At 63.2% G+C, this 42,455-nt stretch carries 41 protein-coding genes and 1 tRNA gene; 11 read left to right on the forward strand and 31 right to left on the reverse strand.

Annotated features, from left to right (window positions below):
• Positions 1 to 94: 94 nt before the first annotated feature.
• The 7 genes from G3N94_RS20035 to G3N94_RS20065 all read right to left on the reverse strand — a co-directional run bounded on the left by G3N94_RS20035 (position 95) and on the right by G3N94_RS20065 (position 7,420).
• Entirely contained in the window at positions 95 to 1,321 is a 1,227-nt protein-coding gene (locus G3N94_RS20035) for an AAA family ATPase (RefSeq protein WP_205794322.1), read from the reverse strand.
• Between the two features lie 67 nt (positions 1,322 to 1,388).
• Positions 1,389 to 1,781, reverse strand: a complete 393-nt coding sequence (locus G3N94_RS20040) for a CpaD family pilus assembly lipoprotein (protein WP_205794323.1) — start codon at positions 1,779 to 1,781, stop codon at positions 1,389 to 1,391.
• 16 nt (positions 1,782 to 1,797) lie between these two features.
• Complete coding sequence (locus G3N94_RS20045) at positions 1,798 to 3,129, reverse strand: type II and III secretion system protein family protein (RefSeq protein ID WP_241021964.1); 1,332 nt, start codon at positions 3,127 to 3,129, stop codon at positions 1,798 to 1,800.
• A 101-nt stretch (positions 3,130 to 3,230) separates the two neighbouring features.
• Positions 3,231 to 4,238: a Flp pilus assembly protein CpaB gene (gene cpaB, locus G3N94_RS20050; RefSeq protein ID WP_205794325.1), complete on the reverse strand. Its 1,008-nt coding sequence runs from the start codon at positions 4,236 to 4,238 to the stop codon at positions 3,231 to 3,233.
• 18 nt (positions 4,239 to 4,256) lie between these two features.
• Positions 4,257 to 4,763 carry an A24 family peptidase gene (locus G3N94_RS20055; protein WP_205794358.1) on the reverse strand — a complete coding sequence of 169 codons (507 nt, stop codon included), beginning with the start codon at positions 4,761 to 4,763 and terminating at the stop codon, positions 4,257 to 4,259.
• A gap of 89 nt (positions 4,764 to 4,852) precedes the next feature.
• On the reverse strand, positions 4,853 to 5,035 hold the full coding sequence (locus G3N94_RS20060; protein ID WP_205794326.1) for a Flp family type IVb pilin: 183 nt from the start codon (positions 5,033 to 5,035) through the stop codon (positions 4,853 to 4,855).
• 723 nt (positions 5,036 to 5,758) lie between these two features.
• Positions 5,759 to 7,420: an ABC transporter substrate-binding protein gene (locus G3N94_RS20065; RefSeq protein WP_205794327.1), complete on the reverse strand. Its 1,662-nt coding sequence runs from the start codon at positions 7,418 to 7,420 to the stop codon at positions 5,759 to 5,761.
• Between the two features lie 275 nt (positions 7,421 to 7,695).
• Between G3N94_RS20065 and G3N94_RS20070 the strand changes: the two genes are divergently transcribed.
• Positions 7,696 to 8,103 (forward strand): DUF427 domain-containing protein, encoded by a 408-nt coding sequence (locus tag G3N94_RS20070; protein WP_205794328.1) that lies wholly within the window; start codon positions 7,696 to 7,698, stop codon positions 8,101 to 8,103.
• Positions 8,104 to 8,370: 267 nt separating this feature from the next.
• On the forward strand, positions 8,371 to 9,369 hold the full coding sequence (locus G3N94_RS20075) for a sulfonate ABC transporter substrate-binding protein (RefSeq protein WP_205794329.1): 999 nt from the start codon (positions 8,371 to 8,373) through the stop codon (positions 9,367 to 9,369).
• Positions 9,370 to 9,426: 57 nt separating this feature from the next.
• Here the strand turns inward: G3N94_RS20075 and G3N94_RS20080 are convergent, their stop codons facing one another.
• Positions 9,427 to 10,191, reverse strand: a complete 765-nt coding sequence (locus tag G3N94_RS20080; protein WP_241021961.1) for a cysteine hydrolase — start codon at positions 10,189 to 10,191, stop codon at positions 9,427 to 9,429.
• Between the two features lie 102 nt (positions 10,192 to 10,293).
• On the opposite strand from G3N94_RS20080, the gene G3N94_RS20085 reads away from it, so the two are divergent.
• Complete coding sequence (locus tag G3N94_RS20085) at positions 10,294 to 11,187, forward strand: LysR family transcriptional regulator (RefSeq protein WP_205794330.1); 894 nt, start codon at positions 10,294 to 10,296, stop codon at positions 11,185 to 11,187.
• A 7-nt stretch (positions 11,188 to 11,194) separates the two neighbouring features.
• On the opposite strand, the gene G3N94_RS20090 is transcribed toward G3N94_RS20085, so the two are convergent.
• Positions 11,195 to 12,352: an iron-containing alcohol dehydrogenase gene (locus tag G3N94_RS20090; protein ID WP_205794331.1), complete on the reverse strand. Its 1,158-nt coding sequence runs from the start codon at positions 12,350 to 12,352 to the stop codon at positions 11,195 to 11,197.
• Positions 12,353 to 12,630: 278 nt separating this feature from the next.
• Here G3N94_RS20090 and G3N94_RS20095 point away from each other — a divergent pair, with 278 nt between their 5' ends.
• Positions 12,631 to 14,019: a uracil-xanthine permease family protein gene (locus G3N94_RS20095; RefSeq protein WP_205794332.1), complete on the forward strand. Its 1,389-nt coding sequence runs from the start codon at positions 12,631 to 12,633 to the stop codon at positions 14,017 to 14,019.
• A 24-nt stretch (positions 14,020 to 14,043) separates the two neighbouring features.
• On the opposite strand, the gene G3N94_RS20100 is transcribed toward G3N94_RS20095, so the two are convergent.
• The 4 genes from G3N94_RS20100 to G3N94_RS20115 all read right to left on the reverse strand — a co-directional run bounded on the left by G3N94_RS20100 (position 14,044) and on the right by G3N94_RS20115 (position 17,868).
• On the reverse strand, positions 14,044 to 15,066 hold the full coding sequence (locus tag G3N94_RS20100; protein ID WP_205794333.1) for an SGNH/GDSL hydrolase family protein: 1,023 nt from the start codon (positions 15,064 to 15,066) through the stop codon (positions 14,044 to 14,046).
• A gap of 248 nt (positions 15,067 to 15,314) precedes the next feature.
• Positions 15,315 to 16,895: an MlaD family protein gene (locus G3N94_RS20105; protein ID WP_205794334.1), complete on the reverse strand. Its 1,581-nt coding sequence runs from the start codon at positions 16,893 to 16,895 to the stop codon at positions 15,315 to 15,317.
• Complete coding sequence (locus tag G3N94_RS20110) at positions 16,892 to 17,110, reverse strand: hypothetical protein (protein WP_205794335.1); 219 nt, start codon at positions 17,108 to 17,110, stop codon at positions 16,892 to 16,894. The genes G3N94_RS20105 and G3N94_RS20110 overlap by 4 nt, the downstream gene beginning before the upstream one ends.
• A 95-nt stretch (positions 17,111 to 17,205) precedes the next feature.
• Positions 17,206 to 17,868 (reverse strand): DUF3313 domain-containing protein, encoded by a 663-nt coding sequence (locus G3N94_RS20115; RefSeq protein WP_205794336.1) that lies wholly within the window; start codon positions 17,866 to 17,868, stop codon positions 17,206 to 17,208.
• Between the two features lie 235 nt (positions 17,869 to 18,103).
• On the opposite strand from G3N94_RS20115, the gene G3N94_RS20120 reads away from it, so the two are divergent.
• Positions 18,104 to 18,685, forward strand: a complete 582-nt coding sequence (locus G3N94_RS20120; RefSeq protein WP_205794337.1) for a TetR/AcrR family transcriptional regulator — start codon at positions 18,104 to 18,106, stop codon at positions 18,683 to 18,685.
• 267 nt (positions 18,686 to 18,952) lie between these two features.
• Positions 18,953 to 19,510 (forward strand): hypothetical protein, encoded by a 558-nt coding sequence (locus G3N94_RS20125; RefSeq protein ID WP_241021962.1) that lies wholly within the window; start codon positions 18,953 to 18,955, stop codon positions 19,508 to 19,510.
• A gap of 160 nt (positions 19,511 to 19,670) precedes the next feature.
• On the opposite strand, the gene G3N94_RS20130 is transcribed toward G3N94_RS20125, so the two are convergent.
• From G3N94_RS20130 to G3N94_RS20180, 11 genes are all read right to left on the reverse strand, one after another.
• Positions 19,671 to 20,591, reverse strand: coding sequence for a LysR family transcriptional regulator (locus G3N94_RS20130; protein WP_205794338.1), 921 nt, complete (start codon positions 20,589 to 20,591; stop codon positions 19,671 to 19,673).
• A 65-nt stretch (positions 20,592 to 20,656) separates the two neighbouring features.
• The gene (locus tag G3N94_RS20135; protein WP_205794339.1) at positions 20,657 to 21,589 is read right to left on the reverse strand and encodes an SMP-30/gluconolactonase/LRE family protein; all 933 of its coding nucleotides are present in this window, start codon (positions 21,587 to 21,589) and stop codon (positions 20,657 to 20,659) included.
• Between the two features lie 24 nt (positions 21,590 to 21,613).
• Positions 21,614 to 22,135, reverse strand: a complete 522-nt coding sequence (locus G3N94_RS20140) for a DUF4442 domain-containing protein (protein ID WP_205794340.1) — start codon at positions 22,133 to 22,135, stop codon at positions 21,614 to 21,616.
• A gap of 4 nt (positions 22,136 to 22,139) precedes the next feature.
• Positions 22,140 to 22,895: an SDR family oxidoreductase gene (locus G3N94_RS20145; RefSeq protein WP_241021963.1), complete on the reverse strand. Its 756-nt coding sequence runs from the start codon at positions 22,893 to 22,895 to the stop codon at positions 22,140 to 22,142.
• Between the two features lie 109 nt (positions 22,896 to 23,004).
• The gene (locus G3N94_RS20150) at positions 23,005 to 23,964 is read right to left on the reverse strand and encodes a phosphotransferase family protein (protein WP_205794341.1); all 960 of its coding nucleotides are present in this window, start codon (positions 23,962 to 23,964) and stop codon (positions 23,005 to 23,007) included.
• Positions 23,961 to 24,794, reverse strand: a complete 834-nt coding sequence (locus G3N94_RS20155) for an SDR family oxidoreductase (protein ID WP_205794342.1) — start codon at positions 24,792 to 24,794, stop codon at positions 23,961 to 23,963. Before G3N94_RS20155 ends, G3N94_RS20150 begins: the two co-directional genes overlap by 4 nt.
• Positions 24,791 to 26,023, reverse strand: coding sequence for an acyl-CoA dehydrogenase family protein (locus G3N94_RS20160; protein ID WP_205794343.1), 1,233 nt, complete (start codon positions 26,021 to 26,023; stop codon positions 24,791 to 24,793). The genes G3N94_RS20155 and G3N94_RS20160 overlap by 4 nt, the downstream gene beginning before the upstream one ends.
• Positions 26,024 to 26,037: 14 nt before the next feature.
• Positions 26,038 to 27,756, reverse strand: coding sequence for an AMP-binding protein (locus tag G3N94_RS20165; protein ID WP_205794344.1), 1,719 nt, complete (start codon positions 27,754 to 27,756; stop codon positions 26,038 to 26,040).
• Between the two features lie 247 nt (positions 27,757 to 28,003).
• A complete protein-coding gene (locus G3N94_RS20170) occupies positions 28,004 to 28,582 on the reverse strand; it encodes a LysR substrate-binding domain-containing protein (protein WP_205794362.1) in 579 nt (192 codons plus the stop codon).
• A complete protein-coding gene (locus tag G3N94_RS20175) occupies positions 28,561 to 28,995 on the reverse strand; it encodes a PaaI family thioesterase (RefSeq protein ID WP_205794345.1) in 435 nt (144 codons plus the stop codon). The genes G3N94_RS20170 and G3N94_RS20175 overlap by 22 nt, the downstream gene beginning before the upstream one ends.
• Positions 28,996 to 29,014: 19 nt before the next feature.
• Positions 29,015 to 29,632 carry a TetR/AcrR family transcriptional regulator gene (locus G3N94_RS20180; protein WP_205794346.1) on the reverse strand — a complete coding sequence of 206 codons (618 nt, stop codon included), beginning with the start codon at positions 29,630 to 29,632 and terminating at the stop codon, positions 29,015 to 29,017.
• Positions 29,633 to 29,995: 363 nt separating this feature from the next.
• Here G3N94_RS20180 and G3N94_RS20185 point away from each other — a divergent pair, with 363 nt between their 5' ends.
• The 4 genes from G3N94_RS20185 to G3N94_RS20200 all read left to right on the forward strand — a co-directional run bounded on the left by G3N94_RS20185 (position 29,996) and on the right by G3N94_RS20200 (position 33,265).
• Complete coding sequence (locus G3N94_RS20185) at positions 29,996 to 31,105, forward strand: alkene reductase (RefSeq protein WP_205794347.1); 1,110 nt, start codon at positions 29,996 to 29,998, stop codon at positions 31,103 to 31,105.
• Positions 31,106 to 31,189: 84 nt separating this feature from the next.
• Positions 31,190 to 31,840, forward strand: a complete 651-nt coding sequence (locus G3N94_RS20190) for an NAD(P)H-binding protein (protein WP_205794348.1) — start codon at positions 31,190 to 31,192, stop codon at positions 31,838 to 31,840.
• Positions 31,841 to 31,958: 118 nt separating this feature from the next.
• Positions 31,959 to 32,567: a DsbA family protein gene (locus G3N94_RS20195; protein WP_205794349.1), complete on the forward strand. Its 609-nt coding sequence runs from the start codon at positions 31,959 to 31,961 to the stop codon at positions 32,565 to 32,567.
• On the forward strand, positions 32,564 to 33,265 hold the full coding sequence (locus G3N94_RS20200; protein ID WP_205794350.1) for an SDR family NAD(P)-dependent oxidoreductase: 702 nt from the start codon (positions 32,564 to 32,566) through the stop codon (positions 33,263 to 33,265). Before G3N94_RS20195 ends, G3N94_RS20200 begins: the two co-directional genes overlap by 4 nt.
• Before the next feature lie 216 nt (positions 33,266 to 33,481).
• Here the strand turns inward: G3N94_RS20200 and G3N94_RS20205 are convergent, their stop codons facing one another.
• From G3N94_RS20205 to G3N94_RS20225, 5 genes are all read right to left on the reverse strand, one after another.
• The gene (locus G3N94_RS20205; protein ID WP_205794351.1) at positions 33,482 to 34,714 is read right to left on the reverse strand and encodes a CaiB/BaiF CoA-transferase family protein; all 1,233 of its coding nucleotides are present in this window, start codon (positions 34,712 to 34,714) and stop codon (positions 33,482 to 33,484) included.
• A gap of 2 nt (positions 34,715 to 34,716) precedes the next feature.
• Positions 34,717 to 35,475 (reverse strand): enoyl-CoA hydratase/isomerase family protein, encoded by a 759-nt coding sequence (locus G3N94_RS20210; RefSeq protein ID WP_205794352.1) that lies wholly within the window; start codon positions 35,473 to 35,475, stop codon positions 34,717 to 34,719.
• Between the two features lie 74 nt (positions 35,476 to 35,549).
• On the reverse strand, positions 35,550 to 36,569 hold the full coding sequence (locus G3N94_RS20215; protein ID WP_205794353.1) for a zinc-dependent alcohol dehydrogenase family protein: 1,020 nt from the start codon (positions 36,567 to 36,569) through the stop codon (positions 35,550 to 35,552).
• A gap of 209 nt (positions 36,570 to 36,778) precedes the next feature.
• Complete coding sequence (locus G3N94_RS20220) at positions 36,779 to 37,441, reverse strand: NAD(P)-dependent oxidoreductase (protein ID WP_205794354.1); 663 nt, start codon at positions 37,439 to 37,441, stop codon at positions 36,779 to 36,781.
• A gap of 199 nt (positions 37,442 to 37,640) precedes the next feature.
• The gene (locus G3N94_RS20225; protein WP_205794355.1) at positions 37,641 to 38,555 is read right to left on the reverse strand and encodes a 3-keto-5-aminohexanoate cleavage protein; all 915 of its coding nucleotides are present in this window, start codon (positions 38,553 to 38,555) and stop codon (positions 37,641 to 37,643) included.
• Between the two features lie 473 nt (positions 38,556 to 39,028).
• Between G3N94_RS20225 and G3N94_RS20230 the strand changes: the two genes are divergently transcribed.
• Positions 39,029 to 40,102, forward strand: coding sequence for an AraC family transcriptional regulator (locus G3N94_RS20230; RefSeq protein WP_205794356.1), 1,074 nt, complete (start codon positions 39,029 to 39,031; stop codon positions 40,100 to 40,102).
• Positions 40,103 to 40,292: 190 nt separating this feature from the next.
• Here the strand turns inward: G3N94_RS20230 and G3N94_RS20235 are convergent.
• A tRNA-Sec gene (locus G3N94_RS20235) sits at positions 40,293 to 40,388 on the reverse strand.
• 19 nt (positions 40,389 to 40,407) lie between these two features.
• Positions 40,408 to 42,333, reverse strand: coding sequence for a selenocysteine-specific translation elongation factor (gene selB, locus G3N94_RS20240; RefSeq protein WP_205794357.1), 1,926 nt, complete (start codon positions 42,331 to 42,333; stop codon positions 40,408 to 40,410).
• Positions 42,334 to 42,455 lie beyond the last annotated feature (122 nt).

The following is a 42,455-nucleotide window of genomic DNA, read 5'->3' on the forward strand; positions in this document are numbered from 1 at the left end:
GGTGCCGGCCCGCGCGGTGCCGCCGGCTGCACGGCCGACGCCGGATCCGCGGGCGACGCAGGATCCACGGACGGCCGATTGCGGGTGCCGAACTTCACGATCCCCTCCTCCACCTGGCGAGCCGCGCATACCACGGCTCGGCGACGACGGCCGCATCACCGGTGATGCCGCTCGCTAGCTGCCGGATTTCGTGCAGGAATCCATAGCGCTTCGTGTCGTCGATCGGCTCGCCGAGGTTCTCCGCGACCGCGAGCGCCTGCGGCTCGTGCGGCAGTTCGCGCAATTTGTCGTGGCCGAACGCTTCCGCGAAATCGGCCGGTTCGACACGGCCCGCTACCGGCGCGCACGGATTGTTCAGCACCAGCGACAGGATCCGGTCGCCGGGCAGTTCGCGCGTGAAGCGCGCGAGCCGCGCCGATTCATACGCGGCGTGCACCGAACGGTCGGCGACGACATAGACGAGATCGGACGCCTCGAGCGCGCCCTCGAACAGCGGGCCGGACCGGCAACTGACGTCGAACAGCAGATAGTGGAAGCGGTCCTTCAGCATGTCGACGAGATGCGCGATCGACGCGTCGCGCAGATACGCGTCGGTGCCGAATGCGAGTTCGGCCGACAGCACGTGCAGGCGGTCGCCGCGGGTCACGAACATGCGGTCGAACAGCACGTCGTCGGGGCGCTGGTCCATGTTCAGCAATTCGATCAGGCCGTTGTTGCTGCCGACGCCCAGCATCGAATTCGCGCCGCCGCCGTGCAGGTTCAGGTCGATGTACGCGACGCGCCGGCGCTTCTCGCCCGCGAGGCAGCGCGCGAGGCTCACCGCGATCGTCGTCGCGCCGACACCGCCGCGCGCGCCGACGAAACTCACCGTCTTGCCAGTCCGCACCTGCGCGACCGATTCCGTCGCGGTCAGCGCGCGCCGCATCAGCTCGACCGTCAGCGGCTTGACGATGTAGTCCTGCACGCCGATGCCGAGCAGGTTGCGGAACAGTCCGACGTCGTTCTGCGTGCCGATCGCGACGACGCGCACCGACGGATCGCATACTTCGGCGAGCCGCATCAGGTCCGACACGGGAAGCATCGAATCGGTCACGTCGACGACGAGCTGGCGTGGCGAGCGCTCGTTCTGCCGCAGCAGGCGAATCGCATCGTCGCAAGTGCCGATCTGCAGGTGCGCGCGCGCGATCGACAATTCCTGCGCGGCACGCTCGATCACGTCCTTGCTGCCGGGATCGGACACGACGGCGACGAGCTCCGCCGATCCGGCGGCAGCGGCGGCGCGCTTGGCGTTCTGGCGGTCGAGGACGTTCATGGGCGGCATGCTTTTCGGTAGTAAAAGTCGGTGATGAAAGTCGGCGTGTAAGGGTCCGTGATGAAGGGCGGCTCGGTCAGCGCGCGGGCGCCCCCGTCGTCGTCAGCGTCCTGGCCGGCTCCGATTGCTTCACGCGGTCCTCGAGGTAGCGCCGCACGGCACCGGCCGCGACTTCGGCGTCGGCGCCCGCATACGGCACCGGTGCGACGAGATCCTCGGGGCGCGCGAGCATTGCGGCAAGGTTCGTGTAGGTCGCGCAGCCGAACGGCACGCCTGCGCGCGCGAAGCCTGCATCGACGAGGTGCGACGGCTGCATCAGCTTCGCGCAGTCGGGCGGCACCGCGCGCACGCCGTCGAAGCCGACCACCGACGCATCGGGCAGGCTCAGCGGCGGCGGCGCGGACAGGCAGCCTGCAAGCAGCAGCGGCACCAGCGGCACCAGCACGGAGACGGTCGTTCGAACACGCATCGGCGGTCCTCCGGAATCAGTAGACGAAGCCCGCGGCGCCGACGAGGCGCGGCGTGTCGCCCGACATCAGGTCGAGCCCGAGGTTGCGCTGCACCGCGAACTCGAGATCGCTGCTCGGCCGCGCGACGTTGTCGATCGCCTGTTCGAGCTGGCCTGGCCCCGTCGGCTGGACGATATACGGCGTGACGATCACGACGACCTCGGTCTTGTTGTCCTGGAAGTTCTTCGACGAGAACAGCCGCCCGATCACGGGCAGCCGGCCAAGCCCCGGGAGCTGCGACACGACGTCGCTCGACTGGCTCTGCAACAGCCCGCCGATCGCGAAGCTCTGGCCGCTCGACAACTCGACCGTCGTCTCGACGCGCCGCACGGTGAGCGCCGGCACGCGAATGCCGCCCGTCGTCACGCTGTTGCTCGCATCGACTTCGCTGACTTCCGGCCGCACCCTGAGGCTGATCCGGTTGTCGGCGAGCACGGTCGGCGTGAAGTCGAGCGACACGCCGAACGGCTTGTATTCGATCGTGATCGCACCGGTGGTATTGCCGCTCTGCGCGACCGGGATCGGAATCTCGCCGCCCGCGAGGAAGCTGGCCGTCTCGCCGGACATCGCGACCAGGTTCGGTTCCGCGAGCATCGTGATCAGCCCTTCCTGGTCGAGCGCGTCGAGCACGACGTCGATCGACCAGCGCCCCGCGCGAAAACCGCCGAGCACCGAGAACGCGCCGGTCGACGACAGGTTGAACAGATTGGTGGTCGAATCGAACAGCGTGCGGCCGTTGAACAGCCCGCCAAAGAAATTGCCGGCCGAGCCGAGCGAACTCCAGTTGATGCCGAGTTGCTGCGTGACGTTGCGGCTCACCTCGGTCACCCTGACGCGCAGGTTCACCTGGATCGGGCGCGACAGCGTGAGCCGGTTGACGAGCTTTTCCTTGTCGTGCAGGTAAGGCGTGAGCGATTGCATCACCGCATCGGCATCGGCCGCGCTCGGCACGCGCCCCGACACCATCAGCGAGCCCGGTGCGCCCGACACCGTCAGCTTCAGTTGCGGAAACCGGCTGTCGAGCACGCGCTGCAGCGACTGCGTGTCGACCTGCACGATCACGGTCTTGCGCAGGATCGGCCGGTGGTTCGCGCCGAGCGCGATCAGCGTCGTCGTGCCGGCCTTCTTGCCGAATACGAACACGGTGCGCGGCGACGGCACCTGGATGTCGGCAACGGCCGGATCGGCGACGAACATCGCAATCGCGGGCTCCGGCAACGACAGCATTTCGCCCTTGCCGGTCGCGATCGACAGCGGCGCATCCGCGTCCTGCGTGCGCGCGCCTTGCGCGCACGCGATGCCCGGCATCACGACGCACGCGAAGCATCCCAGTGCGAACCAGCGAACCATGCGGACCATCCGTTTATTGTCCCGTCGAAGGCCGGCCCCCCGTGGCCGAGCCCGAACCGTCACTGCGGCGATCCCGCTTTCGGCAGTTGTGCCGCGGCGTCCGCGGTCACGTTTCCGCCCGGCAGTCCCGGCGGCAGCGGCGGCACACCCGCCGTGCCGATGCCGAAGCCACCCCCGCCGCCTCCGCCGTGCATGCCGTCGTCGATCGTCGAGCCGCGATAGATCACCACCGTATTGCCCTGCGCCGGCACGCGCGCGCCGCCGTCACGCGCGGCGGCCGCGCCGCGCGTCGCATCGCGGAACGCGCGCGACACGTCGCCCGCCCACACGGGCGGTGTGTCGGAGTCCGTATCGTCTCCCGTCGGCTGCATGCGATCGCGCGTCGCGAAGCTGCGCAGCGCAAGCGACAGCGCGCCGAGACGTGTCGCGACCAGCACGACCTGCGCGGTGCGCGGTGCGACTTCGAGCGTGACCGTGCGCGCGCGGACCGTCGCGTCGGTCGCGCTGGCCCCCGCCTTCGCGCGCTGAAAATCCGACCCGACCGCGAGCACTCGCGCGCGCCTCACCACCGTTTCCGCCTCGAACGCGCCAGGCGCGGCCGCCGAGCCGCCCACCTGCTGAGTAAGCAGCACGTCGACGTAATCGCCAGGCTGGATCAGGCCGGCATTGCCGGACACCTCGTCGACCGGCACCGAGATCGCGCGCATCCCGGGCTGGAGCGCGGCCGCGAGAAAATCCGGCGCGCCGGCCGGAATCACGCTCTCCGCGCGGATCGGCGTGCCCGCGGCGACGCGGTTGCGCAGCAGCGCGCCCTTCAGGTCCGCGCCCGGCTGCGACTCGACGAACGCACCGGGCGGAACCTGCGCGTGCGCGATCCGCTTCCACGCGAGATCGTTGTCGCGCAGCAGCAGCCCTTCCGGCAGATCGGCGGCCGCGACTCGCACGCGATCCTCCGCTGCTTCCGCAGGTGCCTTCGCCGTCGATGCGCTGACGTACAGTTCGCGCAGAATGAACGCCCCGATGCCCGCGGCGATGATGAGCGCGGCCATTCTCAGCGGTTTGGGCATGGCGATGTGCGTCCTCCGCTACATGATCGGTGCGGCCAGCAGGAACGGCGCCCACACGGCGACGGCGCCGCCCAGCGCGAGTGCGACGCCGTATGGCACGCTGGACATACTGGACATACTGGGCACGCCGCGCGTCGCAACGGCGCGTGCGGGCGCAACGCGCCGCTGCCGCGCGTGCACGGCGACCATCGCGATGCCCGTCGCAAGCCCTGCCGCGCCGACGATCGTCAGCACCGGAAACGCGAGCGCCGGGCCGGCCCACAGGAACACGGCCGCCGCGAGCTTGACGTCTCCGCCGCCCAGCCAGCCGACGTGACGGAACACGCCGAACACCAGCAGCATCGCCGCGCCCGTCGCGACGTGTGCGGTGACCGACGCCGGCCCGTCGCGCGCGAGCGTCGCCGCGACGAAATACATCAGCGCGAACGCCAGCACCGGACGATTGGACAGACGCCGGGCACGCAGATCCTGCACCGCGAGCGACACCAGCACGACCGTGGCGACCAATTGCACGAGATAGCGCATCGGCAGATGCCGCGCCCCAACGCGCCCCATGCGGAACCGTTCAACCGCTGCGATTCCGCGGATCGCCGGCAGCGCGCGGAGCGACGGGATCAGATCATCGCGCTTACCTTGTTGAGCAGCGCCGTAAAGATCGCCGGCAAGCCGCCGGTATTGCTGCTGAGTACCGAACCGACGACGCCCAGCGCGACGACGACGATACCCGCGAGGACCGAATATTCAAGCGCGCTGACACCCCGTTCGTCGCGCAGTAAGGACTTGGCGTATTGCAGCATGACAACCTCCGTCTGACGCGGTCGGATCGACCATTGGATGCAAAGACGTGGCATTGCTCCCGCGGCGGTCACTGTCGTTCGCCACTGCGCGACACATGCGGATAGCCATCAACGCGGCTGCTCGCATCCCCCGGGGTCACTGCGCTTGCTACTGTGCGCCGAACGGATCAACCGCGATTGCACGATCCGCCGGTGCCCTCTCAGTCGACGCCGGCAGGCACGATTGCCGGCGTCTTTTCTTCGATAAGGTATAGGAAATTTCAGACGCGAATTCAAATTATTTAGCGACGGAATGAATTTGCATGGTGGACGCGATTGCCCACGAATTCGCATCGATCGAATACCGGCGTGCGATCGCGCTTGTCTGTCGGCAGCGAAAGAATGTTAATTCGCACCATGCTCGCGCATCGCGTGATCCCGCTCTCGGGAACCGCGCGTGATTCAATTGCATTTCGCGGAACGGAACGGGAAATTATTCCTTTGCCGTTTCACCTTCCCGGCAAAAATGACAGTGCGCTCAGTCGCACATGTGATCCTAATGAATTGACCAGTTGGCGCACACATTTGCGACGCAATTCATCGCGGATTTCCGAGTCGCCGTTCAACCGTTTCGCGCGTCCATGCGACACGTCGGAATCAGATTTCCAATCCCCGAAGCGGTAAGCGGTAACAAACGAAATGAACGCATGGCGCAATCCGCGCGCCACACGTCATCGCTCGACTTCAGTCGAGCCACACGCCTTCGAACCGGTGCCCGCCCAGCGGCGAGAACGTGAGCCCGCGCACGCGCTTCGACACCGGCAGCGACACGATCGACGTCGCGATCGGCGTAAATGGCACCTGGTCCTTGAACACGACTTGCGCCTGCTCGTACAGCGCGGTGCGCTTCGCGACGTCGGTGTTCCCGCGCGCCTGATCGACGAGCCGCTCGAAATTCGCGTTGCACCACTTCGACAGGTTGCTGCCATGCACGGCGTCGCAGCCGAGCAGCGCGCCGAGCCAGTTGTCCGGGTCGCCGTTGTCGCCGGACCAGCCGTACAGGATCGCGTCGTGCTGCCCGTCGAGCTTCGAGCGCCGGTTGTACTCGCCCCATTCGTAGCTGACGATCTTCGCGCGCACGCCGATCTTCGCCCAGTCCTGCTGGATCAGCTGCGCCATCAGCTGCGCGTTCGGGTTGTACGGGCGCTGCACGGGCATCGCCCACAACGTCAGGTCGAATCCGTTCGGAAAGCCCGCGCGCGCGAGCAGCGCCTTCGCGGCCGCGAGATCGCGCGGCGCATCCTTCAGCCGCGGGTTATACGACCATTGCGCGGGCGGCATCGGGTTCGTCGCGATCTTCGCGTCGCCATTGAAGATCGTCTTGATGATCGCGTTCTTGTCGATCGCGATGTCGAGCGCACGCCGCACGTCGACGCGGTCGAGCGGCGCATGCTGCGTGTTGTACGCGACGAAGCCGACGTTGAAGCCCATCCCCGAGAACAGCGTCAGCTTCGGGTCGCGCCGCACCGTGTCGAGATCCGCCGGCCGCGGAAACACGGACATCTGGCATTCGCCGGACGACAGCTTCTGCAGGCGCGTCGCCGGATCCGGCGTGATCGCGAACACCAGATGCGCGAGCTTCACGTCGTCGGGCTTCCAGTAGTCGGGGTTCCCGTCGTAGCGGATCACCGCGTCCTTCTGGTACGCGCGCAGCAGGAACGGCCCCGTGCCGACCGGCAGCAGGTTGATGTCGGCCTCGCGATGATGTGCGGCGAGCTGCGCCGCATATTCCGCCGACAGGATCGACGCGAACGCCATCGCCAGATTGCGCACGAACACGACGTCGGGCGTCTTCAGCACGAAGCGCACGGTGTCGTCGTCGACCTTCTCGATCTGCTCGAGATTGCGGTCGAAGCCGAGGTCGCTGAAGTACGGGAAACTCGTCGGATACGCCTTGCGGAACGGATCTTCCCGATCGAGCATTCGCCGGAACGTGAATACGACGTCGTCGGCCTGGAACGGCCGGGTCGGCTTGAACCACGCAGTCGTCTGGAATTTCACGCCGCGCCGCAGATGGAACGTGTAGACGCGCTGGTCGGGCGACACGTCCCAGCTCGTCGCGAGCGCCGGCTCGAGGTCGAGCGTGCCGGGCTTGAACTCCACCAGTTCGTTGTAGATCGTATGCGTGCTCGCATCGAAATCGGTGCTCGTCGTGTGCTGCCCCGGATCGAAACCGGCCGGACTGCCTTCCGTGCAGAACACGAGCGTCTTGCCGGCGGGCACGGCGAACGCGTGCGACGCCGCGCCTGCGAACAGCAGCGACGCCGCCACGCAACGGATCATCGCAGCGGCGAATGGGTGCTTCGGTACACGATGCTTGACGGATGAAACGGCGGGAATCTTCATGTTGGCAACGGCGAAAGATGAGGAACGCGAATGAGGTCGCGTCATCTTCGCGTGCGTGGCGCGGATCGCTTACCAATTAATTCGCGATTGCTTATCGCGATGTGGCGGTGCATGCGGATGAAGATGCGGCGCTCGGCAGGCAAGATCGCGCGGCCGGTGGCAAAACCGCCGGAATCGGCGCAAGGTATCGGTTGCAGGCCGCCGACACCGGCGCCCCGGCCTGCGCCGCCGTCCGACGCGGCGGCCCGCGAACCGCCGACTCCAGGAGCGAACCCATGCCCAGCAGCCCTGACCCGAATACACGGCCCATGAAGATTCCGGGTCCCGATCACCCGATCACGGTCGAGCGTCAGACGTCGCGCATCGTGGTCACCGTCGCCGGCAAGATCGTCGCCGACACGCGCCACGCGCTGTCGCTGCGCGAAGCCGGCTATCCGGCCGTCCTCTATATCCCGCGCGAAGACGTCGACATGACGCTGCTCGAACGCACGGACCATACGACGTACTGCCCGTACAAGGGTGACTGCGCGTATTACTCGATCCCGTCCGGCGGCCCGCGCGCGGTCAACGCGGTCTGGACCTACGACCATCCGTATCCGTCCGTCGATTCGATTCGCGCGCACCTCGCGTTCTATCCGGACCGCGTCGATTCGATCGAGGAACGGCCCGCCAACGTGCATTGACCGCTTCTCGCTGATCCGGCGCGCGCCGCGGCATCGCGCGCGTCGCCAGCCGGACTGCAGCGCAAATGCTGCAGCCCGTTCGTCCCGCGACCGATTTGCATATATGCAATCGTTGGTTGGAACGCCACGCGCGCCGGACTATCGTCATGGATCTGGCGCGCGCCGGCGTGCTGCACCGATCGTCCGCACCCGGCCCGCGCAGCGCCTGCGCCGTCGAGCACGGCAGGCCCGCCCGCTTTCCACGCTTTCCACCCGCAGGACGCTTCGATGCCCACATGGAATCCCGACCTTGAAACCCCACTGGCAGACCCGCGCCGCCGCAAGCTGCTGCACGGCGCGGCCGCCGGAGTCGCCGCACTCGCGCTCGGCCCGCTCGCGGGCCGCGCTGCCCAAGCCGCCCAAGTAGAAGGCAGCGGCACGCGGCTGCGGATCGGCTTCCAGAAATACGGCAACTTCGTCGTGCTAAAGGCGCGCGGCACGCTGGAGAAGCGGCTCGCGAGCCAGGGCGTGTCGGTGCAATGGCTCGAGTTTCCCGCCGGGCCGCAACTGCTCGAAGGGCTGAATGCCGGCGCGATCGACGTCGGCACGGTCGGCGAGACGCCGCCGATCTTCGCGCAGGCCGCGGGCGTCGACTTCGTTTACATCGGCAACGAGCCGCCCGCGCCGCACGGCGAAGCGATCGTCGTGCTGCCCGATTCGCCGATCCGCTCGGTCGCGCAACTGCGCGGCAAGAAAGTCGCGCTCAACAAGGGATCGAACGTTCACTACCTGCTCGTGAAGGCGCTCCAGCATGCGGGCCTCGCGTACACCGACATCCAGCCGATCTACCTGACGCCCGCGGACGCGCGCGCCGCATTCGTGCAGCGCAACGTCGACGCGTGGGTGATCTGGGATCCGTATCTGGCGGCCGCGCAGCGGCAGCTCGATGCGCGCGTGATCGCGGACGGCGACGGCCTCGTGCGCAACACACAGTACTACCTCGCCGCGCGCAAATATGCGGCCGCGCAGCCGCAGGTGCTGCGTGCGCTGCTCGACGAAGTGGACACGGTCGACCGCTGGGGGCGCGACCACGTTCCGGACGTGGCGGCGCTGCTGTCGCCGGCCGTCGGCCTCGACACCGCGACGCTCGAGCTCGCGCTCAAGCGCACCGGTTATGGCGTGCAGCCGGTCACGGACGCAACGCTTGCGTATCAGCAGAACATCGCCGATACGTTCAGCACGCTGAAGCTGATACCGGCCAAGGTGACGGTGGCCAACGCGCGATAGTCTGCGCCCGGCGTGCGCATCACGCGACGCAGCGCGCATCCCTTTCGTTCTGCAGCATCATGCCTTGGCAGATGCACCCGGTGACGTCAATTCCGCGATGAATGCCTGCGTGGGCATCGCCCAGCCGAAGTGGTGGACGACCTCGCTCAGCACGTGCTGTTGCTGCGCGGCAGTGAATGCGGCGGTGGCATCGCTGAGCACGACAGGCTCGTAGCCAAGGTCGTGCGCCGCGCGAAGGGTCGACTCGATGCAGACATGGGTTGCGTAGCCTGCCAGGTACAGGCGGGTGATGCGCTGGCCACGCAGGTAGTTGTCCAGGTCGGAGGCCGCGAACGCGCTGGCACCCGCGCGGCCACTGATGACGAACTCGTCCGGGCGGGGAGCGAACGGCGGGTAGAACTGCCAGCCGCTGTCCTGTTTCCGCCATGTGCCTGCGTTGGGAATGGCACCGCGCAGGCCGAATCGTCGATGGCCGAGTTCGCGGTAGTCGGACGACAACTGCAACGTGGCATGGATGACCGGCATGCCGGCAACGCGCGCCGCCGCCAGCGCTTGTTGCGCCGCGACCTGCGAGCTGGCGAACTGACGCTCATCCTGGATCAGGCCGCGCAGCTTGCCTTGCGGAGCCAGCCATTCGTTGACGAACTCGATCATGACCAGCGCGGCCTTGCCGCTGCCAGGCTCGAGCGGCGGCGGACTATGCACGGCGGCTGCGTGATCCGTCGTGGACGGGCGTGACGGCGAAGCGGCCCCGGATGTCCCGGCGACGATGGACAACTGCGGGAACAGATTGGCGAACAGGCGTTTGGTGGATGGCAACATGTCGGATCCCTCGTGAATCGATACGGGATCGACTATAAGAGTGAATGAGGGGCACGATAAATCGATAAAATTCAGACTAATTGTGAATCCCGGGAATAAGAAGTGGATCCATTCAACGACATCAGTACCTTCGTCCGGGCCGCCGACGCGGGCAACTTCACGCGGGCCGCACGCGTGTTGCGGCTCAGCCCGTCGGCCGTCAGCAAATCCATTGCCAGACTGGAGGCGGAACTGGGTGTCAGGCTGTTTCACCGATCGCCACGGCAGATCACGCTGACCGGGGACGGGGAAGCGTTCTACGAGGTGTGCCGCCAGGGCATGACGGCGATCGAGGACGCACGCAGCAGGCTGGCCGGACAGGCACAACCTTGGCGTGGCAAGCTGCGGCTGTGCGTGCCGGTGAGCTTCGGCCAGTATGTGGTCGCGCCCGCGCTGAGTGACTGGCTCGGCGAGTATCCGGGCCTGGAGGTCGAACTGATGCTGACGGATCGGCATGTCGACATGACCGCCGAGCGCTTCGATCTGGCCGTGATGCTTGGCGAGGTGCCGGATTCGCGCCTGGTGGCTCGCCCGCTGCCGGCGCACCGATTCCTGACGGTTGCCGCACCCGGCTACCTGCAGCGGCATGGTACGCCACGCACGCCGGCGGACCTCGTGAATCATGTCTGCCTGCGCTACGTGATGGCCAACAGCGGGCAGTTTCGTGTCTGGACCTTCACCCGGGATGGGCGGCAGCTCAGCCATTACCCCGAAGGCCCGCTGGCGAGCGACCATGCGGCGGTGCTGCTGGCGCTGGCCGAAGGCGGACGCGGCATCGTGCAGGCACCGTGCTACGTGGTGACGCCGGCGCTGCAAGCGGGCCGCCTCGTGCCCGTTCTGACCGAGTTCGACAGCGTAGGCGCGCCATTGGCCGTGGTGTATGAGAAGGCGCGCCAAGCCTCGACACGCACCCGGCTTGCCGCGGAGTTCCTCCTGGGATTGGGCGATTGTCTCTGAGTGCCCGTCACCACGCGTGCCGATAGATCGCCAGCGCGTCCGCTTCCGTCACGTCGCGCGGGTTGTTCACGAGCAGGCGCGTCTGCAGCATCGCGTCGGCTGCCATCCTTGGCAGGTCGCCCTCGCCGATCCCGACCTCGCGCAGCGTGCGCGGAATGCCGGTCGCGACGACCAGCCGGTCGATCTCGTCGATCAGCGCGCGGGTTTTCGCTTCGTCGCTGCCGGTCGCGTCAGGCGCGACGATCGCCGCGAGTTCCGCATACAACGGCGCCGCGGCCGGCGCGTTGAAGCGCAGCACGTGCGGCAGCACGAGCGCGTTCGACAGGCCGTGCGGTACGTGGAAGATCCCGCCGACCGGATACGCGAGCGCATGCACGGCCGCGACCGGCGCGTTCGCGAACGCCTGCCCCGCGAACATCGCGCCCACCAGCATCGCTTCACGCGCGTGCCGGTCCCCGCCGTTCTCGCAGGCGTTCAGCAGATTGCGCGACAGCAGCGCCAGCGCCTTTTCCGCGAGCATGTCCGACACGGGATTCTTCAGGCGCGCGGACGTGTATGCCTCGATCGCGTGCACCATCGCGTCGATGCCGGTCGCCGCCGTCGCCGCGCGCGGCAGCCCGAGCGTCAGCTCGGCGTCGAGGATCGCGACGTCCGCGAGCAGATGCGGCGACACGACGCCCATCTTGCGTGCGTCGCCGACCGTCACGATCGACACGGCCGTCACTTCGGAGCCGGTGCCGGCCGTCGTCGGCATCTGCACGAGCGGCAGGCGCGCGCTCGTGACCTTGTCGACGCCGTACATGTCCGCGAGCGGCTGCTGCCCCGGCAAGAGCACCGCGATCAGCTTCGCGACGTCCATCGACGACCCGCCGCCGAGGCCGAGCACGATCTCGGCGGCAGCGTCGACCGCCCGCGCGGTCGCTTCGAGCACCACGTGTTCGGGTGGGTCCGCCACCACGTCGTCGATCACGGTCACCTGCCAGCCGTGCGCGGCGAGGCTCTCGAGCGCCGGCGCGAGCATGCCGCTGCGATGCAGGAACGCATCGGTGACGACACACAGCCGCGCGAGCGCCGGAAAGCGTTCGCGCAGCAGCGCGCCGAGCCTGCGCGCCGCGCCAAACTCCACGATCAGCGTCGGCACGGTGCGGAATTGAAACGGGTTCATCGAGCGTCTCCAGGGTAGGTCGCCGCGCGGGCGTCCGGCAGCGTCATGTGGCTGCTGGCGTCTCGGCAATCGCGGCAATCGGGCAGCGGCGTGATCGCTGCTCGTTCGCCCCGCCGAACATGCGGCGTTTCACGGCGGGCGTCAAGTGCTTGCGTGTCGGCGGCATGCCCGCACGGCCCGCGCGCGGACGCCGGTTCGGCGGCATGGGCAGCGTCCGCGGGCGCCGGCGGGGCGTTCCGTTAAAATGCCGCACTTTCCACCTTGTCCGGCCGCTCGCCATGCAATCCGCCTCCCCCGCCCAACCCGCCGCCCATGGCGCCGACGACGCCGAACTCGCGCACGACCTCGTCTACGGCCCCGACGACCGGCCCGCGCCGATGGTCGCGTTCGTCGCCGCGCTGCAGCACCTGCTGGCGATCATCGTGCCGATCGTCACGCCCGGCCTGCTGATCTGCCAGGCGCTCGGCGTGTCCAGCCGCGATACGACGCTGATCGTGTCGATGTCGCTGGTAATCTCCGGCATCGCCACCTTCGTCCAGTGCAAGCGCTTCGGCCCGCTGGGCGCCGGCCTGCTGATCGTGCAGGGCACGAGCTTCAACTTCGTCGGCCCGCTGATCGCCGGCGGCAGCCTGATGGTCAAGCAGGGCACGCCGGTCGAGACCGTGATGGCCGCGATCTTCGGCGTCGTGATTGCAGGCTCGTTCGTCGAGATGGGCGTGTCGCGCATCCTGCCGTTCGTGAAGCGCCTGATCACGCCGCTCGTCACCGGTGTCGTCGTGCTGCTGATCGGCCTCACGCTGATCAAGGTCGGCCTGATCAGCATGGGCGGCGGCTACGGCGCGATGGCCAAGGGCAGCTTCGCGAGCGCCGAGAACCTGACGCTGTCGGGCCTCGTGCTCGGCACCATCATCCTGCTGAACCGCGTGCCGATCGTGTGGGTGCGCAGCACCGCGCTCGTCATCGCGCTCGTGATCGGCTATCTCGCGGCCGCGTTCCTTGGCCGCCTCGACTTCACCGGCATGCACCAGGCCGCGCTGTTCCAGATCCCGACGCCGCTGCACTTCGGCATCGGCTTCTCGTGGTCGCTGTTCGTGCCGATGCTGATCATCTACCTCGTCACGTCGCTCGAAGCGATCGGCGACGTCACGGCCACCAGCAAGATCTCGAAGGAGCCCGTCGAGGGCCCGGTGTGGATGCAGCGGATCAAGGGCGGCGTGCTCGTGAACGGCGCGAACTCGCTGCTGGCCGGCGTGTTCAATACGTTCCCGAGCTCGGTGTTCGCGCAGAACAACGGCGTGATCCAGCTGACCGGCATCGCCAGCCGTCACGTCGGGCTCTGGATCGCGGGCATGCTCGTGGTGCTCGGCCTGTTCCCGGTGGTCGCCGGCGTGCTGCAGGCCGTGCCCGAGCCCGTGCTGGGCGGCGCCGCGATGGTGATGTTCGGCGCGGTGGCCGCATCCGGCATCAACATTCTCGCCGGCATCCGGCTGGACCGCCGCGCGCTGCTGATCATCGCCGTGTCGCTGGCGCTGGGCCTCGGCGTGTCGCAGGTGCCGGACATCCTGAACAGCCTGCCGCACGCGCTCAAGAACGTGCTGGAATCGGGTGTCGCCACGGGCGGCCTCTGCGCGCTGCTGATGAACTGGTTCCTGCCGGAACAGAAATGACGCGCTGACGGCGCTCTCCGTCGCTCAATGACCAAGACCGCTCTTCGCGATCTGCTGCTCGACGAACTGGGCGAACAGCACATGCATGCGTGTCGTCGGATGAAGATCGTCGGCAAACATGTACGTCTGGTCGGCATTGGCCGTCACGTAGGTCGGCGGCGAGCAAAGCAATGACGTCGCATGAGGCGTCTTTGCGGGGTCGCAGGCGACGGCGGTGTTCGACACGACGAAGCCGTTCGCCTGGAAGTTCGCGACGATCTGGTTCACCCAGGTATAGGAATCGATCTGGAGAACCTTGCCCTGGACGCCATTCGCCTGCAATGCAGCGTTCAGGTCGTTGTTGAACAACTGCGACAACTGGGTCAGGTTCGCTCCGCCATCGGGCGACGCAATGCCTTTGGGTGACAGTCCGACGTTCGGCACGTTGACCAACACGACATGCGTCGCGCCGTTCTGCACGATCTGCGCGACCACTTGAGCGAGTGCGGCTGCCGCGCCCTGCACGGTCGGAGCCGCGGCCGGCAGCGCGCCCGCGCGCAGCACATCGTTCGAACCGGCCCAGACCAGCACCAGCTGATTCGCGTTGAAGCTTCCGTGAGCCGACAGATAGCTCGACACCTGCTGGTTGACGGGCATTTCGATGTTGCCGATCACGTCGGTGAGAAAGTCGTACAGGTTTGCCGGCGTTGCGACCGTGGCACCGCCTTCTGCATAGCCGAGCCCGCCTTGCGCACTCAACTTGTGCGTCACGTCGATCGTAAACGCCGCCGTCAGCGTATCGCCGTAATACTGCGCGACGTTCTGAGTCCACACTTGCCCGGGATTGGTCGTGAAACGCCCGCCACCCACCACGCTCGCGATCGGCGCATAGGTCCCGACATCCGACAGGCTGTCGCCGAACGACACGACTTGCAGGTGAATGCCGCCCGGCGGCATCGCGGCACCGGCGCCACCACCCGATCCGCCTCCATCCCCGCCGCACGCGGCAAGCAGCACAAGCGCGATGGCAAGCATTGCGCCGCGCAACGTGTGATGGATTCCTTGCATGGCTCCTCCTCCGCCGCGCGGCCGGGTCATCGCGCTCGCGTGGCAGGGTTGATGGAGACGGTGTAGCTGCAGCCTGCGTCTTACAGGTTAGTCGATCTTATCGGGGTACGAAGAAGGCGCGCAGTCGCGCGCACGCGATCAGGCACGGCAAATCGGACTCCCCCCGACGTGATCCGCAGCATCGGCTCATCCGATGGTGTTCTTCGTGCGGCAATTATGAGTCTGGGACGGCAGGACAAAGCAGTGCTCTAGTCACCAGATATACTCGCTCCGTCATCTCGTTCGTGTTGAATGGCATGAGTGTCACGACTCGATGAATGTTCCCGCTTGCCGGTCCTACGTACCGCTGCTGCGGCGTCAAACAACTGCTCCGAAGCAATCCGTGCTGAGCTTGCCCTCGGCGCCAACTCGGTATCGAACTGTTGGACCAGCGAACCGGCAGATTTGATCGCCTCGTCGAAATGATGTCCGACTTCGTCAAATGGAAAATGGCTTAGCCTGTCGCCGATGCCGACGAGTTGACTACGCAACGATTCGAACGTATTCGGTACGGTGGGCAACTCGACCATCGGATGATGGGTGTCGATATTGACCGGTGCGACGCGTGGAAAAAAGTCGAGCGCGATGTAGCGCTTTTCGGTCAGTAAACTCCCGACGCGCAACTGACCGCGCAGCCCCTGCCTGACCATGTCGCGCAGCAGCCCCCTGCCCGCTGCGTTATCACCGTTACCCAACGCGCCGCTGTAGGCTGTGCCGAGTCGTGCGGGGTACAGGTTCATCGTGACGACTGTCTGCGAACGCTGACGCGCCATATCGAAATCGACCGCAATCGCCGTGATCTCGCCAATTTCGACACCGTGGAAGTCCACCGGCGCCCCCACGGACAGCCCCTCGGATGACGCCGCGAACCGCATAATTACGGATGCAGCAGGTCCATCATCCGCTTGCCGGAGCGCATCGATTCGGCTCGCAAACAACGTGATCGGCTTGGCATCCGGCACGCCACGGGCGCCTTCATCCGATGAGACTGGACTCTCGAATCCAATACCGCCGGACCAAAGCGCCGGCAGCGACGACACGTCCAGTTTGAACCCTTCCGAACCGAGTCGTGTGGCCATGCCGCTCGCATGCCACCAACGTGTGTTCGCCGTGACGTAACGGTCGAACGGTGCGGCAACCCAGGCGCTGATGTCGACGCCGTCGCCCCGCGCGGGCAGTGATGTGGCGAGCACGCTGCCGACTCGTATTTGCTTGAGGTAAACGGGCGAACCGACCCTCAACGAGCCCATTGAAGCAGCATGAAGAACGAATAGCGTACCGTTGGAGTCACGCGTTGCAGGAGGTGGAGTCTCGCGTCCGTCGAAGTCACGACATTGTTGGGGCGCGTTCCCTATGTCGACTCCAACGTACGGACCCGAAAATGCCGTATCGAGACGAGATACACCCGTCAGGTCGACGCTCGGGCGAACGATCCAGAATCTCGCGTCGCAACGGGTAAAGCGAGTCGCGGTGCTGACGAGCCGGAGTGTGGCAAGCACCTTCGTGCGGTCCGCGGAAATGTCCAGCGTGGTCAGCCGGCCAATCTCGACACCGCGGTAGCGCACGATTGTTTTGCCCGGCTCAAGACCTTCCGCATTGACGAAACGCACCGTCACCGCAGTTTCAGACGGTGACCCTATCGCGCTCAGCAGGACGACGAGCAGCGCTGCGAGGGGAGCACAACACGCCATCAGGAGCCAACGTGTGCCAACCACTATAGCTTCCCGGTGATTCTGAATGAGCAGTTTCCATCGCTCGTGCACCGCTTTCGATGTGCCGCACGCGATCATCGGGACAGGTCCTGGATGTCCGCCTGAAAGCCCAACACCAACGTCAGATAAAAGAGCGCAGCAAACACGCCTGCCATCGTGCCGAATATGTCCCGCGCAATCGCACCGCGCGTCATATGAGCGGGAATCCCGATTACCAGATACGCAACCAGGAACACGATTGACACCATGATCGGTGGTGGCGTGATCAGAACGAGATGGGCGATTGCGCGCATGTCTCTGCTCCACATCAGTTGTAGTCAGCTCAGCGACGCGCATGGTCGTCGACTCGCCGCTTCGCGTCGTGCGGCGCGTCGCTGGCGCCGAGCGGTCATTGCAATTGGCTGACGAGCGCGTCTGCCCCCTTGTCGATTCCTGTCCGGGCCGCGCTGAGCGAGCCGAATGCAGCGGGCAGATTCATCGCGTTTGGATATTGCTTTGTCACATATGCGGTCAGCAGTCGACCACTCGTGCTGTCGTAGACCTCGACCGCATAGGAGACCGAGCCGCTGAACGCCCCCTTGCCACCCCGGATTGCCTGCACGCCGTTATATAGATTGCCGGCGATGTCGAAGTGCATGGCTTGTCCGACCACCGCCGTCGTCTTCTCTGCACCCGTGAGCGTGAGCCGCACGCGCATCGCCGCAGGCGACGGCTGCGGTGCAATCTGGAAACGCTTCGCGAGTTTTTCGGTGAACGTCTTGCCCATGTAATCCGCAAGCGCCGTCTTGTCCTCGGCTTTCAAATCACCGAACTGATTGTCCGGGGCGGCGTAGATTACGACCGGGTCGACGATGACCTGCCGATATTTCGCCCAGTCCACCGGTGCTGCATACCGGTACGGCACCTTTGCGGCATCGCCGGTGTGGTTCTGCGCCAGCTGTGACGACGACGCAATGCCCGAATACGCAACGGGCCGTACCCCGGCGCACGCCGTCAGCGTGAGCACCGTGGCGCTCGAGACGAGAAAAGGAATGAATCGGGTCCTGAACATGTCGGATTCCTTGAGAAGGTACCTGGCGCCGCCAGCGATGAAATTTCGAGAGGTTTGACGTGGCCGAAGCGTAGCACCGCGCTTCTGATATGTAAACCGTCTACCCGGTTTGTTTTTCTTTGGTGACCGACAAGGTACAATTCGCGGTTTGCGGCCCGGGGCCTCGTCTGCGGGCTCGCACCGCCCTACTGCACCGCCACCGCGCGCGAGTGCGCGATGCCATCAAGACCAGTAAATGGACAACCAGACCCGTTCGGAAATTTCCCGCAAGAAGGCAATTGACGCCGCGCTCGCCATCCTGACGCGCGACGGCGTCGGTGGATTGACGTTTGACTCGCTCTCGCGCGAAAGCGGCATCAGCAAAGGCGGCTTGCTGCACCAGTTCCGCACCAAGCAAGGTGTGCTCAAAGCGTTGCTGGAATTCCAGCAGCAGCAATTCGAACAGTTTGCAAGCGACTATCTCGCGAACGAGGGTGCGTCGAAGGCCGAGCCCACGCTTTCCGCACATATCGCTATCTTCCGGGAAGCCATCACTCAGCCAAACTCGGTCGCACGAGCGGTGCTGGCAGCGATCATCGAAAGTCCGGAACTGCTGGAAGACAGGAAGGGAGCCGATGCAGACAAGCTGAAGGCGCTGGATAAAGAATCCGGCGATTTCGAACTCACGCTGCTGCGGTACTTCGCGGCGAGCGGCATCGCGTTCAACGTATTGCTTGGCTTGACGCCGCTGACCGCCGCCATGCGGAATCGTCTTTTCACGCGCCTGCTCGATGACGAAAGTTGGAAAGCACCGGCGGACAGGCGAAAGCCACGGTGACGGTGCTGCACGGCGCGTTGACGTTTCGGCGTTGAAACGTTTTTTGCTGTTCTCCGGCGTCCTGTTTTGGTTGACTCAAAGCGTTGATTGAGTTGGTCCGATTCATGCGTCGCCTGTCAGTCCGGCATTGACACCTCAACATGCCGGGATGCCAAATAAACCGACCAAAGAACGAAAACATTTGGCCGCTTCGCTCTCTGCGGTGGGCCCAGCGACACCGAGGTTGCTCATCGCCGTTGTTGAAGACAACGAAAGGCCCCGCCTATCATGGACCAATCGATTCAAGCCCGCATGCGCAGGCTCGCAGTTTTGCTCGTTGTCTGCAGCGTCGCACTACTTGGAAGTCCAGTGGCCTGGTCGCAATCTCAGCAAAAAACCAAGGTCTCTTTCGAAGTGCCCGGGAAGAACTCGAAGTACACGCAGCAACACACGTTGGACGTCGGCGACATGCCGGGACATGCGGTCCGGTTGTTCGAAATTTCAAGAACGTTTCCCGAGGACCCGCCCGTGTTTGCCGGCGTGCCCGTCAAAGACTACCTGACTCAAGGCAGAAGCGACACGGTAGGCGGCAATGGTCCGGTCGTCGCCTATTACATCTTCAGCATGGCGAATGGGGACAAGGTTTTTGGCAAGTACGAAGGCATCGCACAAGCACCGGCTAGCCAATCGCCCAACAAGAGAACCGTCGTGGGTAACCTCGTGCTCACGGGTGGGACCGGCAAGCTGCGTCAGATTCGCGGGACATTTCGCGTATTGACCGATGTCGACGTTTCGACCGGCTTGAATGACACCAAGTACGAAGGCGAGTACTGGATGGAAAAATAGTCATTGCCGGGATACCGCGACGGTCGGCGCACTGTGGTCGAGTCCGCGCTCTTCCTCGTGGCCGTCGACTTCGCAGGAGCCTCCTCGACCAGGACGAAAGTTTAGCGACGAGTATGGCGCGAAACGGGCGTGAGACTGTGCAGTTGCGGGACGCCTACTATCATTCAAACCCTCTATGCGCTTCTGTCTCGTCAATCAGTTGGCGGAACCACTGGTTGGCGAAGTCCATGTCGCTGTTTACATGCCAATACATGTGAAGTTGCACCGGCGGTAAGGAAAACGGCAAATCAAGCTGTGCCAGGGAGCGACTTGTATCGATTTGCCGAGCAAGTCGTGCGGGCATGGTGAGCAAGAGATCCGACTGCTGAACGATACGGCAGGCTGAATAATAGTTCTGGCAGCGAACTGCAATATTGCGTTGCAATCCGAGATTCAATAACGCGACATCTTCGAGAACCGTCCCTTGCGAACGAGTCGACACGGCCACGTGGTTCGCCTCAAGGTAGTTCTCCATTGTTATGCTCCGCGCGGCCCAACGATCCCTGCGAGCGAGAATACAGAAGGCATCTTCCAGTAAGGGGCGGTGCCGTACCGGCTCGCTGATCGGCAATGCCACGTCGATAACCAAATCCAGGTAGCCCGCTGCCAGGGTGCTCGCCATCCGTTTGCGATCCATCGGGCTGCTCGCGAGCGTGGCGAATGGAGCCTGTTCGCCCAACGCGCGTGTCAGAGCAGGCAGAAACAGCGGTTCGATCGCATCCGGCATGCCCAGTCGAAAGGTCTGCCGAGTTTCGGCCGGATTGAACTGCCCCCACTGCTGGAGCAGTTGATGCAGCTTGGCGACCTGCTCCAGCAATCCCGGCGCCATCCTGAGACAAGTCGCTGTCGGCTGCATAGTGCGCCCGTCTCTTACGAAGAGCTCGTCGTTCAGATGCTCTCGCAGACGGCCGAGCGCATGGCTGACAGCTGAAGGCGTCAGGGCCAAGCTTTGTGCTGCGCGACTCAGGTGTCGTTCCCGGTAAACGACTTCAAAGATCTTGAGCAGATTGAGATCCAGCTGCTGAATTCTTCTATGCTCCATAGTCGGAGCATCTGATCGCTCATCTCTCTGATCCGGCTTTCTTGAGCCCATGATTGCGTTGTTTGCTAATCAGACGTCAGTTCGAAGGAGAAGATGGATTGCTCGACAAGGCTGCTCAGGTACACGGTCCTGCCGTGTTGGCATACGCCGGTGACCATGGCGTACTCTCCGTCAGTCCACTGGCAATCGTGAACCACGCGGCCCTCAGCGTCAAAGGCCTTCGCCCAAGTCACTCGCTCTGGAGCGGGTTGCAGGACAGCAGGCAATCGAGCCGCGAGCTTCCGAATCGGAAGCGGCATTTTGTGCAGTTTATCGACAACAGGATTGCGGGGCGACGCCAGCGCCACCCACACCAAGCCGTCCGCGCTCATCGAGCAATTGTCGGGAAAGGCAGGGAGCTCCGCAAAGATCTCACTGCACCCGGCCTTCTGCCCCTTTAACCACAACTTGCGCAGCCGATAGGCCCCAGTCTCCGCGACCACAATCCAGGACTCGTCGGTTGCCAGCGCCAAGCCGTTGGCAAAATAGAGTCCCTCGATCAGTTGCTCGACATGGCCGGCCGGGTGGCGGCGAAACAGGCGGCCGGTGGGGATGTTCTCCACGATATCCTTGCGCCACTCGTGGACCGTGTATCTATCTGTAGAACTACTGAAATATATGGTTCCGTCTTCGGCCGCAACCACATTGCTGCAAAACGGGAGCGGCCGGCCGGCATATTGGCTCACCAATGTCTTCAGTTCTCCGGTGCGCGGGTTCAGTTCGAGCAGGCCTTTAGGGCTATCGCAAATGAGAATACGACCGTCCGGAAGTACCTCCAGCCCCAACGGACGCCCGCCGGTATCGGTCAATTGCTGCGTTTTTCCGCTTTGAGGATCGATCCGGAGAACCCGCCCATCGTTCACACCGGCGATTAGATAACCTTCACGGTCGACCACGACATCTTCCGGCGCCTGTCCCGGAATTGAAATCAGGCGCCTCTTGAATTGTGCTGCTTGCATGGGTCTCCTCCTACGTAATGACTATCAACGCTCGGGCTTATTGCGCGAAATCCAGGCCATGCACATGATTCCCGACACCGGAGCCTGACCGGCCTCGTCTTTGATCACGACCGGCACTTCGATTTTTCCCTCGGTTTGTCCGCGCAGAGACTCGCCCTGCTCGAACGTAAGCAAGGCCGTTGCGGACACGGCACCTCGAATGGGTTTGTGCAGATCGATCTCGAAGCGTCTCAGCACCACTATGGCATTCGTCGACAGATGCTGGGCCACCACCAGTCCAGCCGCATATTCCGCCGGCAACGTCATTGCAACCGCGTGGACTCCGCGGATGTGGTTGCGCACGCGCGCGCGATTTGCCAACGTCAAGGTCACGCTGTAAGGCCCGATCTTTTCCGCCTTGACGCCCACCGTGCGATAAAAGCGCGAGAAACGTCCGAATACGAAATTGAACAAGGGCAACCGAAGCGCACGCGGCATCCGGTTCAGTGCGGCAAGGACAGCGTTGATCCGATTCCGCGGAGCATTCTCGAGTAGTGTGATCGCCATGATCTCAGCTCAGTTTGACGACCCAGGACAGCGGCAACCGCTTCATCAGAAAGCCGAGCGGCGCCCAAGGCCACCGCGGCACGAACGCTGTATTCGGTTCCTTTTCGATAGCGGCGGTGAGCAGCCGACAGCCCTTGGCGGCATCGATGATGAAGGGTGTCTTGCCGGGCGAGGTGTTCTCATTCAGTTCCGTGCGGATGTAGCCCGGATAGATTGTGCTGACCTTGATGGCGCGCTTGCGAAGTACGTCGGCACGAATGCCTTCCGCCATTGCGGCGACACCGACCTTGCTGGCAGAGTAGGCCGTCATGCTGCCGCGCAGGCCGCGCATCGCGCTCATCGAAGAGATGACAACCAGATGGCCGGAATTCTGCGCCCGAAAGCTTTCCATGGCCGCCTCGCTTTGTGCAAGCGCCGCGAGGAAATTCGTTTCAACCGTCCGTTTGTTCTCGCTGAAGTTACCCCTGCCTACGGGCGCACCGGAGCCAACGCCAGCGTTCACGATGATCCGGTCGATGGAACCCATATCGATTGCAAACGCCCGGAAGACTTCGAACACCTGGTCATGATTTGTGACATCCAGTTCGCGGATCCATACCTTGACGTTTGGTGCGGTCTTCTGCAGTTCCTGCTTGAGTTCCTTCAGTCGATCGAGGCGTCTCGCGCAAAGTGCGAGGTTGCAGTTGCGTTTTGCAAACTCCCGCGCCATGCCGGCGCCAAGTCCCGAACTGGCGCCTGTGATAAGAATGTTCCTGCGCATGATGATTCACTCAATGATGTCGATACCTACAGGACTTTCCGGCAGTTGCCGTACCGCAGATCAGCGATCGGTCAGCAAGCCTGCGTCGTCGCCTTCGAAATGCGTATGGCTATTCAGGGAGGCCGGACGAATGCCTCTTTGACCAACGATCGGCTTGGTGATGCCGCAGTTCGTCAGCCCTACCCGAATGCCGATGCGGGATAACATCTCGCCTGACACCTGACAGCATGCCAGGCAGATGCGTCGGTTGCCGCCGAGTGGAACGCGCCAGAAAATCGTCGCCCCCCTCTACCCAGTAAGCCAAGGTATTGCCGAGGTCCATCAGGGGATCGCCGAGCGTCGCCAACTCCCAGTCCAGCACGCCGATCACCCGCGTTGGCTCGCGCGGGTCGAGCACCACGTTGTCGAAACGGAAATCGTTGTGGGTGATACAAATCCGCTCGTGCGACGGCAAGTTGGACAGGAGCCAATCCATGATCCCGTCGCCGCTGGGAACGTTCCACGTGCGCGCGTCACGATAACGCTTGCTCCAACCCTCGATCTGACGGAGCGTATACCCGCTTCCGGCACCGATGGCCTCCAGACCAGCCGCCTTGTAGTCGACCTTGTGCAGAGAGATCAGCGTGTCCAGTACGGCGAGACACAAGCTTCGGACATGAGGCGCGGAGAGTTGCAGCCCCCGGGGCAGGTTTTTGCGCGGGATGATGCCGTTCAGGCGCTCCATCACGTAGAACTGCGCGCCGACAACCGATTCGTCGGAGCAATAGGCGCGCATTTCGGGCACAAACCGGAATGCCGGTTTCAACGCATGCTGAAGACGATACTCGCGGCCCATGTCGTGCGCCGATTTCGCTTTGGTGCCGGCGGGAGGGCGCCTCAGGATAAGGTCGTCATTGTCGTACTTGAGGCGATAGGTCCAGTTCGATGCACCGCCGGAATATTGGGTAATTTCCGGCCGTCCTTGTAAATCGGGCAGTTTTAGCTTGAGCCAGGCGTCGATCGCACTGCCGTCCAGCTCCTCTCCGGCCCGTACCGCGCCAGCATGGTCCAATACTGCAACCACATTCATGCTGCTACCTCTTTCCGTTGTTGCATCCGCGCTTCGATTTTTGCCACCTGTCGGCCGATCAAACGCAGATACCATGCATACGGCAAGTACCGCTTCATGCGCCAAGCCTTCAGCGAGTCCGCGTGGGTCAGGATGTGCGTGTCGCCGCGAGCCACTCCATTGGCGATTTTCCTCGCGATTTCTTCCGGGCCCACACGCGCCCTCTCCACCAGCCGTTTCGTGAACCGCTCGGACTCCGCATCGCTCGCACGCATATGCTTGGCCAGATCGGTGCGGAAGAACGCCGGACACGCGACCGAGACGTAAATGTTGTCGCGTGCCAGCTCGAGCTGCAAAGTTTCGGACAACGCCACTACGGCCGCCTTCGTGGCATTGTAGGCAGCTGCCTTGGGCAAATGAAGCAGGCCGGCCATGGACGCCACGTTGACGATCTTGCCGCTCCCCTGCGCACGCAGCATGGGGGTGAAAACCTTGCAGCCGCGTACAACGCCAAGCAAGTTGATGTCCACCACCCACTGCCAATCGTCGAGGGAAACGTCTGCGATCGGTCCCATTTGAGCAACGCCGGCGTTGTTGTACAACACATCGACGCCGCCCCAGTTGGCTCGCAGCCAGTCGGCTGCGCGCTGCAGATCCGCTTCTTCACGCACGTTACACGGCAGGTAGTGGGACCGCACGCCCATCCGGACGAGATCCTTGACGAGCGCTTGCCCGCGATCATCATCGATGTCGCCGATCAAAACGCTCGCGCCTGCGCGGGCATAGTGAAGCGCCAGCTCGCGACCGAGTCCGGACGCCCCCCCGGTTATGAATACGCGTTGCGGTTTCATGCCAGCTCCGCCTCTCGTCGCTTGTATTTGGCCAATTCACGACGGGCGACCATCGCACGATGTACCTCATCCGGCCCGTCGGCCAGACGCAGTGCACGCGCCATCAGAAACAGATTGGTCAACGAGACATCGTGAGACATGCCTGCGCCACCGTGAATCTGGATAGCCTGATCGACCACGCTTTGCAGCACGTTGGGTGCCACCACCTTGATGGCGGAAATCTCGGTCATTGATTCCTTGACCCCGTGATGGTCAATTTTCCACGCCGCGTATAAGGTCAACAGTCGGGCCTGATCGATCGCCATACGTGCATTCGCGATCCGCTCCAGATTGCCACCCAGCTTGATGAGCGGTTTGCCAAAAGCCTCGCGTCGACTGGCTCGGGAGATGGTCAGCTCCAGCGCGCGCTCGGCGGCACCAATCGCGCGCATCGAATGATGAATGCGTCCCGGGCCCAGCCGACCCTGGGCGATGAGAAAACCCTTGCCCAGACCGAGGATCACGTTCTTCCTTGGCACACGCACATTGCTGAACTCCACCTCGCCATGGCCGTACGGTGGGTCGTATTCGCCGAAGGTCGGCAACATGCGCGTGATGCGGACGCCTGGCGTATCGAGCGGCACCAGCACCATGCTATGTCGGCTGTGCGGCTCCGCATCGGGGTTGGAAACCCCCATGAAGATGGCCAGCCTGGCGTTCGGGTGCCCGATGCCGGTGGACCACCACTTCTTGCCGTCCAGCACGAGTTCGTCGCCGTCCTCTCGAATCGTCGCGGCAATATTTGTGGCGTCGGACGAGGCCACATCCGGTTCCGTCATGCAAAAGACCGAGCGAATTTCCCCGGCCAGCAACAGCTTGAGCCACTGCTCCTTTTGCTCCGCACTACCGAAGTGATGCAGAACCTCCACGTTGCCGGTATCGGGGGCATTGCAATTGAAGACCTCGGCGGAAAACTCGTAGCGCCCGGTCAGCTCTGCCAACGGCGCGTACTCGAGGGTGGTCAGTCCGCTCTCGGACGGCAGGAACAAATTCCAGAGGCCGGCTTCGCGCGCTTTCGCCTTGAGCGTTTCGATCACGGGCGGGACACGCCACCGGGACCAGTCGGCATCCGGATTCAGGCAACGATTTTCTTTGCGGTAGGAATCTTCGATCGGCACGATGTGCGTGTCGATGAACTGGCGCATGCGCTCGATATACTCAACTGCCTTGGGACTCGGAGAGAAATCCATTTCAATACCCTTGATTATTGATAGTCGCGCAGTTCCCTGCGGAGAACCTTGCCGACAGGCGACTTCGGCAACGAATCGACGAATGCGATCTGCTGTGGGCGTTTGTAGTTGGTAAGGTTCCGGGCGCAATGCGCGCGGACCTGCTCATCCGACAGTTGCGGATCCTTCCTGACGATAAACAGCTTCACCATTTCGCCGGAACTCTCACTCGGCATGCCTACTGCTGCAGCCTCCAGTACGCCCGACAAGGAAACGGCGACTTCTTCAATTTCCGCCGGGTAAACGTTGAAACCGGAAACCAGGATCATGTCCTTCTTACGATCCACAATACGCACGTAACCACGCGCGTCTATCACGCCTACGTCTCCGGTTCTGAGAAAGCCATCGCGGCCGAGCACCAGTTCCGTTTCATCGGGGCGCTGCCAATACCCGGCCATGACCTGGGGACCCGAGATATAGATTTCACCGACGTCACCAGGAGGCAACGCATTGCCTGCGTCGTCGCGGATCGAAACAGTCACGGATGGCAAAGGCAAACCGATGCTGCCGTTGAATTCGTTGCGATGTGTCGGGTTGCAAGTTCCCGCACCGGTGGTTTCCGTCATGCCCCAGCCTTCGAGAATCCAGCGGCCAGTCAATTGATGCCAGCGTTCTGCTACTGCCTGCTGAGTGGCCGTGCCGCCTGCCACGAAAACCCGACAATGCGAGTAATCCACCTGTCGGCTGGCGGGATGATTGAGCAAGGCGTTGTAGAGCGTATTCAACCCGCACATGAGGTGAAAGCGCTGCGCCTTCATCGTCTTGACGAGACCTGCTATATCGCGCGGATTGGGAATCAACGTGCTGCACGCCCCGACGCCGAACCCCACCATCAGCACGTAGATCGTGAATATGTGATACAGCGGCAGCGGAAGCAGCATCGCGGGGTGAGCGACGGCCGGTTCGTCCTGCAACGCGACGTTCAGCCACGTACCTGCGATGGTCGCCGCAGCAAGCAGGTTTCGATGGAGCAGCATTGCGCCCTTCGCCACACCTGTGGTGCCGCCTGTGTACTGCAACATGGCCAGATCGCTCTGATGCAGTACGACCTCGCGTAACGGCAGCGACCGGCCTCTTGCAACGGCCTTGCCGAACGCGTGATGACCAGGTAAGGACCAACGCGGCACAGTCTTGCGCACGCGTCGCATCGCGAAGTTGATCGCGCCTCCCTTCAACACGCCATACAGGTCACCCATCGAGGCGACGATAACGTGTTTGACCTGAACTTCGTCACGCACCTGCTGCAAGGTGCTGGCGAACTGCTCAAGGACGATGATGGCTTCCGCACCGCTGTCGTTAAGTTGGTGCGCGAGTTCGCGAGCCGTGTACAGCGGATTGACGTTCACCACCACGTAACCGGCGCGCAAAACGCCGAACATGCTGACCACGTTCTGGATGCTGCTTGGCAGCATGATCGCCACCCGTGCGCCCTTATCCAGTCCCAGGTGCTGCAGCCATGCCGCAAATGCGCGCGTGTAGACATTCAGCTCGCGATAGGTGAACGTCTTTCCCAAGCATTGAATTGCAGGACGCGTGGCAAATCGGCGCGCCGCGTCGTCAAAGTAGCTGCAGATCGACGACTGGCCGTCCAATTCGATTGCCCGGGGCACCTGCCGCGGATAGCTGTCAAACCAGCTTTCTCGACGGAGCGATTCGTCTTCTTCCGAGCGCCGCTGTGTGTATTGGTATTCCATGTCTCCCCGCCTCACGTCTAGTGACATGTGCATGCTAAGGCGGACGAGCCAATGAATGAACTGAAGTTTTTTACGCCAACAGGATGAACGCAATTCATACAATGCGGATCATGGCCTGGCGGATTTGTCGCTGGATGAATACGCGTTGACCATGCGTGGCGTCGGATGGCGTCAGGAATGGACGCACACGCACGCCCCCGCATACGTGTTCATTTCAAGGTCGCAAGGGCGTCGGTTGCGGCTCGAATCAGATGGTCGACATCAACCAGTCTCTGAAAGTGCTTGCGGGCGCAGAAAAAGGTCGGTACTTGGCATGGACGAGATAATCGAATCGGCCGGTCTCGTAGAAGAAATCACCCAACTTCCTCAGCGCACCCGATTCGATCGCTTGCCGCGCCATGAAATCCCATCCGAGCGTCACGCCAAGTCCTTCCAGTGCTGCATTGAAAGACAGTGTGACCTGATTGAACGTAATCGCGTTTCGGGGAATCTGATACCGCACGTTGAAGTGATCGAACCAATCCTGCCAGTCGAGGCAATTCCACTGACTGGAGTCAAGCTGTATCAGCGGCAACGTGATCAGGTCTTCGGGTGTGACAGGAGACGCAACGTCCAGGTCGGGGCGACAGATCGGATACACGACTTCGGGGAACAGCGGTGCGCCCTCAAGTGTCGGCCAGTCGCAGTCGCCATAAAGAATGCCGAAGTCGCTTTCGCTACAACTGCGCTCGTTGATGGTGTTCGTCGAAATGACATTGACGGTTATCTGTCGACACGGGCACGACGCTGACTGACCTACAGTTCTTAACCTCTCTTCAAAAAGCAGGTTGCCGTAGCAGTCGCGAGCAGCTTTCCATCGGACGACTTCAACGTGCCCTCCGAGGTCGCGATGTTTCGCGAGGTGTGGACCGAGCGAGCCTCGGCCACCACATCCTGATCAAGCGGCACGGGACGCAACATCTTCACTTGAAGGTCGATCGTGCCGTATCCGACACCGGCCTCCAGCTGCGAATGGACAGCACAGCCCGTCGCGGAGTCGAGTACGGTTGCAGCGAAGCCGCCGTGAACGCCGCCCAGAGGGTTGAGATGCTGTTTTCCTGCGCGGGCCGAGAGCTTCACGTACCCGGGGTCGACTTGCAGAAACGTCATGGGCACGGTCTCTGCCATCGGCGAGCGCGGCAGGTCGCCGGTCACGACTGCGCGCAGCAGTTCAAGACCGCTCATTTCAATTGGGTTCATTTCTACCTCTTGCGCTTTCTCAAGCGAGTACCGACCGGAAGACGACTTCCGTGAACTCGTACAACGGCGCGTCGCTCTTCTCCGCGCGCATCCGCAACAGCGCGCCTTCCCAGCTGTTCAAAATGAATTGGGCGAGCAACGGTGCGGGCAGTCGGGTGCCAATGGCCCCCGTCGCCTGAGCTTCGGCAATGCAATCCTCGAAGAGCGCGGCCCACGTCTTGAAGTGCGTCGCGAGCCGCTCACGAATCACCGTGCTGTGATCCGCGACTTCGAGACTGAGGTTTCCCATCAGGCAACCTCGGAGATAACCGCCCGCCCGATAGCCGCGAATCCGTTCGTCGAAATACGTATGCAACCGCACCAGGGGCGGGATGCTCTCGTTGGTCAGGAGCGCGCGTAGTTCGCCGAGGCCCCGCTCGAAATAGGCGTCGACCACTTCTTTCCCGAAGTCTTCCTTGCTCTCGAAGTGGTTATAGAAAGACCCCTTGGGCACTTCGGCCGCGTCGACGATTTCCTTCACGCCCGTCGCGGCATAGCCGGAGTCGTGCAGCAGGCGAAGCCCTGCTCGAAGCAGGTCGCTGCGCGTATGAGGATTGGGCCTGGGGCCGCGGCGAGCCGCCGTCGTCTTCGATTCCATCGATGTAGATTCCAACAAATATAAATGACCGGTCGTCTCCAATTCTAGCGACATCGAGTCGGCTGTCAAGTGAATTGACTCGCATCTGCCGCCGGCACCTTACGTCCGTACGCTTGCCAATCCGGCGAAACGCCCTCATGAAACTGTTTCTAGGTAGGGAATCGAGCGTATGCACGGCGACGCTGACAGCACCGAGCCGAATTCGCCGTTGCTTCGAGTCGCCCCGCTGTTGACTAATTCAAGACGACCGGTCACACTATATTTACCAAATGAGTCTGGATGCGTCATGACTGCTCCGGCCCCGAAATTCTCGAACCGGGTTCTCGCCACCTGTTGCCGCACCCACGTGCAAAGGATCTTCTGATGTCCTCGTCATCGCTCTTCACACCGCTCGATGTCGGTCGCTATAAGCTCGCCCATCGTGTCGTCATGCCTCCGCTGACGCGCATGCGCGCCGGCGTCGGGACCGTTCCGAATCACCTCGCCCCTGAGTACTACGGTCAACGTGCCACCGAAGGCGGCCTGATCATTGCCGAAGCCACACAAGTCACCGCCTCTGGGCAGGGTTATCCGGCGACCCCTGGCATCCATTCCCAGGAGCAGGTGGACGGATGGCGGAAAGTGACCGAAGCCGTACACGCGAAGGGAGGAATCATCTTCCTGCAGCTGTGGCATACCGGCCGATCGTCGCATTCGAGCTTCCAGCCGAATGGTGAACTTCCCGTCGCGCCGTCGGCGATCGCGATCACCGGCCAGACCGCACTGACGCCGGAGTGGAAGCCGGTGCCTTACGAGACGCCGCGAGCACTGGAACTGGACGAGATTCCCGGGATCATCGACGTCTATCGTGAAGGCGCACGTAACGCCATGGCCGCCGGATTCGATGGCGTCGAAATTCACGGCGCGAATGGCTATCTGCTGCAACAGTTCCTCGACGACTGCTCGAACAAGCGCACCGACATTTACGGCGGTTCGATCGAGAATCGCGCCCGCCTGCTCCTCGAGGTGACGCAAGCGCTGATCGAAATCTGGGGTGCCGACCGTGTCGGCGTCCGTCTGTCGCCGTTCGGCACCTATAACGATGTCGGTGATTCGGACCCGATCGGCCTTTACGGCCATGTGCTGACGCGCCTGAGCGAACTCGGCATCGCCTACGTCAGCCTGATCGAGGCGCGCACGAGCTCCGGCATGGAAATCGAAACCCCGCAGGAAGTCAGCCAGCTTCGCCCGTTCTGGCCGGGAACCCTGATCCTCGCCGGCGGGTTCACGGCAGAGTCGGCAGACGAGGCCATCCGATCGGGGCAGGCCGACGCCGTGGCATTCGGCCGGCAGTTCATCGCCAACCCCGACCTGCCGGCCCGGCTCAAGCTGGATGCGCCGCTCAACCACCACGACCGCGCGACTTTCTATGGCGGCGGCGCAGTTGGCTATACCGATTACCCCGCGCTGGAGACGGCGGGCCATACGGAGTGACGTCGAGGCTCACGGGGTCATTGGCGTCGTGAGCCTCCCGGCCATTCAACCAACCGAAGTGCAAATCTTTAAGGGACATTGAATATGAAAGTCGTCGTTCTCGCCGCCACCGGCCAGGTTGGCCGCACGGTCCTCAGCGAATTGATCAGCCGCGGTCATCAAGTCACCGCGGTCGCGCGCACTCCGGACAAGCTTCCCAACAGCATCCATACCGTGCGCGACGATCTGAGCAGCGCGGACCGAATCGCGGAGATCATCGCCGGGGCGGATGCAGTCGTCAGCGCCTTCGGGCCGCCGAAGGAGGACGCACGTTTCTTCAGCGACGTGAGTTACACGGATCAACTGCCCGAGGTGATCGAGCGGGCGATCAACGCTGTCCGCAAGGCTGGTGCCCCCCGCCTCATCATGGCCGGCGGATGCGGCTCGCTGTGGTTTTCGCCGGGCGTGACGGTGCTGGAATCGGGTCACTGGCCCGAAAAGCTGATCCCGATCGCGACTTCTCACGTGAAGGCATTCGCAGCGTTGCGGGCGTCGGATATCAACTGGACGTATTTCAGCCCGCCCATGCAGATCGAGCCGGGCGTGCGCACGGGCAAATTCCGCCTCGGCGGCGACGACCTCATCAAGGACGAACAAGGCAGAAGCTGGGTCTCCTTCGAGGACTACGCAATTGCGTTGGTCGATGAACTGGAGAAACCGGCTCACGAGCGCGCGCGCTTCACGATCGGCTACTAAAGCGTCTGCATCGGGTGTCGAGTTCGGCACCCGATGCCTTGACCCGAAGTGGGGCACATACTCATTCTGACTAGTTCGTGACCTCCCTATCGGAACCGGCGTGTATGGAGAGAGTTTTATGATTGTTCAGTTCGTCTTAGACTACCGAAGCATCTACTCATATCTGGCCAATACGCAGATGAGAACACTGGGCGTCCCTGTCGACTACCAGGTCGTCGACATCGTTGCGATCATGCGAGAAGTCAATAACCAGCCTTCTCCCTTGTGCCCTCCGAAGATGCGGTACGCACACGTCGACGCAATGCGTTGGGCCCAGCGCTATAACGTACCCTTGCGCCCCAACACATCGCTGCTGAATGCGATCCAGCAGAAAGTGCCAAGCAACGCGCTCTTGTCGCGCGTCGGGCTTGCCGCGCAGCACATCGGGCGCTTTCAGGAAGTCAACGATGCGCTGTTCGACGCTGTATGGGCAGGAACAGACGATCTCGCAACGGAAGGCGGACGCAAGGCATTCGTGACGAGCCGCGGGCTCCCTGCGGAGATATGGGACATCGCTGACTCGCACGAAATCGCGTCGCAGTTGGCCACGAACAACGAACGCGCCATTGCAAACGGTGTTTTCGGCGCCCCGACCTTCTTCGTTGGCGAGGAAATCTTCTTCGGCAACGACCGATTGGTCTTCGTAAAAGAGACCCTGGATCGCATTATGGAGAGGATAGCGAAATGAGCAAAAAACGCCTATTGATTACTGGTGTCGGCCCCGGAACCGGGAGTGCTATCGTCCGGCGCTTCGTCGAGGGTGGTTATGACGTTGCGATGATCGCTCGAAACGAAGAGCGGCTGAGGAAGATCGAGTCCGAGGTGGCTGGCACAAAGGGCTTCCCCGTCGACGTAATCGACACGCCACGTTTCCAGAGCACGCTCGACGAAATCGTTTCCGAATTTGGCGCGCCGGATGTAGTAGTTCACAACGCCGTCGGCGGAGCGTTCGGAAATTTCATGCAGATCGATCCAGCGATCGTCGAAAGGAATTTCAGGATCAACGTCATGGCGTTTCTTCACCTGGCGCGACATGTGGCACCCGCCATGATCCAGGCCGGCTCAGGTACCATCGTTGCAACAGGCAATACTTCCGCCCTCAGAGGCAAGAGCAACTTCGCCGGCTTCGCGCCCACGAAAGCGGCCCAGCGCATTCTTGCAGAGTCAATCGCAAGGGAGCTCGGCCCACAAGGGATCCACGTTGCATACGTACTGATCGACGCCGTGATCGACGTGGAATGGACCCGTTCGGCCCGTCCCGACGCGTCGGACGATTTCTTCATTCAACCAGCCGACATTGCCAATGAGGTGTGGCATGTCGCGCATCAGCCAAAGAGTGCGTGGTCATTTAACGTCGAGCTCAGACCGTTTAGGGAGATTTGGTGAACCCTCTTGTCAGAGCGTTCTTTTTCTCGATCCTATTGAACGAGATCGTCAGTACGCCCATATTCCTGGAAATCAATATGTCTTTCATCGGAGGTATTTACCGCCGCCCGTAGCTTTTTCGTGGCGGCAGCCCAGTGAAAAGGCACCTGAACGACTGCGCGGCGCGCAGGTGCGCGGGTCAGGAAAAGCGCCGCGATTGCGCGCAGACCGCCGACGTCAATCGAACGCGCCGGTCGGGCTGCGACGGGTCAGCAGCACGCGGCGGCTGCCCAACTCCTCCAGTTCCTCGGCGGACAGGCCGCGCTCTGACAGCACCTCGGAATTGCACTCTCCCTGGAAATAAGGCAAACCCGGCGCAGGCAGATCCGAACGGCTGAAACGCCAAGGCGGTCCCGGCATCCGCAACTTGCCGCCTTCGCGGTCGTCGACCTCTACGATCGCGCCCCATTCTTTGGCCCACTCCGAAGACGCGATGTCGTCGATGCTGCGAACAACGCCAATCGCCAAGCCCGCCTCGCTCACCTGTGCCTGGAGTTGATCGAGATCCGAGAAAGTCAGCACCCAGGACCGCACTTCGTCCATCAAGCTGGCGAGATTCTCGCGCCGCAGTGCGGCCGACGCGTAGCGAGGATCCTTCAACAGATCGAATCGCCTCATCACCGTGCAGTACCTGACAAAAATCGGCGAGAAGATCGGGCTCCCTGCGATGGTAATTCGCCGCCCGTCCGGAAGCTCAATGATCGGCGACTCGTTGGCGCTCAGCGCATAGGGCTCATCGTCGACGTCCAACCCCGAAAGGAGCGCGCCGGCACGCTCGTTGACCGAGAGCATCGTCGCTGCCATGGAGACATCGACGTGCTGCCCTTCACCAGTGTGCGAGCGGTGATGGAGCGCAGCCAGAACAGCGATGCCCCCCTGCAGCCCCGTGTAGACGTCGGCGTGGCTGCAAGCATCATTGTGCAGCTGCGTCATTGCGCCCGCGTAGTGCTGCTCGAGGATATGCGTCAGACCTGACTCGGCGTGAACCGTAGGTGCAAACGCCGGACGGTTTCGCCACGGGCCAGTTTGCCCATAACCAGTGATCGACACGTAGACCACTGACGGGTTGAATTTGATCACGTCCTCGTAAGCAAATCCGAAACGCGCCAGCGTGCCGGGGCGGAAGTTCTCGACGATAACATCGGCATCGCTGCATAGCTCGCGGACGATCTTGCGAGCCTCCGGCCAGTTGAGGTCGAGGCTCACGTTGCGCTTGCCCGCATTTTGCTGCGCGTAGTAAAGCGACATGGTGCCGACGTGCGGCACACCAGCGCGACCGAGGTCGCCCGATGGCGGCTCGATCTTTGTGATATCAGCGCCGAGATCCCGAAGGGCTTTGGTACAGCCGGGGCCGGCGAGGACGCGAGTGAAGTCGATGACCTTCAGACCCGCGAGCGGTGCGCCACTCATGATCAGTTTCCTTCGAAAGAGGCAGTGCCCGGCCCGGTTGCAGCAAAGGCCGCGAGCCCGCGTACGCGATCCTGGCTGGCCCACATGTCATCGTTGGTCCGCGCCTGCTGCGCGTCCGCGGCGCGGACGCCGCCACGCGCGGCGAGGTTGGCCAGGCGTTTGATGCCACCCAGCGCCACGGTGGCGCCAGCAGCCAGCTGGCGCGCCCACGACAACGATGCATTGCCCAGTTCGCTTTCCTCGACGACGAGGTTGATCACGCCCCAGCGCTCAAGCGTGCGCGGATCGTGGCGGCGCGCGAACATCGCAATCTCCTTGCCGCGTGCGGCGCCGGCACGCTGCACGACACGTTGCACTCCGCCAAGCAGCGGCAGCAGGCCGAGCGTCGCTTCGGCCAGGCCGAATGACGCGGTATCGGCAGCGACGATCATGTCGCAGAGCAACGCGAGTTCGAAGCCACCACCGATTGCCGCCCCATGCACTGCTGCAACGGTCGGCACTGGCACATCCTCGAGCGCGGCCCAAAGCTTCTCGAAACGATCCTGGTCGCCGCGCTCAGCGTAGATGACGTTCAGGTCGGCGCCAGCGCAAAAATGCCGCATCGAACTGCGTAGCAGAATCGACCGGCAGCCTTGCTTCAGCGCCTGATCGTACGCGGCCATGAGCTCAGACAGCAGGGCGTCGTCAATCAGGTTATGCGGTGGCTTGGCAAGCGTCACGACGCCGACGCTGCCATCTTTGTGGTACTCGACTGCTGACATGGCGTTTCTCCGAGAGACACGAGTAAGAGTCATTGCGACGGCCCTATCCTTCGATAGCGAGACCGGTGACGCGATCACTCCGGCGCGAACGCCAGCAGCGGTTTCACGTCGTGTGCAGCACGTTCGGTCGCCGCGAAGGCGTCGAATGCTTGATCGATCGTGTAGTGGCGTGCGGCCGGCGGCTTCAGGCGCCCAGCGGCCATCTGGTCAAGCAGCGCACGGAGTGCGTGGCCGCTTTCACTCACGCTCTTGCGTGCGAGCCAAACGTAGAGAAACCAGCCGCGGATCTCGGCTGCGGAATAGACGAGTGCCGGAGCGAAAATCGGCATCTCGAAGGCCGCCGGATCAGTCTGACGATGCGACGACAAGGCCCCGTAGACGAGCAGGCGCCCACCCGGGGCCAGTTGACGCGCAAGTGTGGCGCCAGTGCGGCCGGCGACGCAGTCGATTGCGCTCACGATGCCATCGCCGCCGGTCGCTTTCTTCAACTGCTCGGGCCAGCTCTCGTCCGCAGTGCATATCACGATGTCACCGCCAAGATCCCGGATCTCGGCCACTTGCTCGGCACGGCGGACGAGATTGATGGTGTGGAATCCCCGCATTTCCGCGATCTGCAGGACAAGGCGGCCAACCGCCGAACCAGCCGCGCTCTGGACCAGCCAGTCGCCGCGGCCGAGGCCGTGCTCGACGGTTGTCATCAGCCATGCCGTCAACGGGTTGACCAGCGCTTGTGCAGCGTCCTCGTCGGAGATACCGGGCGGCACCGGTATCGCACGTTCAGCCGGGCTGATGACCTGCTCCCGCCAGGTTCCAGGCACGTTCAGCATCACGACCCGCTCGCCGATACGCGAGCGCGGCACGTCGTTGCCCACGGCGTCGATGATGCCAACGCCTTCGGACCCTGGCGAAGCGGGCAGCTCGGGCTGACGCTGACGGGCGAATCGTCCGCGAATGACGTGCAAGTCGGAGGGATGCACGGGCGCCAGCAACATCCTCACGCGGACTTCGGAAGGCCCGGGCACCGGCTCGGGCAATTCCCTGCAGTGGATGACCTCCGACGGCTCACCGTTGCGTTCGATGATCAGTGCCTTCATGTGCGTTCTCCTTCGCTCAAGTTACGGTAGTCATCATCGCGAGGCTGCGGTTCCCCTCCAAGGTCGAATCCTGCCAATGTCAGGGTGATTTCGCGTCATGACTCAACAGCGGCGACGCCCCTACACCGGAAGCCCTTGCAAGACATCAAAGGACTTCCCACGGATCATCAAATGTGGCAAGGCACCGGGCCGCACGGCCAACGTGCCGGTTAATAGCCGATGGTGAAGCGCGCCCGCTCGTGTTCGGGCTTCTCCAGTTCATCTACCAATGCGACGGCATAGTCCTCAAATGAGATCCAGCTCTTGCCGTTCTCGTCCCGGATCACGTTATCGCCGCCTAGACGGAACTTGCCGGTGCGCGCGCCCGGACCGATTTGCAGCGGAGGGCTGAAGTAAGTCCAGTTGATGTCCGACACACGCAGCGCCGCAAATGCATTGATGTGCGATAACGCAATCGGAACGAACTGTGCAGGCCAAACGATGGAATCGATCAACTTCATCCCGGGCGCGAATTCAAGTGACCCAGAGCTACCTACGACGATCAAGCGAGGAGCATTAGCTTTCCGAACCGCGGCTATAAGCCGCTCCGTGACGTCAACCAGTTGATCGGTGTAACCGGTGTCCAAAGTGAAGCGGGCATCATTGCGAGGCGGCCCGTATGCGCTGACGACGGCGTCCGCGCCGCTGACGATATCGGCGATACGATCGACCCTCGTCAGGTCGTCCTGAACAACGGTGACGCCGGCAGGCAATGGCTTCGGCAGTTTGTCGACGTTGCGGGCGACTGCCGTCACCTCGTGCCCTCGGCTAACCAGTTCATTGAGGAGGGTACGGCCGACGCGGCCAGTCGCGGCCACGAGAGCGACTTTCATTGCGATTGGTCCTGTGGAGTTGTGTCGCTTCTTGATGGACTGCTGGCGACTATGCAGTCCTATGTCGCCCGAGAGTTGATCCATTGCTTATAGGGGGCGTTTTACATTGCTGCGCAATCAACGTAACCGACGGTTCGGTCGCTGTAGAAAAGCAAGCCGTCATACGCATTCAACAGAACCGCGCCGAGATGTGAGTGAATCAACCCTTCAGGGCGAGGATGCGGCGTGCGTCGGCCGGCGTCGCGATCTCCAGCCCCATACCCTCAAGCACTTCCCGCACCAGCGTGACTTGCTCGGCGTTCGTTTTCGCGAGTTGACCCTTGCGTAACCACAGTGAGTCCTCGAGACCGACTCGCACGTGTGAGCCCTTCGCCGCGGCCAGCGTCGCGATTGGTATCTGATTGCGCCCCGCTCCGAGCACCGACCACACGTAGTTCTCGCGCCCCAGCAGGCGGTCGGCGGTGCGACGCATATGCAAGACGTCTTCCGGATGGGCGCCGATGCCGCCCAGAATGCCGAAGACGGACTGAACAAAGAACGGCGGCTTGATGAGTCCGCGCTCGGCAAAGTGTGCGAGCGTGTACAGGTGGCCAATGTCGTAGCACTCGATCTCGAAACGCGTTCCATTCTCTTGGCACGTTCTGAGGATATATTCGATGTCGGCGAACGTGTTACGGAAAACTCGATCGCGAGAGCCCTCGAGATACGGCACTTCCCAATCGTATTTGAGCTTTGGGAATCGGTTCAGCATCGGAAACAGGCCGAAGTTCATCGACCCCATGTTCAGCGAAGCAATCTCGGGTTTGAAAGTTTCCGCAGGACGGAGCCGTTCCTCGATCGACATCGTCGCCGCGCCACCGGTGGTGATGTTGACCACTACGTCACTTCGCCGCTTGATGCCCTTGAGGAATGGCTCGAAAGCGTCCGGGGACTGGTCTGGCCGCCCTTCGGGGCCCCGCGCGTGCAGATGGACGATGGCAGCGCCAGCCTGAGCCGCGCCGACGGCGGCTTCCTCGATCTCTGCCGCTGTCACCGGCAAGAACTCCGACATCCCGGGCGTGTGGATAGAACCGGTGATTGCGCAAGTAATGATGGCTTTGTGTTCGTTCGACATGCTGCTCTCCTGTTTGAAGATCACACAAACGCCTAGCAGATCATTCGCGCGCTCGTGCAATCTATTCGAAGCACCGCGACGGAAACGTAACGCCCTCCGTTGGCCATGCGCCCGAATTGCGTGACGCGCGAGCCACCAGCAAAGACTCGTTACCAATATGCTGCCGATGCGCCCGCCGCCGAGGAAGGTCGATTTCGGTCATTGCCGGGGTGATTTGTCGCCACCGTGGGCCACGGTCGACTTCACACGTGACGGAATTTGGCCGTGTGTGTACACGCGTCAACACTTCGTCTTCCGTGCCGCCATGACGCGTGTTCGAGCAGCGCTTCGGGGCAGGAACCGGTCTCGATGCAGTCAACGGCTCGTTCAGCTATCTACCGCCGGTTGTGATGCCTGCCTGTGGGGGCAACCCGAATAGTTAAGGGGGTCATTTTCTGCCATCATGAAATAGGTTGATCTTTACGAGGAAGTGAATGGCATCGGCTTCGAAGGCCGTGGGTGGCGACGTCTTCGTGGGGCATTACGGCGGAGCTCATGCGGCGACGATGACGCTTTTCGGGCTGGACGCGCTCTTTGCCGAGATGGCCGATGAAGGCGTCTCGGCGCGGGAGGTCCTGGCCGATACGGGGGTGCACATGCGTCAACTCAGCGATCCTCGATCGCTGATTTCGCGCCATCAGAGGCTGGCCATCTACCGCAACGCGTACCGCTTGGCCAAGCGTGCCGACGTCGGTCTGCTCGCGGGCGCCCGTCAGCGAGTTAGCGACTTTGGCATTTACGGCTATGCCATTGCCAGCAGCCCTACGCTAGGTGCGGCGCTAGACCTGTGTCTCAAGCACCTCCATCAGGCAGGCCCCGTGCTGCAAATCAGTTCGAGCATCGAAGGTGATACCGGGATCCTGCGCAGCCACGATCCATGGTCCGTCGGGGACCTGCTTCCGTTCGTGGCGGAATTCTGGCGCGCCTCCATTAACTCCCTGCTCAGCCGCGTGCTCGAGGCACCGTTTCCTTCAGTCCGGATGCTCCTCCCTTATCCCGCTCCCGCACATTGGCGAGCCTATACGCAAATGTTCGGCTGTCCGGTGGATTTCGGCGCTGACGTCATGGAGTGGCACTATGACGCGAAAGCACGCGGGCGCGAATTGCCGAATGCGAACCCGATGACTGCGCTGGTTTGCGAGGACTTCTGTGAGGAGTTATTGGCCGGAGTCGAGAGCAACTCGGAACTCGTGCCCGCAATACATGCCTTCTTGGTCAGGCAGCCGGGCCGATTCGAGAACATCGATGCTTTAGCCGAGCGCTTCGGCATGTCAGTGCGCACACTACACCGCAGGCTTGCGGCTGAAGGTACTTCGTATCAGGCGATCCTGGACGAGGTCCGCCTTCGGCTGGCAAAACAATATCTCGCTCAGACGACGTTGACGATGGAGCAGATTGCGGAGCGGCTGGGGTTCTCTGACGCGTCCAACTTCCGCAAGGCGTTCAAGAAGTGGACAGGCACCGTGCCCAGCGACCAGAGACCCGCGCAGCCGGTCGCACCACGGTAGCCGATTGGCGGGACCCGCAGGTGATAATGCGTGGCCTTGCGCGCGGTTTTGCTCATATGTCCGGGGGAAACTGTCAAGAGGCCCGGGATGAGAATTCACTTCACGACGACCTCCGGCACGCGGGGTACGTGCGAGGTCCTACGGTCGGTCGTCGCCACCAGCGCCGCCGGAATTCCCGGGAAACCATGAATGGCGGAAAGCAGCCGGAGTCGAACCGACCAAGGAGCGTCTGACGCCCCCTACTGGATTTGAAGTCCAGCCGCACCACCGGATGCGAATGCCTTCCCCTGAGAAAAAACGCGTGCCTACGCCGTGCTATCAAGCCAACCGCTGTCGCGGCGCAGGAGATGAAGATCGCGGTGGAAGCGAGTATACCCAACGCGATCGAAGAACTCGAGAATCTGGATCGCGCGCTTGCGGCCGAGCCCCGTCGCGTCGCGGAACGCCGCCGCATCGACGCCGCCCGCCCGCGCGTGCGCGAGTTGAGCGACGAGCAACGCGAGTTCCCGCATCACGTCCGCGTGATAGAACAGATCGCGCACGACCTGATGCACGTCGCCGCGCCGCGCGAGCTTGCGCAACAGCGCGCGCACGGCCGCTTCGGCCGCGCCGGTCGTGCCGGCAAGATCGCGCACCCACGGCGGATCGAAACGCCCGGCCCTGACGAGCGGCAGCAGCGTTTGCGCGAGCGCTTCCTCGCGCGCATCGAGACGCACCACATGCGACGGCAGATGCAGCCATGGGCCGCTTCGCGCAATGTCGCCGCCTTCGATCAGCGCGTCGACCAGCGCGCGCCACAGCACGTCGCCGACGAGCGGCGCGACCATCCGCCGCAACCTCGCGGCATCGAGCCCCTGCTCGTCCGGCATCCGCTCGTGATACGCGCACAGCGTCTCGATCGCCTTTTCCTGCAGCGCCCGCCAGTGCGTGCGCGCGATCACCCAGCCGTCGTTCGACGCGGCACCATGCTGGCCGATCGCCAGCGCATCGTCCGGCAACGTCAGCGCATCCGGCGCGAAACCGGTCAGGTGCGTGAGCGTCGCGCGCGGAATGCCGAGCGGCGCCTCGGCGAGCAGCGCATCGAGCCGCCGCTCGTCGAGCCACGCCGCGAGCGCATCGAGCCATGCGCGGCGCGCCGGTGTGCGGCGCTTGCGCGCGGGCCCGAATGGATCGAGCACGCGCCCGCCGCCGACCGTACGTGTCGCCTGCGGATTGCGCACGATGTAGCGGTCGCCCGGCAGCGCGAACACCGGTTCGTCGAACACCAGCTGCACGCGCATCCGTTGCCCTGCCGCGAGCGCATCGCCGTCGAGCAACGCGACATGCGCGACCCGATGCAGCGTGCCGAGATGGACGTGCAGCGGCGCCCAATGCGTGAGCGTCACGCCGGCATCCGCGAGCAACGTCAGCTCGACGTCGAGCCGCGGCGACGTCGCGGCGAGCCGCGCATCGGCAACCGTATCGCCGCGCGCGATGTCCGCCTTGTCGACGCCGGCGAGATTCAGCGCGCAGCGCTCGCCCGCGTGACCGACGTCGACGGCGCGATTCTGCGCATGGATGCTGCGCACGCGCGCCGCGTCGCCGGTGCGCACGATCGCGAGCGTGTCTCCGGTCGTCACCCGGCCCGCAAACGCGGTGCCGGTCACCACCGTCCCCTGTCCCGCCAGCGTGAACACGCGATCGACCGCAAGCCGAAACAGCCCGTCGTCCCGGCGCGCGCGCGATGCAATCGCGACGTCGAACAAATGGCGCTTCAGCGCCGCGACGCCTGCATCGTCCGCGATGGTCGCGCAAGTATCGAAGATCGGCGCGCCGGCCAGCGTCGAATCGTGCAGCCACGCGGCGATCTCGTCACGCACCTGCGCACGGCGCGCGGCGTCGACGCGATCGCATTTCGTCAACGCGACTGCGCCATGCGTGACGCCGAGCAGTTGCAGGATCGCGAGATGCTCGCGCGTCTGCGGCATCACGCCGTCGTCGGCTGCGATCACGAGCAGCGCGAAGTCGATTCCGCATGCACCGGCCGCCATCGTATGAATCAGCTTCTCGTGCCCCGGCACGTCGATCAGGCCGAGCACGTCGCCGTTGTCGAGCGGCGCATACGCATAGCCGAGCTCGATCGAGATGCCGCGCGCCTTCTCTTCCTTCAGACGATCGGTATCGACGCCCGTCAGTGCGCGCACCAGCGTCGTCTTGCCGTGATCGATGTGTCCCGCGGTGCCAACGATCATGCAGCCGGCCCCGCGATGCTTGCGCATTGCGCGACGAACGCCGCTTCGTCGGCGGCCTCGAGGCAGCGCAAATCGAGCCGGTGCACGCTGTCGGAGACGCGCCCGAGCACGGGCCGCGGCAA

This window comes from Burkholderia sp. Ac-20353, from assembly GCF_017104785.1.
GTDB lineage: Bacteria > Pseudomonadota > Gammaproteobacteria > Burkholderiales > Burkholderiaceae > Burkholderia.

What these genes read in the sequence shown, in the direction of transcription:
- G3N94_RS20035 (WP_205794322.1), bottom strand. Translation starts at nt 1,321, where the DNA reads ATGCCGCCCATGAACGTCCTCGACCGCCAGAACGCCAAGCGCGCCGCC.
- G3N94_RS20040 (WP_205794323.1), bottom strand. Translation starts at nt 1,781, where the DNA reads ATGCGTGTTCGAACGACCGTCTCCGTGCTGGTGCCGCTGGTGCCGCTG.
- G3N94_RS20045 (WP_241021964.1), bottom strand. Translation starts at nt 3,129, where the DNA reads ATGCCGGGCATCGCGTGCGCGCAAGGCGCGCGCACGCAGGACGCGGAT.
- cpaB (WP_205794325.1), bottom strand. Translation starts at nt 4,238, where the DNA reads ATGCCCAAACCGCTGAGAATGGCCGCGCTCATCATCGCCGCGGGCATC.
- G3N94_RS20055 (WP_205794358.1), bottom strand. Translation starts at nt 4,763, where the DNA reads ATGCGCTATCTCGTGCAATTGGTCGCCACGGTCGTGCTGGTGTCGCTC.
- G3N94_RS20060 (WP_205794326.1), bottom strand. Translation starts at nt 5,035, where the DNA reads ATGCTGCAATACGCCAAGTCCTTACTGCGCGACGAACGGGGTGTCAGC.
- G3N94_RS20065 (WP_205794327.1), bottom strand. Translation starts at nt 7,420, where the DNA reads ATGAAGATTCCCGCCGTTTCATCCGTCAAGCATCGTGTACCGAAGCAC.
- G3N94_RS20070 (WP_205794328.1), top strand. Translation starts at nt 7,696, where the DNA reads ATGCCCAGCAGCCCTGACCCGAATACACGGCCCATGAAGATTCCGGGT.
- G3N94_RS20075 (WP_205794329.1), top strand. Translation starts at nt 8,371, where the DNA reads ATGCCCACATGGAATCCCGACCTTGAAACCCCACTGGCAGACCCGCGC.
- G3N94_RS20080 (WP_241021961.1), bottom strand. Translation starts at nt 10,191, where the DNA reads ATGTTGCCATCCACCAAACGCCTGTTCGCCAATCTGTTCCCGCAGTTG.
- G3N94_RS20090 (WP_205794331.1), bottom strand. Translation starts at nt 12,352, where the DNA reads ATGAACCCGTTTCAATTCCGCACCGTGCCGACGCTGATCGTGGAGTTT.
- G3N94_RS20095 (WP_205794332.1), top strand. Translation starts at nt 12,631, where the DNA reads ATGCAATCCGCCTCCCCCGCCCAACCCGCCGCCCATGGCGCCGACGAC.
- G3N94_RS20100 (WP_205794333.1), bottom strand. Translation starts at nt 15,066, where the DNA reads ATGCAAGGAATCCATCACACGTTGCGCGGCGCAATGCTTGCCATCGCG.
- G3N94_RS20105 (WP_205794334.1), bottom strand. Translation starts at nt 16,895, where the DNA reads ATGATCGCGTGCGGCACATCGAAAGCGGTGCACGAGCGATGGAAACTG.
- G3N94_RS20110 (WP_205794335.1), bottom strand. Translation starts at nt 17,110, where the DNA reads ATGCGCGCAATCGCCCATCTCGTTCTGATCACGCCACCACCGATCATG.
- G3N94_RS20115 (WP_205794336.1), bottom strand. Translation starts at nt 17,868, where the DNA reads ATGTTCAGGACCCGATTCATTCCTTTTCTCGTCTCGAGCGCCACGGTG.
- G3N94_RS20120 (WP_205794337.1), top strand. Translation starts at nt 18,104, where the DNA reads ATGGACAACCAGACCCGTTCGGAAATTTCCCGCAAGAAGGCAATTGAC.
- G3N94_RS20125 (WP_241021962.1), top strand. Translation starts at nt 18,953, where the DNA reads ATGGACCAATCGATTCAAGCCCGCATGCGCAGGCTCGCAGTTTTGCTC.
- G3N94_RS20130 (WP_205794338.1), bottom strand. Translation starts at nt 20,591, where the DNA reads ATGGAGCATAGAAGAATTCAGCAGCTGGATCTCAATCTGCTCAAGATC.
- G3N94_RS20135 (WP_205794339.1), bottom strand. Translation starts at nt 21,589, where the DNA reads ATGCAAGCAGCACAATTCAAGAGGCGCCTGATTTCAATTCCGGGACAG.
- G3N94_RS20140 (WP_205794340.1), bottom strand. Translation starts at nt 22,135, where the DNA reads ATGGCGATCACACTACTCGAGAATGCTCCGCGGAATCGGATCAACGCT.
- G3N94_RS20145 (WP_241021963.1), bottom strand. Translation starts at nt 22,895, where the DNA reads ATGCGCAGGAACATTCTTATCACAGGCGCCAGTTCGGGACTTGGCGCC.
- G3N94_RS20150 (WP_205794341.1), bottom strand. Translation starts at nt 23,964, where the DNA reads ATGAATGTGGTTGCAGTATTGGACCATGCTGGCGCGGTACGGGCCGGA.
- G3N94_RS20155 (WP_205794342.1), bottom strand. Translation starts at nt 24,794, where the DNA reads ATGAAACCGCAACGCGTATTCATAACCGGGGGGGCGTCCGGACTCGGT.
- G3N94_RS20160 (WP_205794343.1), bottom strand. Translation starts at nt 26,023, where the DNA reads ATGGATTTCTCTCCGAGTCCCAAGGCAGTTGAGTATATCGAGCGCATG.
- G3N94_RS20165 (WP_205794344.1), bottom strand. Translation starts at nt 27,756, where the DNA reads ATGGAATACCAATACACACAGCGGCGCTCGGAAGAAGACGAATCGCTC.
- G3N94_RS20175 (WP_205794345.1), bottom strand. Translation starts at nt 28,995, where the DNA reads ATGAACCCAATTGAAATGAGCGGTCTTGAACTGCTGCGCGCAGTCGTG.
- G3N94_RS20180 (WP_205794346.1), bottom strand. Translation starts at nt 29,632, where the DNA reads ATGGAATCGAAGACGACGGCGGCTCGCCGCGGCCCCAGGCCCAATCCT.
- G3N94_RS20185 (WP_205794347.1), top strand. Translation starts at nt 29,996, where the DNA reads ATGTCCTCGTCATCGCTCTTCACACCGCTCGATGTCGGTCGCTATAAG.
- G3N94_RS20190 (WP_205794348.1), top strand. Translation starts at nt 31,190, where the DNA reads ATGAAAGTCGTCGTTCTCGCCGCCACCGGCCAGGTTGGCCGCACGGTC.
- G3N94_RS20195 (WP_205794349.1), top strand. Translation starts at nt 31,959, where the DNA reads ATGATTGTTCAGTTCGTCTTAGACTACCGAAGCATCTACTCATATCTG.
- G3N94_RS20200 (WP_205794350.1), top strand. Translation starts at nt 32,564, where the DNA reads ATGAGCAAAAAACGCCTATTGATTACTGGTGTCGGCCCCGGAACCGGG.
- G3N94_RS20205 (WP_205794351.1), bottom strand. Translation starts at nt 34,714, where the DNA reads ATGAGTGGCGCACCGCTCGCGGGTCTGAAGGTCATCGACTTCACTCGC.
- G3N94_RS20210 (WP_205794352.1), bottom strand. Translation starts at nt 35,475, where the DNA reads ATGTCAGCAGTCGAGTACCACAAAGATGGCAGCGTCGGCGTCGTGACG.
- G3N94_RS20215 (WP_205794353.1), bottom strand. Translation starts at nt 36,569, where the DNA reads ATGAAGGCACTGATCATCGAACGCAACGGTGAGCCGTCGGAGGTCATC.
- G3N94_RS20220 (WP_205794354.1), bottom strand. Translation starts at nt 37,441, where the DNA reads ATGAAAGTCGCTCTCGTGGCCGCGACTGGCCGCGTCGGCCGTACCCTC.
- G3N94_RS20225 (WP_205794355.1), bottom strand. Translation starts at nt 38,555, where the DNA reads ATGTCGAACGAACACAAAGCCATCATTACTTGCGCAATCACCGGTTCT.
- G3N94_RS20230 (WP_205794356.1), top strand. Translation starts at nt 39,029, where the DNA reads ATGGCATCGGCTTCGAAGGCCGTGGGTGGCGACGTCTTCGTGGGGCAT.
- selB (WP_205794357.1), bottom strand. Translation starts at nt 42,333, where the DNA reads ATGATCGTTGGCACCGCGGGACACATCGATCACGGCAAGACGACGCTG.